The following is a 57671-nucleotide window of genomic DNA, read 5'->3' as shown; positions in this document are numbered from 1 at the left end:
CAGTGTTGAATGTTTTGCACTTATCTATTGAGCCTAGCATCCAGAAAAAAGATCAATTCCTCTCAAAGCTATCCCTAGAGCTCACTAATTTTGCTCACTTCAATGGGTGCAAAGCGTTCAAATTCCATCGAACTACTTCATGATCGTAGAAAAGAGAGCGGAGAACTCTTCAATCTTCTTGCGGTTAATGCGATAGCACATTCTAGGTGGGAAAGGTTTTGCAGATATAAACTCGGCCTGCTTCAGAATGCGTAGATGTTCCGAAACTGTAGATTGTGCCAACCCTAATTCAGAAACGAGATCACTGTTTAAACAGCCCCCTAAGTTATCTAAATTTAAGAGAATTTTTAGGATCCTTACGCGAGCAGGATGAGAAAGTGCTTTCGATAACACAGCAAAATGTTTTTCTTGTTCAAGATCTTGCTCTGTAACAGAGAAAGCTTGAGCGGTTGCTTCTATGCAGCTCATACCCATTATTGTGACTCAAAGTTTATCGTCGAATTGCGATTGAATATACCTATCAAGCGCTGAACGATCAAGTATTGGTTAGATTGATTAGGCGATGTCGTGTTTAAGATTAATTTGATATTGAGGTTTGTATCAGCCGAAGAAATGCGAAGTAAGGCATTGTTGTTATAAATAGAGTCGCTATCAAAAATAATGAAATACGGCACTTTTTTCTTGAATATTATATTCACTACGTTTTTATTTTATTTATTAAAATGAAAATATACAGATATTAAGATCCCATTAACATTTAAATATAATTCTAGTCATTTTTGTCTTGTTTGATGTAAGAATTCATTCTCATTCGTGTTTATCTGGTTGCCTATTGGATACTATTGGGCTTTAAAGTGACTTTCTTTGTTTCCAAAATAAGCTTAATTATCTTTTCGATAAAGTTATAAAAATCACTAACTAACTGTTTTTATTTACATTGTTGTATTTCCCGTATGTTTTGAGTGGTTTAATGTCACAAATGATACTGCTTTGTTAATTGTTATGAGTATTTAGAGGTGGTCAGACGGTTTTAAATGTCTAGAATATATTTCACAAGAGTGATTATTGAAATGAATTCTTGGTAATAAAAATATTACTAACAGCAAAAAAACAATAACTATTAGTGAACAATATCATGTTAAATTTGATTATCTCTACAATACCGATTGTCCTTTTAATTTGGATGATGACCAAGAAAAATGCATTACCATCCCATTTTGCACTGCCTATCACTGCATTACTGGTCGGAATATTTCAACTGTTTTACTTTGGCGCAAACCTGACGGACCTTAGCGCGAACATCATTGCTGGTAGCCTTTCGGCTATCACTCCAATCTCAATTATCGCAGGGGCTATTTTACTAAACAGAACGATTGCACTGTCAGGGGCGGAGACCGTTATTCGCCACTGGCTAGAGAGCATCAGCCGTAACCAAATCGCGCAACTGATGATTATTGGCTGGGCATTTGCCTTCATGATCGAAGGGGCATCCGGTTTTGGAACACCTGCGGCCATTGCGGCGCCTATCCTTGTCGGTTTAGGTTTTCCTCCACTAAGAGTGGCAATGCTAGCACTTATCATGAACTCGGTTCCGGTTTCGTTTGGTGCGGTAGGAACTCCGACATGGTTTGGTTTCGGTGGCCTGAATTTAGATGAAGCATCACTGCTGACTATTGGTCAATATTCTGCGTTTCTACATACCGTGGCTGCGACCGTTATTCCTGTGATAGCTCTGAGCTTTGTCGTCGATTGGCGTGCGATTGCTAGGAACTTTATCTTTGTCCAATTGAGTATTTTTTCATGCACAGTGCCATATTTGCTGTTCGCTCAGTGGAACTATGAATTCCCAGCATTAGTCGGTGGAGCCATTGGTCTATCTATCTCAATTTTGCTTGCTCGATTCAATATAGGGATGGAAAAGCAGGACGCGAGTGATGAAGCGCCTGCCAAAAAGATTCCATTTGCTCAAGTTATTAAAGCCATGAGCCCGACATTATTGCTGATTGCTATCTTGATTGTGACTCGAATTCAGCAGCTAGGAATCAAAGCCTTGCTGGTGGATGCCACACCAATGCTGCATTTCAACCTAGGTTGGTTTGGCGAGTTCAGTGTAAGCCATGCGTTGATCATTAAGTTTGCCCATATTCTCGGAACCGACACCAGTTGGGCATATAAAACGCTGTATGTTCCTGCTCTAATCCCATTCTTTCTTGTGGTGATGATTTCAGCTGTCATCTTTGGCATGTCGAAATCACAGATGAAACAAGTTTTTTCAGAAACAGGTAGTCGCATCAAAGTGCCGTTCATTGCGCTTATCGGGGCATTAATTATGGTTAAGTTCATGATGATGGGGGGCGAAAACTCTCCGATTATGACAACAGGTCGTGCGTTCTCTGATCTTATGGGCACAAACTGGCAATTCTTTGCTTCATATCTTGGTGCTTTAGGGGCTTTCTTCTCTGGGTCTGCAACGGTATCTAACCTGACTTTCGGGGGCATTCAACAGAGTATTGCGCAAAACGTGGGCTTATCGGAACACCTGATTTTAGCGCTGCAATCCGTCGGTGGCTCAATGGGTAACATGGTCTGCATTAATAATATTATTGCGGTATCAACCATCTTGGGTATTTCCAATAAAGAAGGTTACATCATCAAGCGTACCGTCGTTCCTATGATTTTATACGGCGTAATCGTGGCCGTGGTGAGCTTAGCAATCTAAACCAATTTGGCTCACCCACCTGTAGTAGGGGCTTTGGAAACAGAGCGCGAGGGTGAGCTTACTTCTATATTTGTTAAAGAAACAATTTGCTAAAGAAACAATTTATTAAAGCAATCACTTATTAAAGCAATAATTTATTAAAGAAAAAATCTATTAAGAAAATGGATCTTTTAACTGGAGCAATACTATGAAGGTTAACTTTTTTGTTACTTGTCTTTGTGACACGGTAAAAGCAGATGTCGCGAAAAAAACAGTCCTTTTACTTGAAGATCTTGGCTGTGAAATCATTTTTCCAAAGCAACAGAGCTGCTGTGGTCAACCTTCTATCAATAGTGGTTACATTGATCAGAGCAAGCCGGGAATGAAAAACCTAATTACGGCATTTGAAAGTAACGACTATCCAATTGTGACTCCAGCGGGCTCTTGCGCGGCATCGATAAAAAAATACCCTGAGTACTTGGCTGATGAGCCTGAGTGGGCAGAAAGAGCGCAAAAAGTAGCGGACCGTTTTTTTGAATTAACGCAATTTATTGTTAACCACCTTGGTGTGACGAACGTTGGTGCTCGCTTGAAAGGGCGTGGTGTCTATCATCCATCATGCAGCCTTATCCGTAAATTAGGGGTAAGGGAGGAGCCACTTAAGCTTTTGGCAAATGTGGAAGGCTTGGAGATGGTCCCAATTAAAAACCAAGAGACATGCTGTGGATTTGGCGGAACATTTTCGGTCAAGATGTCTGAAATTTCAGGTGAAATGGTAAAAGAGAAAGTCCAGCATATTAGTGCCGTAGAGCCTGAATATCTTATCGGGGCGGACATTAGTTGCTTGATCAATATTGGTGGCCGTATGACTCGTGAAGGGCAGCCAATTAAAGTAATGCACATTGTCGATGTTCTGTTAAGCCGATAGGAGTTAAGAACCATGTCTATGAAAACCAGTGACGTTAAGTTCAAGCAACGAATTGACGTACAGATGAAAGATGACTTCATGCGTAAGTCGGTCGCGAATGCGCAAGAACGTATGTTTACTAATCGCCAAATTGCCGCAGATAAACTTGGTAATTGGGATCAATGGCGTGAGATGGGGATGGACGTCCGTAATCATGTGCTCGAAAATTTAGATTACTATTTGCATCAACTCAGCGAGAAAGTGCTCGATAATGGTGGGCATGTTCATTTTGCGAAGACAGCGCAAGAAGCGACGGATTACATTGAACAGATCATCAAAGATAAAAACGCTCAAAAAGTCGTGAAATCAAAATCGATGGTGACTGAAGAGATCGGCTTGAATCAGATGATCGAACGTAATAACTGCGAAGTGATCGAGACGGATTTAGGCGAATATATTTTGCAAGTGGATGATTGCGATCCACCCTCGCACATCGTGGTGCCAGCGCTGCATAAAAACAGAACTCAAATTAAAGATATTTTCAAAGATAAATTGAATTATCAAGGCAGTAATGATCCTGAAGAGATGACGCGCTTTGTTCGCGACCATATTCGTCACGATTTCTTAGAAGCGGATATTGGCATTACGGGTTGTAACTTTGCGGTCGCAGAGTCAGGCACTGTCGCCTTGGTGACCAATGAAGGTAATGCACGTTTAGCCACAAGTTTGCCGAAAACCCATATTGCCGTGATGGGCATGGAGCGAATTGTTCCAACATTTGAAGAGTTAGATATAGTCATTAGCTTACTGTGTCGCAGTGCCGTTGGTATCCCTTTGACGGGGTATGTGACTGCACTTACAGGGCCAAGAGAAGATGAGCAGTGCGATGGGCCAGAAGAGTTTCATCTGGTGATTGTTGATAACGGTCGCTCGGATATTTTAGGTTCTGAGTTTAAAGATATTCTACGCTGCGTTCGATGTGCGGCGTGTGTGAATACGTGCCCTGCCTATCGCCATATTGGTGGTCAATCTTATGGTTCGATCTATTCAGGCCCAATTGGAGCGGTGTTGTCTCCTCTGCTGGGTGGATACGATGATTTCAAAGATCTTCCTTACGCATGTAGCTTGTGTAAAGCCTGTCATGACGTGTGTCCGGTAAAAATTCCGCTTTCCGATCTGCTGATGAAGCACCGTGAAAAAATGGCGGAGCAGGGCATCACACCATTAAGTGAACGAGCGGTAGTTCGTGGATTCAACATACTAAATGCTACCCCGATGTTGTGGAATACCGGGGTGAAAATTGGAGCCTCGGTGGCCGGTAAAATTATCAAAAACGGGAAAATGCCGCTGAACGTTGGTGCTATTGGTAAGTGGGCACAAACCCGTGATCTACCAGAGCCGGATGGACAATCATTCCGAAGCTGGTTTGAAACAAGAAATAAGAAGTAGGAGCGGTGGTTATGTCATGTGATAAAACAGTAGATAGAGAACAACGCCTCCATAATCGAGAGTCGTTTTTAAGCAATATTGCGAGCAAACTTGGTCGGGATAAGCCATTAGAGCAGGTCGAACGTCCAGAGTTAAAACATACTTGTCACAAAGAAGTGATGGCAACGTTAAGTCAAGATGAGCTGAAAACAGAATTACTGCATTACACTCAAACGGCTCTTGGTGCAAAAGCCATCGTAACAACGGCATCGCAACTAGAAGCGACTCTAAAAGAGGTCTGTTTGTCGTACTGCGAAGATGATCAAGGTGAACCAGTCGAAGGCGACACACTTTTTTCTGCATCTGAGCGTTTATTAGCGTTGATTTCACCTCAAGCGCTGGCGACCGATCGGCACCATGTTCATGTTTGGGACCAAAGCGCAGGCTATGATGCCAACATTTTGATTGCTGAACGCGCGAAAGTGGGGGTGGTATTTGCTGAACAAGCGCTTGCTGAGTCTGGAACGATGGTGTTGTACAGCCATCCAGCGCAAGGCCGTGCGATAAGCTTGTTACCTGAAGCCTCGGTTTTTGTTGTACCGAAAAGTACGCTGGTGGCGCGGCTAACTCAAGCGACCGATGTGTTGCACGAAAAAGCCAAGCGTGGCGAACGCTTACCGTCATGCGTTAATTTTATCTCTGGACCAAGCTCAACGGCAGATATTGAACTGATTAAAGTGGTTGGGGTGCATGGGCCAATTTACGCCACTTATATCGTAATTGATGACATGTAATCGAATGGTCTGGCTCATGATTGCTTATTTGTAAGATGATCGATCCATTCGATGAGTAAGAATTTACCTTTCGGGAGCAGGGTAAGTGGGCACATTCACTAGAAAGAGAGAAGTGAATGTGCCCTTTTTATTTGCTGAGACAAACATTTCGTAACTTTTCGTGAAGTCAGAGTAAATCTTATGAGGGTCATGCGTCGTTTAAAATGAGAGAAATGTATATACTCAATTTATCATTACAAAAGCTAGAGATACGTAAATGCCACAGATAGATGACCTTGTTTTGTTTACTCAAGTTGTTGAATTTGGTTCATTTAGCAAGGTTGCTGAAGCGAACAACATTACAAAATCAATGGTAAGTAAGCGGGTGAGTAAATTAGAGGCAGATTTAGGTACTCAACTTTTGTATCGCACTACAAGAAAACTTACATTAACAGAGGCGGGAGAGGTTCTCTATTATCGAGCGAAAGACATTAACTCAGCAGCGAAAGCGGCTTTTGATGCGATAACTGGGTATAACGAAAACTTATCTGGTCACATTCGGATGTCTGTTCCTACGATATCGGGTGAGTTACTGCTGGCGAAAGCAATTTCAGACTTTTGTCAGGAGCATCCTGGGCTAACTGTTGATATGTCGATGGACAATAATTTTGTCGATTTGGTGGCGGATAATTATGATCTCGTCATTCGAACGGGGTACTTGGAAGATTCCAGCTTGATTGCCCGCTACATTTTTAATTCACATTGGATAATCTGTGCGTCTCCTGAATATTTACAAGAGCATGGCATCCCTGAAACACCCAAAGATTTACGCCATCATAACTGTATTGGTTACACTCATGAAAGCAGCGGAACATTTGATTGGCAGTTCAAAAACAATAGCGATGTATACACATTAAAAGTGACGGGAAATTTCTCGTCTGATAACTCTGCGGCATTAAGGCAGTGCGCCCTTGCCAATAATGGGGTGGCGTACCTTCCAACCTGTTTGGTGTATGACGATATTCAGCAAGGAAAGTTGGTTGAAATATTAAAACCATACAGCAATAAAGTGGTCGGTATTTATGCGGTATACCCTTATACAAAAAAACCAGCTAAACGTATTCAGGCGCTCATTGAACACATTCGTCAGCGCTATATCGATATACAAGAGTGCTTTTAATCGATAAGTAATGACAAATACAGTGAATCATCAATCATCAATCATCAACTATAGCCAAGTGATTAAACCCTAAAAGCCACACTATCGATTAACGCTTTAAATAAAGATTGAGCCGCAGGACCTGTCTTTGCACCTTTAGGGAGGGTGAGGTGTAAAGGGACTTGGTAGCGTTGTGCATTTTCTACATTGAGAATGACAACACTGTCATCGTTTTTGGATTTAATCACATGCTCAGGCAGGCGACAAAACCCTACGCCTTGTTGTACGGCTTGCCAAGCGTGATCGAAATTGTCTACGGTAATTCTCTGGCGTGCTTTTAACCATCCAACATCTTGCGCAGTATCTTCCCCTAAATCCCTTACAACAATTTGGCACGTGGTTGTGAAATCATTTAAGTTAAGCAGCTCCTTTTGGGCTAACGGGTGATGTTTTTCTATTACCGGCAGCATGGTCGCGATTCCAAAAGCTTCAGATGAATAGTTGGTGATAGGCAGAGTAATGATCGCAATATCGGCTTGTTGAGTCACCACCATCTCTGTTGTTTTGGATAGCGATGTTTCGACGACTTGAATAGAAGTACTGCTATTTTGTTCAAGGTAGCGCGAGAGCGGTTCATAAAGCCATTGCCGATCGCATAGGTGATCAATCGCAATGGTGATCTCCGATTCAATGCCCTGAGCCAATTGAGTGCTGATCTCTTCTAGCTCTCGTGCTTGCTCAAGCATTGAACCAGCCCGACGTAATAAAGACTTTCCACTATCCGTGAGCACGGCTTTTCGTCCTACGATTTGAACGAGGGATACCCCAAGCTGATCCTCAAGTTTACGTAATGCATAAATCAGGGTGGTGTGGCTTTTGCTGAGTTGTGCCGCCGCAGCTTGAATACTTCCAGCACGGTCAATCTCATATAAGGTTAGCCACTGATCTAAGGTCGTTTTTAATCTCATTGGTCTAATTTTTCCACAGTAACGTACGGTTTTATGAACTTTAATGTTTAATTTATACAGGTATTATTATTGCACACCGAGTCAATCAACGGATGAAAAATATTCTGATTGGGCGGTTTTGTTCAGTATTGATATTAAATTTGGAGACACATGATGAATAAATTACTACAAGTTGATTTTGATTACTCAGGCCCATTTGGTGAAGAGATGGCGACAATGCTAGTAGGGCTTGCTGAATCCATCAACCATGAACCAGGAATGATTTGGAAAATCTGGACTGAAAGTGAAGTGCTACAATTAGGCGGCGGTATCTACCTGTTTGAAGATGAAGCAAGCGCAAAAAATTATTTGGAAATGCACAGTGCTCGTTTAGGCGAAATGGGTATCACCAATATCGTTGGTAAAATTTTCGACGTAAACGAAACGCTTTCCTTGATCAATAAAGGCCCAATTAGCGCGCGTTCATAAATGTGCTGGTTGAGATAAAAAGGTTGATGTGAGGAAGAGGAGTAACAGATGAATAATAAAATGTTTTTAACAGTGCACGGTGCTATCTATACTGTATTTGCAATCGCACTGTTCGTGGTCCCTAGCGTAATGTGGCCAATGTATGGCTTGGAAATTAATGATCAATACGCCTATTTTCTTTCCCAACATACGTCGATATTTCTGGGTGGGATTGGTGCAATCAGTCTCTTGCTGCGAGATATTGAAGTCGGAAAATTGGCGAGGAATCTGTTTCTTGCTCTGACTATTCTCAACCTGTTAGGCGTTGCGATTACTTTGTACGCTGGCATTATCGGCATTTTCACCGGTTTTGGTTGGAGTGATCCAGCATTTTTTAGTCTGTTATCGCTATTTAGCTATCTCCAATTTAAAAAGCAGTAATGAAGAGTAGGCACCTAGAATGCAAAAGAGGGTGAGAGTAGATGATACTCTCACCCTCTTTTTGTATGTGTCATATACAAAGAGAACTGTTTTTGCTTTTAAATATGACAGATACAAAAAAGTTAAATATGACAGATACAAAAAAGGCCGCTCAATGAGCGACCTTTTGAAATTCTTTACTTAAAGTAAGAATTACTCAGCAACAACGTTTGCTGCTTGAAGACCTTTAGGGCCTTGCTCTACTTCAAAAGACACTTTTTGGCCTTCAGCAAGAGTTTTGAAACCTTCAGAAGCGATTGCACGGAAGTGTACGAATACGTCAGCGCCGCCGTTGTCTTGAGTTAGGAAACCGAAACCTTTAGTTTCGTTGAACCATTTTACGCTACCAGTTGTTTTAGACATATTATGTCCCTTATATAAATTCGTTGAGGAAAAAAATCGCCAATGCGATTTGCTGAGATTCGAATTATCGATGTTACGATGAAGCCAAGGGAAACTCTTAAAACACAAACGGTTACGCAAATGAATCTAGGTCTTTCTTTACTTACTTGTTTCATTAATAACTCTGAACTACAGAGTGAGCGCTATCATATAGAGTTTTCGAACCGTGTAAAGCTTTTTGGTAAGTTTTTTCAAAAGATACGCAGTAAAAAAAGCGAATAAATCAGTGACTCTTTGTATTTGCTCAGTTTATAAAATTAAGGGTTGAACAAATTCGTCTAAAAATATTCAACCCATTTCAATCGACTAGCGGACTTGTGCTGCAATCACTGAAATTTCGACCAGCAGTTCTTCTCTTGCCATACTCGCTTCTACACAAGCACGAGCAGGAGCATGACCTTCTGGTACCCAAGCATCCCATACTGCGTTCATCTCAGCAAAGTCAGCCATTGTTTTCACATAGATAGTGGCAGAAAGCATACTTTCACGGTTTGAACCGTAGTTCGTTAGCAATTCATCCACTTTGTCCAACATGGTTTGAGTTTGCTCTGTAATGTCTTTTGTTGAGTCTTTCGCTACTTGCCCACAAAGGTAGATCACTCCGTTATGCACAACGGCACGGCTCATACGCTGTTTGGTTTCGTTTCTTTCAATTTTTGTATTTAGTTCTGACATCATTTATTCCTATGCATAGCGTTTGAATTGAACGTAGATGAATGGCACAAACTTTCAATTCCACTTAATCGGCGCAATCATCCCTGTTTACTATGGGAGATTCAAGTGGCTTAAAATCAAATTGATTCCTTTGTGATAATAAGTTGTTTGAGTGAGCTTTTCGCCATAGCATGTTGTGATAACTGGGTACTTAGATCGTAGAGGAAAGGATGAGCATAATTTTAGAGTGCATACGAGCGGTTGGTCGAGGTGAGCGAGGGAGAAAACCTCTCTCATTTGAGCAAGCGTATCAAGTCATGGATGAATACCTTGATGGCCAAGTGGGCGATGACCAAATGGCGATGCTCCTTATGCTGATTAGAGTGCAGAATGAGACCAATGCTGAAATTGCTGGTTTTGTTAAAGCGTTTCAATCAAGAGTGCCAAACATGGGTGTCGATATTGATTGGCCATGCTATGCCGGTAAGCGTAATGATAAAAGCAGTGCGAAACCTTGGCATCTGTTGGCTGCTAATATCCTTGCTCATAATGGCTTCAGGGTCTTAATGCATGGTTATATGGATAAACCGAGTGGGCGTGAACACGCTGAGAGCTATCTACATTTGTTTGATATTGTCCCTGCTGAATCGGTAGAACAAGCACAAGATCATCTGAGCCAATCCAATATTGCTTACTTACCTTTAGACAGTTTTGCTCCACAAGCGAAAACAATGTTAGGTTGGAAAAACCGCTATGGCCTACGTACGCCAATTAACACAGTCGTAAGAGCTCTGAACCCAGGCGGGGGGCGTTTGGGGCTTCGTGGTAGCTTTCATCCCGGTTTTCAACAGCTTCATGCAGAAGTTGAGCATGTGATTGGGATTAAGTCACACTCAGTTATCTCTTTTAAAGGCCAGTCCGGTGAATCTGAATATAACCCTAAAGTGAGTCAAACGGTGTGGATGAGCACACCTGAAGGTGTTGAATCGTACTACTGGCCAGAAATGATGTCAGAGGATATCCCACTGCCGTCTTCATGCATTTTAGGGACGCCTGACAGCGAGTTGGTATTAATGGCGAATGCCGTGGTTGATACGATGAGTGCGGTTTTGTTTGCAGATCTGCACGATAGAGAATTGGCCTATAAACAGGCTCTTGAATATTGGCAGTCATATTGCCAATCAAACGGATAAGACTTTGAGCTGATCATCCACATTGCACTTATTTTTAAGTTAATAAGTAAGTGCAATATGCCTACCTACTTTACTCGCATCAGTTGGTGGTGTTGATCGCCAAATTGGAAGGAATTCACCTGCGATATTGCCATTTTTTCTACTTGTTCTAACATTTCGACAGAATAATTACGCTGTTTCATCCACTGTAGAGATTCACTAAAACTATCTTCATTAATAATGAATGACTGATCTTTAAATGTACTTTCAGTAATACGGATAACCCAGATCCTAGATTGAAAGTCTAAAGCGTCCATAATGTGGTGAGATATCCCTTGGTAGAGCTTAGTGAAATAGTGTTTCATGGTATTAGTCAACTTTCTTAGTTTCGTCGTGGAAGGCGTCACATTGTTCATTCAAACGTTTGTCACCATACTTACTCTTACTGGCAAATACAATTAATGCACCAATGCCATTGAGCATGAGTGGTACCCGTTAGCCGTTTACAAACAAATGGAGAAGACTATGCCGAAAGTGCTATATAAGCGGGCGTTTATCATTGCTTTGGTGGTAGGCAGCATTTTGAATGTAATCAATCAGTATGATGCGATTTGGGGACTAGGGGTTTTTAGTTGGACCAAAGCGCTGTTAACTTACTGTGTGCTCTTTATTGTTTCACTCGTGAGCGCAGTGTTCACCATGCAAGATGTAGAAAAAACACGATGAGAAAAAAATAAATTTCTCTATTAACCCTCCCCAAGCCCTTTTATTTCAACGTTCTTGCTAGTGATAGGTTTTGCCTATTAATAAAATTGTTGTAATCCATTTAGTAAAATCAAGAAATTAGACAACAATTACTCTATAGGCAGCATAATGTGGCTGTATAAGGAGATAGATATGGAATCATTGAGAGTTCGAGATTATATGACTCAGCGCGCGGTAACATTCACCGTTGATATGCCTTTAAGTGCCGCTTTAGACAAAGTCATGAAAACGGACCATTTAGGCGGCCCTGTTATTAATGATGCCGAAGAGGTCATCGGTTTCTTATCCGAGCAAGATTTACTCGATAAATTGGTGAAGGTGAGCTATTTCTGTCAAGACACGCATATTGTTGGTGACTGTATGCATGCAGAGGTTTTGTCTGTGAGCCCTGATATGACTATTATCGATTTAGCGGGGATGATGAAAGTAGGAAAGCCGAAAGTGTACCCAGTGATTGATAATAAAAAACTGGTTGGCATTATTACTCGTCGTGATGTTCTAAGAGCGATAGGTAAAAATCTCGAAGAGTGTTTCAAGCACCCAGTGTGATGGATTTATTCTGTAGAGAAATAGAGAAATAGAGAAATAAGCAAGGGGCGCCAAGAGCGCCTTTTGTTGTTCAAGCGATATAATGATAGTCATAAAAACGATGATGACGGAGAGTCAATGACCACACAGAACGCTAAGTTTGTTGAAGGCTCAACAATGAAACACATTCTAGTAATGACAGGGTCAGGCTCTATCGGCTTGATGGCGCTGTTCGTGGTTGATCTATTAGATATGCTGTTCATTAGTATGTTGGGACAAGTGGAGTTAGCGGCTGCGGTTGGTTTTGCTGGAACATTGACCTTTTTTACCACCTCCGTTTCAATCGGGACTTCAATTGCGATGGGGGCGTTGGTTTCAAAGTCCATCGGAGCAAAACAGGCACAGACAGCTAGGCAATTAAGCGTCAGCATATTGATTACTGCATTTTTTATTAGTGTCTTAGTGACAAGTGTGATGTTCACTTATATACCTGAGCTGTTGTCTGCAATAGGCGCAAAAGGTCTTGCGGCTGAAAGAGCAGAAGCGTATTTGCGTATTTTATTACCAAGCAGTCCTTTTATTGCATTAGCGATGGCGGCAGGAGCAGGGCTAAGAGCGGCAGGCGATGCCAAGCGGTCAATGTGGGCGACGCTGTCTGGCGGTATTGTTAATGCGATCCTTGACCCCATTTTTATTTTTGGTTTTGGTTGGAACGTTGAAGGTGCAGCATTGGCATCTGTATTTGCAAGAGCAACGGTTCTCTTCTTTTCCCTATACCCTCTTATTCGTGTTCATAACTTAGTCGCGGTCCCCAATTTCTCAGCATGGCAACTGCATATCAGGAATATTCTGGCCATCGCATTGCCCGCCATTCTGACTAATACCGCGACACCTATTGGTAATGCCATAGTGACCTCAGCCATCGCGCAATTTGGAGAAGACTTTGTGGCTGGCTACGCGGTTGTCGGGCGTCTGACTCCTGTCTGCTTTGCGGTGATATTTGCACTGTCTGGTGCTGTTGGACCGATCATTGGTCAAAACTTTGGTGCCGATAAAATCACGCGAGTGAAGGAAACATTGAGTAACTCTTTGGTGGTGACCACTGTTTATACGATGGTGGTTTGTAGCGTTCTTTATTTGGTGCAAGATTTCATTGTGGCAGCGTTTAGTTTGCAAGGGGATGCCGCTGTCATGTTAAGGGCCTTTTGCACATACGTTGCGATCACTTTTGTGTTTAATGGGGCACTGTTTGTTGCGAATACGTCATTTAATAACTTGGGCAAACCCATCTATTCAACGGTTTTAAATTTGGGGAAAGCGACGTTAGGCACGCTACCATTCGTTACTCTTGGAGCGTATTGGCACGGAGCCCTTGGTGTACTATATGGTCAAGCGATAGGGAATGTTCTATTTGGTTTAATTGCGATATGGGCCTTGCGTCATCACATTGCTGAAATAATGAAAAACAGTGACGTTCCTGATGAAGACGATGATGATCCAGCCATCATTTGTATCAATACACAGCCATTTTGTTCACATGATGCCATTTTGATTGATGAAGTTGCGATTGATGAAGATGAAATCGAAAAAACGAATGTAGCACGATAGTTTTTCTTGACCTTGGAGCTAACTCCAAGGTGTATGATTTATTCATACTTTAATAAGGATAACTATATGTGTACTAAACATGATGCGTGCTGTTCAAGCAAAACAGGTGTTAATCCCTCTAGCAAGGGAAGTTGTTCAAGCCCAACCATTACGACGATTTCTACTGAAGGCACGGCACAAACGGCAGGTTGCTGTGAAACAGAAAGTGGTGGTTCAAGTTGCTGTGGTACAGACCCCGCGGAAGAGGACAGTCAGCCCTTAACATCAAATAGTCACTACTCTCAAAGCTGGAAAGTTTCAGGGATGGATTGCCCATCTTGTGCTCGAAAGATTGAAACGGCGATTCAGAACGTTGAAGGTGTCGTTAACGCTAAAGTCTTATTTGCTACAGAAAAACTGGTCGTCAACTTTGATGATCCATCGCTTGCCGAACATATCGAAAAAGTGGCGAAAAAAACGGGCTTTCCTCTGCGGTCAACAACCGCTCCCAGTTCCGAACCTCAAACTTCTGGTTGGCAGTCTGTATTAAAGGCCAATGCTCAAATTATTGCGATAGCCTCAGCGATGGCAATAGGTGCTTTGATCAAACCTATTGCTCCAGAATTTAGCCAGTGGGTCTTTATCCTTACCTGCTTACTCGGCTTGTTCCCCGTAACAAAGAAAGCGATCACTTTAGCCAAGTCAGGCACGCCATTTGCGATTGAAACCTTAATGAGTGTTGCAGCGCTTGGGGCACTCTACCTTGGTGAAACCGTTGAAGCGGCAATGGTACTGCTACTATTCCTTATCGGAGAACGACTTGAAGCCTTTGCCGCTTCGAGGGCGCGTAGTGGTGTACAAGCATTAATGGCATTAGTGCCAGAGTCGGCAGTGAAAATTGTTAACGGTGAGCGAGTTGAAGTCTCAGCTAGTGAACTAACACCAGGTGATGTCATCGAAGTCTCTCCAGGTTCGCGTTTACCCGCAGATGGTCAGTTACAAGACAGTAACGCCAGCTTTGATGAGAGTGCATTAACAGGTGAGTCGATCCCTGTTGAGCGTTTTAAAGGCGAAGGTGTGATGGCAGGTGCCGTAGTAGTCGATAAAGTGGTGCGCTTTTCTATCACTTCCAAGCAGGGCGAAAACGCGATAGATCGAATTCTGCACCTAATAGAAGAGGCGGAATCTCGTAAAGCACCTCTTGAGCGATTTTTAGATAAGTTCAGTCGTTGGTATACGCCACTCATGATGTTGGTCTCACTGCTGGTTATCATTACGCCGCCACTATTGTTTGCTCAACCTTGGGAAACTTGGGTTTATCGCGGTTTAGCATTGTTATTGATTGCATGTCCTTGTGCACTAGTGATTTCAACACCGGCGGCGATTACTTCAGGGCTAGCGGCAGGGGCGAGACGAGGTGCTTTAATTAAAGGTGGCGCGGCGCTGGAACAGCTAGGAAAAATTGAAACGATTGCTTTCGATAAAACTGGTACTTTAACGAAAGGCAAACCAGAAGTAACCGATGTGATCACTCTGAATGGGTGGCAAGAGGAGGCTTTTTTACGGGTGGTTTCGGCAATTGAAGTCGGTTCAAGTCACCCGCTTGCAATCTCTCTAGTTAGAAAAGCGGAGAGCTTGGGGATTGATATGCCTGAAGCCATCAATAAGCAGGCTTTAGTTGGAAGTGGCGTTCGAGGAGAACTCGATGGGGCGGAATATTATATTTTAGCGCCAACGAAAGTGAACGTTGAGCTAGAGAGCGATGTTCTAGATAGGATCCATCAGCTTGAAGAGCAGGGTAAAACCGTTGTTGTCGCCAGTTCAGATACCGCGGCGATTGGTATTATTGCGTGGCAAGATACTCTTCGTGAAGATGCTCATCAAGCTATTGAAGCACTGAAAAAATTGGGTATTAACTCCGTTATGTTGACAGGAGATAATCCGCGTAGTGCTGCAGCCATTAGTCAGAAGATCGGGATTGATTTTAAAGCAAGCCTACTGCCTAAAGATAAAGTGACCTATGTGGATAAGCTATCGGCAGACTCTGTCGTTGGTATGGTCGGTGATGGGATTAATGATGCTCCAGCAATGAAAGCCGCGAGCGTCGGTATTGCGATGGGCGGGGGGACTGATGTCGCGCTGGAAACGGCAGACTCAGCCTTGACTCATAATCGACTGATTGAGCTTGCAGGTATGATTGAGTTATCACGTGCGACACTCAATAATATTCGTCAAAATGTCATTTTGGCGCTGGGCTTAAAGAGCGTATTTCTGGTCACAAGCCTGTTAGGTATAACAGGGTTATGGGTTGCAGTATTGGCAGACAGTGGCGCAACGGCTTTGGTGACACTTAATGCTTTACGTCTTCTTAAATTTAAATCGAAAATAGATGAATAAAATAAAACTACGGTTTTGAACTTACTGAAAGTATAACTCAATCATAGTTATTCAAAGGTGTTGAACTTCTTGGGTTCAACACCTTTTTTATGTTCGACGATAAATGCCTAGGAAAATAAATAGATAAGCAGATAAAAGAGGCTTTTTGTCATATTCAGTGCCTATACTTTGTTCGGTTTAATGTTTTTCTATCTCAAATTTATGCAACCTAGTTTTCTTTGTATGATAAAAGTGTGATGCCAACCGATTTTATGTGAAAGCGCATGTTACATCTTGCTGTTGGTTGTGATGTATATCACTCTTTATTCTTCTAAGGTTGGTTAGAGTTGTTGTGTACCCCAACCAATTTAATACGTGCTTAGCCAGCGAAGCGAAGAACTCGTTAACTAAGCCATAAAGGAGTGACTTATGTCTCAAGCTGTTTTCCACCTAGGTATTACTGAAGCTGATCTAAATGGCGCTACTCTTGCTATCATCCCTGGCGATCCGGCTCGTGTACAAAAGATTGCTGAAGAAATGGAGAACCCAGTTTTCCTAGCTAGCCACCGTGAATATACTCTTTACCGTGCAGAGCTTGATGGCAAGTCTGTTGTTGTATGTTCAACTGGTATCGGTGGTCCTTCAACTTCTATTGCTGTAGAAGAACTAGCACAGCTTGGTGTTCGTACTTTCTTACGTGTTGGTACTACTGGTGCGATTCAATCTCACGTAAACGTAGGTGACATGATCGTTACTACTGGTTCTGTTCGTTTAGACGGTGCAAGCTTGCATTTCGCTCCTATGGAATTCCCAGCTGTGGCTGATTTCGAAATCGCAACTGCAATGAAAGCTGCCGTTGAAGAGTCTGGCGCAGCCGTTCACATGGGTGTAACTGCTTCAAGTGATACGTTCTACCCAGGTCAAGAGCGTTACGATACGTTCTCTGGTCGTGTAGTTAAGCGTTTCCAAGGTTCAATGCAAGAATGGCAAGATATGGGCGTTCTTAACTTTGAAATGGAATCAGCAACATTACTTACAATGTGTGCAAGCTCAGGTCTTAAAGCGGGTTGTGTAGCGGGTGTTATCATTAACCGTACACAAAAAGAAATCCCAGATCACGCAACGTTGAAAGAGACAGAAGCGCGCTCTATTAAAGTCGTTGTAGCAGCGGCTCGTAAAATGCTTTAATTTTCTGTCCTCCGATAGATAAATAAACACGAAAAGAGCAAAGGGAAACCTTTGCTCTTTTTGTATTTTTGGACCAAATGTAAATAACTTTTAAAACAATAACTTACATTGATTATTTTATAAATTTGAACTGCCTCGAAAGTTTATTATAACTACAGATTATAAGTTAATAGCAATTTGAATATGAATCGCTTGAAGTGATGTGAGTAATTATGCTGATAAGGTGGGTTTATTTTTCTTGTGAGGTTTTCTGATTACTTGTTATTACTGGATTGGTTAATGTTATGGGTTCTTTTTTCTGACTAAAATGTGAGTAGTAATGTGTTTTTTATGTGCTGCTAGAAAATTAAAGGTATGCGAGTCATTTAACTGTTTTTATTGAGTTTTCTGATTAATCATTCTGAAAGAGTCATTTGTGACTGAAATTAATTCCTGTTAGCTTTTCCCGGCGCAGCTAGGACGGCGTGCGCTATTAAGGATAATAAAGTCACAGGACAGTAAAATGAAAAAAACACTTCTAGCAGTAATCATCCCTTCTCTTTTCGTCGCTGGTGCCGTATCAGCCGCAGAAATCTATAAATCAGATGAGGGCAAAGCTGAATTTTATGGTCAGCTTCGTACAGAATTAAAGAAAAACCCAGATAAAGACATCACTCTTGGTGCCGGTTCATCAAGAGCGGGTGTAAAAGCAGAGTACCAGTTGGTTGAGGGGATTAATGTTTTTGGTAAAGTTGAATTTGGTCTGCAAGGTAAAGGCGACTATACAATGAAAAACCGCCTGCATTATGCGGGTGTGAGTGGCGATTTCGGTAAAATTACCGTAGGTCGTCAGTGGGTTGTATCGGATGACACTTGGGGCGCGGATTACTCGTACTTCTTTGGTGGCACTGGTTTACGCCATGCGACACTTTCAGGTGCCCGTCATGACTCGTTGATTAAGTATAACTATGAAAGCGATAGCTTCTGGGTAGCGGCGAACCACGGTTTAGATCAAGACGATACCAACCAAGAGCTGACAGAACTTTATGCTGGAACATCAGCGGGTGATCTATCTCTACACTTTGGTGGTGGTACCAATACATCAAAAGGTCATGTAGTCGGAGATAACTCAGGTACAGATATCGTTGCTGATTTAAAAAATACTTTCTTCGAAGGTACGGTCGAATACACAATGGGTGATGCGCTTGTCGGTTTCACTTATTACAACGCACAGCTTGAGGATCTTAACTCATCTGGGAAAATTAAGGAGAATGCATTCAGCTTAGGTGGTACATATGCCTTTACAAAGAAAACGAGTGCTTATTCTGGTGTTGAGTATGTAGAGCAAAAAGCTGGCAGCTTAGAAGGCGACGGCAAAAATGCTTACTTAGGCGCGGTACACAAGTTTAATAGCTGGTCACGCATTTATGCAGAAATGGGTTATAGCAAAGGTACAACCACAGGTTACACCAATCAAGGATCTGACGTTTTCGTTGGTCCAACGAAGAATGATGGCGAAAGTCGCTTTGCTATTGGTGCCCGTGTTTACTGGTAAAAACGTTTAAAAGATTATGCCTTTTCTTTTGCCCAACCATGATTGATGGTTGGGCTTTTTTCTGTGACTTGCTTTTGTGACCAGGCTTTGTGATTAGCTATTGTGACGCGTTACTGCAAATCATCGTATCCGCCAGCTTCTTTAAACCAAGCGGTCAGATAATGTTTTAAGTTTTTAAGTTCATCAGGGCCGATCAGCGCAAGTCCTAAATCTTCTGCACGAGTGATATCGTTATGGCGTAAAGGGCGGAAACTGACAAGCATTGCACGAGCTTGCAGGCCGCCGAGGAGATCGCGTAATGATTCAAGTTTGTAGAGGGTGTCATCCCCATCATCTCGCATGCCCTTGGTTTTACACTCGATAATATGCAGTTTGTTATTGACCACTGAGGCAACGTCTAATTCATTGCGAACTTCGCGCTCACCAAGGTTGCGATAAACTTGAACATTTAACGAACGGTCTTGGATTGTAGGCATTTCATCTTGGATCTGTTTCACCGTGCTATGAACTAGAGTTTCTAGCCATTCACCATTTGAGAAACGACGCGCATCCTCATTGGCAAAGGTAAGAATACCATTTTCATAGGTCGCGATATTGGCATCCACTAAGTCAGTCAGAAGCATGTTGAGCTCACGATAGCCTTGTTGCTTTTCCGATAGTGGCACATCAAGCTTCTGTTCTTTACGACAGGTTGTCGCTAAATAATTAAGCGTCGCTAATCCTGGGCCTAGCTCTAACGCATTTCCCGCCCAACGTTCACCAAGTTCGTAAAGTTTTTGATCAAGCTGCGGAGGCAGTTCGTGAGAGTTAAATTCACCACGAGCACCGAAAACAGTCAGGTAGTCATCAATGGTGATTCTATCTTGAACTTGTGCTTCTTCTTTTCCATCAGGGTAGAGCCAGCATAGCTTGTCGCTGTTTGGTTCAACAACAAAAATCGGCCAGTGATAAGAACGGAAAACTTCATAGACAGAAAGCAGGCGATGGCGTAGGCCACAACTCGCGTTGAGTTTCACTTCTCCGCCACGGGCTTTTAGATTTTGAGCCAGTGTTTGAATTGAGGCTTTAATGGCAGATGTATCGACTGCGGTCGGTATCTCAAAAAATTCAGAAGTGATCGAACGTTTCTCTAGAACGGCGTTTAGTCGATCATAGATATGTCTTTGATCATCATCTCCAATGAACACAATGTGAGTACTGATCGTTCGGTTATCAAGAAGCGGAGTGAGCAAGCGAATAGGGTCTTGATCGATGATGCCAACATGGACAGCCATAGGTATTCCTTAATGTCATATGGCCTGCCTAGAGTGAGGTATCAAAAGAAATTCGCAAGCCTTAGTAGACATATAATGCCGCAGCGTAAAAAAAACAAGGGCGACTTCATAGAAAAGTCGCCCTTAGTCAATAATTTACAGAACCTTTACAGACTTTATGTTTTTAATCGAACAATTGGCTCATACCAGTTACATTGAGCCCATTGTCGATTGATTCTCTATTACAACTTAAAGCGGTGTACTAATTCACCTTGCTGGTGGGCAAGTCCTGCTAAATTTTCACTGGCTTGTGCGATAGATGACATCGCTTGGTAGCTGGCATCGGCGATGTGATTAATATCTTCAATGTTTCTTGCAATGTCAGATGTCGTCTCATTTTGCTCTACCGCCGCTTGTGAGATATGAGTACTCATTTGGCTAATTTCCATAATCAGAGCTTGGATCTCTTCCATCGCACTATTAGCATTTGAAGCTTGCTCGACAGACATATCCATATCGTTCATACAGCCTTCAATCACCTTACCAGCAGATTTTGACGATGACTGAAGATTGCTGATCATCGTTTCAATCTCAGACGTAGATTCCGTTGTACGTTGCGCAAGTACCCGAACCTCATCCGCAACAACTGCAAAACCGCGTCCTTGTTCGCCCGCTCGAGCGGCTTCAATCGCGGCATTTAGAGCCAGAAGGTTGGTCTGTTCTGCAATGTTACGGATCACATCCAAAATAGAGCCAATTTGACTGCTCATTTTTTGCAATTCGCCAACAGCTTCTACAGACTCATTAAGGCGAGATTCTAATTGGTTAATAGTGGTGATGTTGTCGTTCATGATTTGACGGCCAGATTCAGATGCCGTTTCAACTTGTTGAACCATCTGTAAAGAGCTTTGCGCACTGCTCGCCACTTCTTGTACCGAGTGCGCCATTTCTGTCATCGCAGTGGCAACATTCGCTGTCTGTTCTCGCTGGTTGTTGAGCTGTTGCTGGGCATTCGTCGATGTTGTTTGGTTGGTTCCTGCCGTGTCGGTGAGGTTATCAGAGGCATCATTAAGCTTAACCAGAATATCGTGCAGGCTATCAGCAAGAGTATTAATGTGGCCGCTGACACGACTAAACTCTAGGCTGAATTTACCATCAATACGTTTGGTCATGTCACCTTCAGTGAGGCATTCCAGTACACTTAAAATGCTATTCAATGGAGTGCGAACGCTATGTGAAATATGGTAGCCAATTGCCGCAGCAAAGATGGTAACTAGAACTCCAATACTGATGGCCTTTATTACACCTTGGTCATAAACGTCGCCTGCTTCAGCTAATGATGAATTCAGTTTTTCTGAAGCCGTGACATTGAATGAATCTAAAATCAGCATGGCATTATCAATTTCAGCCGCGAGATTAGCGATATTTTCATAAAGAGCCTGCTTTGCAAGAAGGTAGTTATTGTGCTGATCAAGCACCCCACCTTTTTGGCCGACATCGCGTGTGAACTGCTTTACCGATTCATCAAAGGCATCTTTAAGTGATGGAAGCTGCGCGGTTAAACCACGGTATGCGTAATTAAGGTGAGTCACTGCTTTTTTGTTTTTCGTTACCGCCTTTTGAACAAATGCAGTATCTGAACTTGCTAAAGCATCTGAGGTGATCACTTCTGCATCTTTCAATTTAATGAAATAGCTCTTCGCCATCACTTTCACTGAGATGCTGGTTTGGTCGCTCACATACTCTTTCATACCGACACTCAGTTCTGAATGTAGACGCTGGAAGTTGCGCGAAGATTTTTGCACTTTTTCTTGAGCAGAGAACATCGATTCATAATTGTTCATAGCATCAGCGGCTTCAGCGAAGTAGCGCAATTCCATTTCTCGTAATTGCGTGATTCGCTCTGTTAATGAAGGGTCTTTGTTACTTGCGGCCTCTAATTGGGAGAGAACCTGAGAGAATTGATCTTTTGCCGTAGCGAACTCACCGCGAATGACGGTCATACGCTCATCACTTTGAGTCGTTAAGAAATCCTTAAAAGATTTATCTGCAGAAAGTAACTGCACACTGGTTTGATTAGATAACGAAACTAAGGGTAATGCTGTTTTCGATACAGTTTGAAAATTGGAATGAATCTGACTCATGCCATCCATCATTATCGCAATAGTAATGGCTAACATGAGGATTATCAGTGCAAAACCAGCGTACATTCGCTTTATCACTGAGCCTTTCATAAAACTCTCCCTAGAAATACAAAAAATAAAAAAAGACCAACAGTCTTCAAAATAACAAAATTGTTAGCATTGTATTGATAGTGAGACACACGTTCTTTGACGCACACGTCAAAAATATCCTCGCACTATTGATGTGATAGCGATTATTATAAATGAACAGTGTTTTCTATTGAGGTTTATTAATGCTTGGCGCATACTAACTAAGAGCAAATAGCATACTAATTGCGTAATAAACTTAAATATCTTGGAGAGCTTCAATGGCGGAAGAAACCATTTTCAGTAAAATCATTCGTAAAGAAATCCCGACAGATTTGTTGTACCAAGATGATCTCGTTACCGCATTTCGTGATATCAACCCACGTGCGCCAAGTCACATTCTGATCATCCCTAACAAACTCATCCCTACAACTAATGACGTCGAAGTCGAAGATGAAGCGATGATGGGGCGTATGTTTACGGTAGCAAAAAAACTCGCAAAAGAAGAAGGCATTGATGAAAAAGGTTACCGCTTGATCGTCAACTGCAACTCTCATGGTGGACAAGAGGTATACCATATTCACATGCATTTAGTGGGTGGTCGCCCATTGGGTCCGTTGTTGATGAGTTAATTTTTTAATGGTTGCCTAACTTTTTTGTTTTTCGACGGTCTCAACAAATCATCAGTCAACATAAACAATTGGCAACTATTATTCTTTAATGACCATACGAATAGAACTACAAATACAAATAGAGCTACAAATACAAACAGAACAATGGCGTGATAAGCCGGTAATTTGGAGAAATAAGTGAGACGACAGATTCGACTATTAGCAGTTTCGACAATGTCGATCATGATTTCAGCTTGTTCGACCTTGTCGGCTGGTAATCTTTTTAGTCATTACAGCGCTCAAAATAATGCGGTTCATCAAGCTGTTGCGACCGGACAGTATCAAAAAGCTGAAGATGCATTACCTGATTATGCCGCAGGTGACATTTTGGATAATTTTGAGAGAGGGCGAGTGCTCTTTCTTAATGAACAATTTCCAGAAAGTAAATCGAGTTTAGAGCTAAGTGATCGAGCGGTCAGAATTCAGCAAGATAAAGCAGTGATATCGGTGACCGATTCGGTCACGAGTGTCGGTGCATTAGCGGTTAATGATAATTTGACGGAGTACACCCCAGCAGATTATGAGTTGGGCTTTCTACATCTCTATCTTGGTTTGAACTATTTGAAAGAGAATAGTTTAGAAGGTGCATTGGTTGAAATGCGTCGCGCAAACCAAGTGCAAGAGCAAGCAAAAAAAATACGAGAAAAAGAGCTACAGTCGGCACAAAGTGATATTAGATCTAAAGGCTTGTCACCAAATTTAGGCAGTGTGCTGTCTAATTACCCAGACGCAGGGAAAAAGTTGCAAGCGGTGCAAAACGGTTATTTGCTGTTTTTGTCAGGCCTTCTTTACGAAGCGTCAAATGACCCCAATGCCGCCTATGTCGATTATCGACGAGCATTGGCCGTTATGCCTGAGAACACCGAAATTATTAATAATACGATTCGTTTAGCAAAGAGCCTAGGTATGAATCAAGACCTGGCTAAATTAACGAAGCGTTACGGCTCAGTTACGAAGTTAACCAGTAATCAAGGGCGAGTTATTGTCATTGAAGAGCAAGGCGTTGTTGATGCGATGCAAAGTTGGCGTTTAGATTTACCCATTTATGACAGTCGAAGTAATGGGGCGATCTACTCTTTAGCCTTGCCTTATTATCCTAAGCAAGCGTCAGAGCGATTTTCTGCCATGCATTTGGATAACAATCGCGTAAATACTAGCCAATTAGCTAATATTAACTTAATGGCGCAAAACGATCTTTCTGAAAGGTTGCCGAGCATCGTGATTCGCCAAGCACTCCGAGTAGTAGCTAAAGATAGGATCCGCAAAGAAGCTGCAAAAGGTGATGATGTTGGGAATTTATTGTTCAATGTTTGGAATGCGTTAACAGAGCAGCCAGATACGCGAAGCTGGCAAACTCTGCCAGCCGAAGTGAATAGTGCAAGCCAAATTGTTGCGGCAGGTGAGCACTCACTACAGGTTGATGGGCAGAGCTATCAGTTTAATGTACCTAAAGGTCAAACGACTTTGGTATGGGTATCTCGCCAAGGTGGAAATGCCATTATGTGGCATAAACAACTAGGGAGATTAAAATGAAGAGATGGTTATTGGGCATGCTAACAGCACTCATGTTAGTGGGCTGTGCGGATAATACTGCTGGGTTGCGAGTGGATGGCTTAACGCAGAAAGTGCTGTTTAGCGATCATGTACTGGGTGGTCGTTTGATTATCGATGATATTGCAACGACACAAGTTGATGGGCACACGCGAGGTGTCGTAAAACTCAGCAGTCAGTATAAAGGCGATCAGCATATTTTGTACCGCTTCTATTGGTATGACGATTCAGGGCTTGAAGTCAATTTGAAACAAGGTCCTTGGCGTCAGGCTGTTGTTCGAGGCTATGAAAGCTTTTCGATTTCAGAGGTTTCTGTCAACCCAAATGGCACCCAATATCGAGTTCAAATTCGAGCTTCAAACGACTAAATGTTTAAGGCGTTACCTTTAAATGTAACGCTTTAAACCGTAATTATTTAGATAAATGAGTACCCTTGGTGGATAAAGGAACCAATATGAAAAAAAGTGTGATTGCATTACTAGGTTTGGCCGTAATTCTTGGTGGCTGTTCAAATAAAGTTAGCTACGGTGATGCGCAGGCTACTGAAACAACAACCATTGATTTTGGTTCTACTGATTTACAAAAAATTGCTGGAGAAATGGTTGATAGCATGATGACGGCTGGTTCTGTCGCGGTTATTACACGTGACCAACGTCCAATCGTTTTTGTTGAGCGTATTAAGAACAAGACTAGTGAACATATTGATACTGAATCGATTACCGATACCATCAGCACCAAAATGCTAAATTCAGGTAAATTCCGTTTTGTTGATATGGACCGTGTTGAGTCGGTACGCGAACAGTTGAATTTCCAAAACAACGATGAACTTGTGAATCAAAGCAATGCGATTCAGTTTGGTAAAATGGTTGGTGCGCAGTACATGATGTACGGAAACCTATCGAGCATTGTTAAAAATGCAGGTAGCGATAAAGATGTTTACTACAAGATGACCATGCGTCTGATGGATCTAGAAACCGGTCTTATCGAATGGGCAGATGAAACTGAAATCCGTAAGCAAGAATCAAAAAGCTTACTGGGATTATAGTTAGAGATAATTCAAGTTAGATCCTACCTAAAGGAAGACATCTAGTGGCTAGATTTGCGTGGATTGAAGCTAAACAGCTCGATAATACCTTACAGTCACTTGATGACTTCTTTGTTACTCCGCCAGTGACGGTTCATACCTTAACTGGCGGATTGACGAATCGCTGCTGGAAGCTGATTACAGAGTCTGATCAGTCTTACGTGTGGCGTCCTCATACCTCCATTTCTCAAGCATTCTCTATTTCTCGTCATCAAGAGTTCCAAGTTCTTAGTGCTATTGAATCGACGCATTTAGGTCCAAAGCCTGTTCTAGTGAATGAGCAAGGGTTATTGGTCTCATTTGTTGAAGGCGAATGCATGTCTGCAGGCGCTTCGTTTGATTCCATTTTAAAAACGGCGGCAAGTATTCATCGATTTGATACTTCGGTACTGCCTCTGATCCCATTTAGTTTTACCGCAAGAGTGGATCACTACTGGATGCAACTTAGCCAAAATTTCAGAACGCCAGAGTTTGAGTCCGTCTATCAGCAGTGGCGCGGTGCACCGAATATTCCTGCTATCGAGCTTTCACTTTGCCATTTTGATTTAGGCTGCTACAACCTAGTTAAAACAGTAGAGGGAATAAAGGTTATTGACTGGGAGTATGCGACGATCTCAGATCCGAGGTTAGATTTAATGCTGACGATTGAAGCGGCGGAAGAGCCTGTGCTTGAGAGCGTTTATCGCTATTGTTTATTTAGACAGATTGCGGATGTAGATGGCTGGGTAGAAGGAGTACAAGCTTGGCAACCCCGAGTAAAAATGATGGGAATGCTATGGTACTTGCTTGCTCATCAGTTATGGGGAGATGAGCATTATTTGCACCAAGCTAATAAGTTAAGGCAAACATTCTGTAGTTAGGATCACTTTTCGAGATACTTATAGAGTAATTATTTAAGCTATCCCTTTAAAACCCTAGCTTTCATGGTAGATTGATATGAAGTGTACCAATATGGAACGGGAGAGGTACTATGATTATTTACCTACATGGCTTTGACTCAACAAGCCCAGGTAACCACGAGAAAGTGTTGCAGCTACAATTCATTGATGAAGATGTTCGTTTTATTAATTACAGCACGCAACATCCAAAACATGACATGCAACATCTGTTGAAAGAAGTGCATAAAGTCATTGAACAGTCAGACGATCCACATCCTATTATTTGTGGAGTAGGGCTTGGTGGCTTTTGGTCTGAACGCATCGGTTTTCTCTGCGGGATCAAACAGGTTATTTTTAACCCTAATCTGCACCCTGAGAGAAATATGGTTGGTCGCATTGACCGCCCAGAAGAGTATGAAGATATTGCGACAAAATGCGTTGAGCAATATCGGATGAAAAACAAAGATCGTTGCTTAGTTATTTTGACCAGTGAAGATGACGTACACGATAACAAGCAGACTGAAGCTGAGCTTAAAGATTACTACTCAATCATTTGGGACGAAACTCAAACGCATAAGTTTAAGAAAATCTCTCAACATCTACAAGCGATGAAAGCGTTCAAAGAAGCTTAGTTTAAGTTCTTAGGCTTGAAGCTTGGATTGTCCGTTTAGCTTTTAGCAAACAGAGAAGCCAGCGATATACAAATAGAACCTTCAGATAAAGCGGTGCTTAACGGGCATCGCTTTTTTATTAGCCAAAACCATGCAAATAATAATGAAATACAGTTAATCACTGGTTGCGATGAAAATTTGGCTCTATATAATGTCTAAACTATAAATATTTTGATAAATATCAAAAAAAGTTGAGAGTAAGTAAAAAACTTACCCATTTATTGTTCTTACCCCTTATTTTGGGCGTGAGAACCTTTGAAACCCAAACGTGAACAGTTTAAGAACAACCTCTAAACCCATTTCTGTGTGACAGAAAGACAAATAAAGAATTTATCGGTTGGAGTAATCGAGCCGAACACCATTTATTCATTTTTGTAGAGGATTATATCGTGACTCGAATTATCGTTGTTGGCGGTGGCGCTGGTGGTCTTGAATTGGCGACCAAATTGGGCCGAACTTTAGGCCGTAAAAATCGTGCTCAAATCACCCTTGTTGATCGCAAAGCAAGCCATTTGTGGAAACCGTTATTGCATGAAGTTGCAACAGGTTCACTGGATGCGGGTGTCGATGCTTTAAGCTATCGCGCACATGCAAAGAATCACCATTTCGACTTCCAAATGGGTAGCCTCGCGGATATTGATCGTGAGCGTAAAGTGGTTGTATTAAGCGAACTCACCGACGAACATGGCGAGCTATTAATGCCAAGCCGTGAAATTGAATATGACATTTTGGTGATGGCGATTGGCTCAACATCAAATGATTTCAATACACCAGGTGTTCGTGATAACTGTATTTTTCTTGATAGCCCAGAACAAGCACACCGTTTCCGTACCGAAATGAACAATCAGTTCCTAAAATTGCATGCTAAAAACGGTCAAGGCACGGTAGATATTGCTATTGTCGGTGCTGGTGCTACTGGGGTTGAACTAAGTGCTGAGCTTCATAACGCAGTCAAAGAGCTAAGAACATATGGTTTTGGCGATCTTGATTCAAGTAAACTAAACGTCAATTTAGTGGAAGCGGGTGAGCGCATTCTGCCAGCATTACCGCCACGAATCTCATCGGCAGCACACCAAGAGCTTGTTAATCTCGGCGTGACAGTTCGTACTGCTACTATGGTGACTGAAGCTGATGCAACAGGCTTAACAACCAAAGATGGCGATAAAATCTCGGCACAGATAATGGTTTGGGCTGCTGGTATCAAAGCGCCTGATTTCATTAAAGATATTGGCGGGCTTGAAACCAACCGCATTAATCAGCTAGTAGTAAAAAATACCCTACAAACGACTCGTGATGACAACATTTTTGTTATTGGCGACTTGGCTCAGTGTACCCAGCAAGATGGTAAGTTTGTGCCACCTAGAGCACAAGCGGCTCACCAAATGGCAAGTATGGCATTTACGAATATCGTTGCTAAGTTAAATGGAAAAGATCTTAAAGACTACGTTTATAACGATCATGGTTCGCTTGTATCGTTAAGTCGATTCTCAACGGTTGGCAGCTTAATGGGAAATTTAACCAAAGGTTCTATGATGGTTGAAGGACGCATTGCGCGAGTGGTTTATATCTCACTGTATCGGATGCACCAAGTGGCATTGCACGGATTTGTGAAAACTGGATTAATGATGCTAGTAGGTCGAATTAATCGAGTGTTACGTCCTAACTTAAAGCTGCATTAAGCGGTTGATCAAACCGGATCTTAATTGAATGAAGAGCTCTCTTGTGAGCTCTTTTTTTATTTTTATATTTTCAGCTGAAGTGACCTTAAATATGTAACGAACTTACCTATCTCTCGGGTATGAGTGAGTATACAACGCCAGCTTTAGGTTTGCCGTTAAAGAGGAAGCGGTTTCTAGCGACTCCTTCTTTTATTCCACCACATTGCTCAATTAATGCTTGGCTAGGCATATTATCTGGGTCACACACTATCTCTAGGCGGGTAAGCATTAATTTTGCAAAGCAGAACTCTGTTAGTGCGTTTAATGCTTCTTTCGCGTAGCCATGGCGCTGGTGTTTATCGAGAACCCAATAACCCATACTCGCCATATTAAAGGTGTGGTAGAACTCATTAATGGCAACCATACCGATAAGCGCTTGATCGGACTTTCGAAAGATACCAAACCCAAAAGAGGTCGCTTTCGCCCAGTTTAATCGTGTTGCCAGTAAAAATTGTCGGCTATCTTCGACTGAAAAGTGAGGAGTACACCAATCAATCCATTGATGCAGGGAGGGGGAGTGGGCAACCTCGGTAGCAAAAATTTCTTCTTCCGAGTGATCGATTAACCTTAAACATAACCTTTGGGTAATGATCTGAAAGTCAGGGCTCATACCTCTCCTTTTAAAAACAAATGGTCAAAAGGTATCGCCCTCAAAGTGTGAGGGCGATAGCGGAATACTTAAGTTTGGCTTGAGTCGAAATGTGGTGCCTATCTACGCTAACGTGTACTCGTTTGTTTTCAGCTTTTAGCTCTTTTAGCCTTTAGCTTAGATCCTAATAAATAGCCTCTCTACGAGTCTGTTTGCGCCACTTTTCTTACTTGAATAATCACGCCTAATAATGGGTTGTCTAAATAGTGAGTTTCACTGCTGCGCATGCGACGTTTTTGCTTCATACGGTAGCTTTTCAAGAACTCCTCAACTTCAATCGTAGGTGAGATATTCTCTAAATTGCCAATTTGAACATTTGACTCTACTTCTAATGGGTCATCCGAAGTGAGATCAACTTGTTTAGCTTCAATCGTAACCTCTCTGACACTCGGTGCTTTTAGATCTAAGGTTGTATCGGCATACAAGTAATGCTGCACATAAACTTGCAGCTTTCCATCAAGCTCATAGAGTGGTTGGTCAATGGTCTCTTCAGTTATGCTGTCAGAAGACAAGCTTTGATCAACAAAAGCGATTTTTTCAGACCCATCGGTATTAAATTTAGCAGAGTAATCTTTGCCACCTTGAATATGGAAAACAGGGGCTGCAGATTTGCCTTCATCACCTTGTCGCCAAGCGGTATGCAGCAATACTTTAAAGCCCGCATGTTTTTTCAGTGCGTTACGTTGGTCGGTGAGTTGATATTCACTCGCTGGCAGCATGGTTACGCCTTTTTTGCTGCGGTACTCCGAATTTTGGAAATCGCCAACGTTATCCATTTTGATTGAGGGTAGTTGATTTGGCCAAGATTCATTGACCTGTTCAGCATCTACCGCACGTTTAAAAATGATCACTTCTATGTCAAATTGTCTCTGAGCCAAACTTGGCAAAGAGACAAAAAGAAGCAGTAGTGGGATCAGTATTCTCATTTTGACTCCAGTCATAGATACATACTCTCTACGTATCTCGTTTCAATAGTTTAATTACCGTGAGGCTTGCCGCTCTCGAATCACGATAAGCGCAAGCCTCTGGATTGCAAGCCATTAACTTAAGCTGGTATTAACTTAAGCTGGCATTAAATTTTGCCGAAATTCATTTAACAGATCTGCGATGAACTGAATTCGTTTACGTCTATCAACCAATGGTATCGTAAACTTCAGTTTAGTGGGTCCTTCCATTGCAAATTTTTGTGGTTGAGATTGCAATAGTTTAACCAAATACATTGGATTTATGTCAGCATCTGGATAGAACTCAATGTATCCACCTTTATCGTGGGCTTCAATTTTCTTCACTTTAATTGGGGCCGCTGCGACTTTCAGTTCAGAAACAGAAAGCAGGTTCTTCGTGGCATCAGGAAGAAGCCCGAATCGGTCAATCAGTTCGACTTTAAGCTCTGAAAGATCGGAGGCAGACGACACACTTGCGATACGTTTATACATCGAAAGACGAGTATTCACATCGGGAATATACTCATCAGGTAATAAGGCCGGAATCCGCATTTCCACTTCTGTTTGTTCACGAAGCAGATCATCGAGTGATGGCTCTTTCCCCTCTTTTAATGCTTCAACCGCTTGTTCAAGCATCTCCATATATAAACTAAACCCAATGGATTGAATTTGACCACTTTGCTCATCACCGAGGAGTTCACCTGCGCCACGTATCTCTAAATCGTGAGTTGCCAGAGTAAAACCAGCCCCGAGATCTTCAAGAGAGGCGATGGCATCTAAACGCTTAATGGCATCTTTTGTCATCGCTTTAGGGTGAGGAGTGAGCATATAAGCATAAGCTTGGTGATGTGAACGCCCAACACGACCACGAAGTTGGTGCAATTGAGCTAAACCTAAGCTATCAGCACGATCCATGATGATGGTGTTCGCGGTGGGAACGTCGATTCCAGTTTCAATGATCGTTGTACAGACCAATAAGTTGAATCGTTGGTGGTAAAAATCATTCATGATCTTTTCCAATTCACGTTCACGCATCTGCCCATGAGCCACGGTTACGCGTGCTTCAGGGATTAACTTCTCTAAATCGGCCGCCACTTTCTCAATGGTGTCGACTTGGTTGTGCAGGAAGTAAACTTGACCACCGCGCATTATTTCACGCAAAACTGCTTCACGAATCACGGTGTCGTCGCTTTCACGAACAAAGGTCTTAATGGCGAGACGCCTTGCGGGTGGTGTCGCGATAATTGATAGGTCACGCATCCCACTCATTGCCATATTCAGCGTTCTAGGGATTGGCGTTGCGGTGAGTGTTAAAATATCCACATCAGCACGCATCGCTTTGACTTTTTCTTTTTGTCTTACACCAAACCTGTGCTCTTCATCGACGACCAACAAGCCTAAATCTTGGAATGAAATACTGCTTGAAAGTAACTTATGAGTGCCGATCAGAATGTCGACTTTACCTTCTGCGGTATCCGCGAGAATTTGTTTCTGTTCTTTAGCACTTTTGAATCGAGATAATACTTCAACTCGAATCGGTTGGTTAGCAAAACGGTCTCGGAAATTTTCGAAATGTTGCTGAGCAAGCAGGGTTGTAGGAACTAATACTGCGACTTGCTTATTGTTGTCTGTGCATACAAAAGCTGCACGCATGGCGACTTCTGTTTTACCAAAACCTACATCACCACAGACTAGACGATCCATTGCTTTGGCTTGGCACATATCCGACATCACAGCGTTAATCGCCATCGCTTGATCTTCGGTTTCATCAAATGGGAAACCAGCTTTGAATGTGGCGTACTGGCCTCGATCTAATGCAAATTTGTGACCGGGTTTAAGTTCTCTTTTTGCGTATACATCAAGAAGCTCAGCGGCAACATCTCGCACTTTTTCGGCGGCACGTTTTCGAGCCTTAACCCAAGCATCGCCACCTAACTTATGCAGTGGCGCGGTCTCTTCTGCACCACCTGAGTATCGCCCAATCAGATTAAGTGAGGCGACAGGCACATAAAGCTTGGCATCATTTTGATACTCCAGCGTTACGTACTCGGTGAGCATTCCGCCCGCTTCAAGAGTTTGGAGGCCAATAAAGCGGCCGATACCGTGATCAATATGAACGACGGGCTGGCCTGCTTTTAGCTCGGCTAAATGGCGAATGACCGTATCGCTATTGACCGCTTTTTTATCTTTTTTGCGTCGTTGAATAACGCGATCGCCTAATAAATCACTTTCGCAAATAAAGGCAATGTTCTTTTCTGGTTGAGTGTCGTCACGGTAGGAGAAACCATGTTCAGCCGAGCCTAATACTAAATTGAACTTATCTTTTGAGGCCAGCGCGTGAGCAAAGCTCTCTGTTTCAATCGGGCGTAACTTTATCTGCTGCAATAACTCGGTAAGTGCTTCTCGTCGACCTTCCGATTCAACGGAAAAAATAATCTTACCTTGATAGGTCTCACTGAATTTACGTAAAGCCGCTAGAGGTTCTTTGTTGTTGTGCTGCACGGCTAAATCGGGAAGTGATTCAATTGGCAGGTTAATACGACCCTGTTTAGCGGTGATTTCATCAATGTGAAGCTGAACTTGAGGGTGAAGTTTAAAGCGGCTGAAAAGCTCATCTTTCTTCATCCACAGCTGCGAAGGTTCAAGCAACGGTCTTAGCGGATCTATTTTCCGTTGGTCATAACGGTGATCAACATCCGCTAAGAAAGTATCAATGGACGTTTCAAGATCGCCGATAGTGATGAGTTGACTGCCTTCGGCAATGTAATCAAATAAGGTTTCTGTCTCATCGAAGAAGAGTGGTTGCCAATACTCGATGCCCGCTGGCCATGTTCCTTTTGATACTTGCATATAAATGGATTCAGGTTCACGACGGGTTTCAAACTGTTGACGCCAGCGAATACGAAAATCTTCGATGGCAGTTTCAGTGGTCGGAAACTCGTGCGCTGGCAKCAGTCTTATTTCGCTGATGTCCTCTTTTGAACGCTGGTTTTCTGGGTCAAACGTTCTAATCGTGTCTATTTCATCATCGAAGAAATCGATTCTGTAAGGGTCGTGACTGCCCATAGGAAACAGATCGATGATCGAACCTCTGTTTGCGTACTCACCAGGACCGAAAACTTGATCAACGTGGCGATAACCAGATTTCTCAAGCTGCAAACGTAATTTTTCAAGAGAAAACAGATCGCCTGCTTTCACCATCAAGGTGTGCTGCATTAAGAAATCACGCGGAGATTGTCGCTGAAGTAATGTGCTGATTGGCACTATGGTGATACCAGACGTTTGGGTCGGTAACTGATACAGGTGCGCAATGCGGTCTGAAATTATCTCTTGATGCGGTGAAAAATTGTCGTAAGGAAGCGTTTCCCAATCAGGAAAAAGAGATACTTGCGCAGAGGTGAACTGCTCAATTTCAGCGAGTAATTTAAGTGCGATTTGGGGATCGGGGACCGCAAGCAAAGTATGGCTATCGTGTTGCTCTGCAAGCTCCGCAATGGCAAGGGCGAGTGCGGAACCTTGTAGGTTGCCTATGTGTTTTTTATCGCCCATCCCTTTCGGGTTAATGAGAGAAAGAAGTGCTGATTTTGTCATGATGCTGGATACTTATTTGTTTTCTCGATCTAAAGAACGTTGGCGCAGCAATTTTTGCTGTTGATATAGTGCAGCTTTGATGAGTAAGTCCTGATCTGAATCTCTAAGTAGATCATATTTCATCTGAATTTCATGGGTACCATTGTCTGCCTCTTTTACGCTGGTGACACTAGCATAACAGTAGATTGCAGCAGGAGGGTGTTCAAGAAAGAGTTTTGCTCGGACCACTTGACCAACCGCAAGAGGCTGCTGTGCTAAATAGGTGAACTGACTGGCTCCAAAGCTTAATGTTTGACCACGAAATTCTGCTTGGTCTTGCTGAGACAACATAAATGTCAGGAGTAAGTTGAGTTTGGTATTTTGTGTATCAAGCAAATTGATTACATGCTTAAAATCGTTATTTTTTAGTTCAGAACGTGCATTCTCAGTTAGCTGATCAAGCTGGCTAAATTCACTCGCAACAATAAATGGTGCGGGAATTTCTGCAACAAACTGCGTCATTGATGGCAGAGTATAATCCGCAGCCAGTGGCTCTATATTGACCGTCAAGCTGTGATGAACAGTAAAAAAATCGTTTTGTGTCATACTCTACTTCCTTCTAGTTAACCTATTGATTATCGTCATGTAGGCTAACTAATCAAGATAAGTTACATTTATCAGCGCGATATGAGTCGTTTTGATAAGAAGTTAACAAATTAGAGCTACACTCATCGAGCGTTTACCGTTACATTATCTCGCATAACTTATTGTTGGTTTTGACTATGTTTCACCCCATTTCCCTATTTATCGGCTTGCGTTATTTAAGAGGTCGATCTGGAGACAGATTTAGCCGTTTTGTCTCTTATATGTCTACTGCGGGTATCACCATTGGTGTGATGTCTTTAGTGACGGTACTTTCCGTTATGAATGGCTTCGAAGCTCAGCTCAAAGAACGAATTTTAGGGGTTCTGCCACAGGCTGTGATTTCTCAAACAGATGGAAAAACGCCGCGCTTGGATGAGTCTCCTGAGTTTATTCGCCAGTTATCTAAGGATAAGCATGTTGAGCCGATTGTTCGCAGTGAAGCGGTTATTCAGAGTTCATCTCAGCTTTCTGCGGGTATGTTGATTGGTATTGAGCCGACGGATAATGATCCGATTCAAGACTATTTGATTGCAGGCCGGTTAAGTAACCTGAAAGCGGGCGAGTATCGAGTCTTCGTTGGTCATACTTTGGCGCGTTCGCTCAATGTGTCGGTAGGAGACAGAGTTCGTTTGATGGTGACAAGCGCAAGTCAGTTTACGCCTTTAGGTCGGATGCCGAGTCAACGTAACTTTACGGTTGCGGGTATATTCAATACTGGCTCTGATGTTGATGCTCAACTAATGGTTTCGCATATACAAGATGCGGGTCGATTGATGAAGTTTAAGCGTGACACGATCTCAGGCTGGCGTCTGTTTTTTGATGACCCATTCTCAGTTTCAGCGCTTTCCAATACGCCATTGCCTGACGGTTGGGTGTGGAGTGATTGGCGTGAACAACGTGGTGAGCTATTTCAAGCGGTTCGGATGGAAAAAAACATGATGGGCTTAATGCTCGGGCTGATCATCGGTGTCGCAGCGTTTAATATTATTTCTGCGTTAATTATGGTCGTTATGGAAAAACAAGCCGAGGTCGCGATTTTAAAAACCCAGGGTATGACCAATGGCCAGATTCTGTCGATATTTATGGTGCAAGGTGCGAGTAGTGGTGTCATCGGTGCATTAACCGGGGGGGCCTTAGGTGTCTTGCTTGCTGATAACTTGAACCCACTGCTGGAAGGTATGGGGGTGGCTCTATTTACATTTGGCGGGCAGTTACCCGTTCTTATTAATCCTGTTCAAATTATGATTGTAGTGGTGCTTGCGATTGTACTTAGTCTGCTTGCGACGCTTTTTCCATCTTATCGTGCATCTTCTGTTAAACCTGCTGAGGCCCTCAGATATGAATAATCTTTTACAATGTCGTGCTGTCCGTAAAACCTATCGTGAGGGTTCGTTAGATACAGAGGTACTTAAAGGCGTCAGTTTTGATATCGATAAAGGGGAGTTAGTCTCTATTATTGGTACATCCGGCTCTGGAAAAAGTACGTTGTTGCATGTCTTAGGGGCTCTAGATGATGCGACTGAAGGCAAGGTGACTTTTCTGGATCATGACCTCGCGACGTTAAGCTCGAATAAGCAAGCGAAAGTGCGAAATCGTCATTTGGGGTTTGTTTATCAATTTCATCACCTTCTTTCTGATTTTTCTGCGTTAGAAAATGTGGCGATGCCGTTATTAATTGGTGGCATGAAGTCGTCAGAAGCTAAAGCGGCGGCGCAACAACTGCTGGAGAAAGTAGGATTAAGCCATCGTGTTGATCACCGTCCATCAGAGCTCTCTGGCGGTGAACGTCAGCGTGTTGCGATTGCCAGAGCATTAGTGAATAAACCTGATTTAGTCTTGGCAGACGAACCTACGGGTAATTTGGATCACAACACGGCGTTGGCGATTTATGATTTGATGCGAGAGTTGAATAAAGAGTCGGGGACGGCTTTTCTTGTCGTGACTCATGATGGCGAATTAGCCGGAAAAATGAATCGCCAACTTCATATGCGTGACGGCCTTTTGGTTGACGTAAATCAGGAGGCGCAATAGGTGTTTCCTTCTTTATCGTTACTGATTGGCGGTCGATTTAGCCGCGCCAAACAACGTAATAAACTTGTGTCATTTATTTCTCTCTCTTCAACCATTGGAATTGCGGTGGGTGTCGCGGTGATCATTATTGGTTTATCGGCGATGAATGGTTTTGAAAGAGAGTTGCAATCTCGCGTGCTGTCAGTGATCGCCCATGGTGAGCTGGAAGGTGTAAATAAGCCCATTGGTGAGTGGCAAAATGTCATTAAACAGGCGACGAGCCACGACAAAGTGCAAGCGGCAGCACCATACATTCGTTTAACGGCTCTGGCTGAAAAAGGGCAACAGTTAAAAGCGATTGAAGTGCGGGGTATTGACCCTCAAATGGAACAAGCCGTTTCAAGTTTACCGCAATTTATCGAACCACAAGCATGGGCTCATTTCGTTCCGGGAGAGCAGCAAACTATTTTAGGTAAAGGAGTGGCTGATAAGCTGGGTGTTAAGGTTGGAGATTACCTGACTTTGATGATCCCTACGGCTAACGGTTCGATAAAGGTGCAAGCGCCAAAACGTGTGCGAGTAAAAGTGACAGGATTACTTTCACTTAATGGTCAAATTGATCATAACTTAGCCTTAGTGCCACTTTCCGACGCACAGCAATATGCAAACCTTGGGAAGGGCGTAACGGGTGTGTCTTTAAAAGTCAGTGATGTACTTAATGCGGCTTCGATTGTGCGTCAAGTCGGCGGGTCTCTTGATGTCTACGTTTATCTACGCAGTTGGCAGCAGAAATATGGATTTCTTTATCGTGATATCCAGTTAGTGCGAACCATTATGTATTTAGTGATGGTATTAGTGATTGGTGTTGCCTGCTTTAATATTGTGTCTACATTGATGATGGCAGTTAAAGATCGAGCAGCAGAGATTGCCATTTTAAGGACAATGGGGGCAACAGATGGCTTGGTTAAACGAATTTTTGTTTGGCAGGGCGTCTTTTCCGGCGTTTTCGGTAGTCTGATAGGAAGCGTGGTTGGTGTGATTGTCGCGTTGAATTTAACGCCACTGATCAAAGGGCTAGAGTCACTTGTGGGGCATCAATTTTTGTCTGGTGATATCTACTTTGTGGATTTTTTGCCATCCCAGTTAGTTTTCCAAGACGTACTATTAGTGTCAGGTACTGCGATTGTGCTTAGTTTACTGGCAACTTGGTATCCGGCATCGCGAGCGAACAAATTGAATCCTGCGTCTGTATTAAGCGCGAAGTAAGCCTTGTATACCGAGCTCAATTATAATGTTCTTAATTGTTATGCCTTTACTTTTTATGAACAAAGGCATTAGAAGCGAAAAGCAATCGATCAAAAAAGGACCTAAATAGGTCCTTTTTCATTTCGGTTAGACAGTGACTTTCATGTCTATAAATAGATGTCTCGCATTTCTAACACTTCATTGGTTTTAAATACGATGTCAGCCTGAGCTGATACATGAATAGCTTTATAGTTGGCTTATCTTGCTTGGCGTTTGCGCCAACTTCTGACAACAGAATAGCGCCATAAACCGCGAATACCAAAGTAACCAGCCATAGCAGATAAGACACCACATACCATGCAGCCAAGTAAGAATGGAGGACCGATAGTATGCATCTGCGCAATGATGAAGTCCCACGATAGCTCAAAATGAAACGCTTGTGGCGGTACGTGCATTAAAAATGCTCCGAGCTTGTAAGCGAAATAGAATAGAACTGGCATCGTTATTGGGTTACTGATCCAAACGAGAGCAACAGCGAGTGGAAGATTCACTCCACACAAAATCGCGAGCCCAGCCGACATGATCATTTGGCTTGGTAATGGTACAAACGCCATGAAAAGTCCTACAGCAAATGCACCAGCAGCAGAGCGTCGGTTCAGACACCACAGATTAGGGTTATACAGAACGTTACCAAAAATTTTTAGCGCTTTCTGGCGTTTAATCACCTCATGATTTGGCATAAAACGCTTAATGAATTTTCTTGGCATAAGGGAAAATGACTCTCTTTCAATATAGTTGGATTCTATTTTCATTTTCGGCAACGGCAGTTTCAGCGGTTCTTTGGCTTGAGATACCCGCTTGGATCTGGCTTGTTCCGAGCATCATTGCCATCTTAAGCATACGCTTTAAGTATAGGCAGTGGTGGTTCGTTATCGGCATCTTATTAGGGGTAATATTAATCATACTCCATGGAAATGCCCTAAAGTTGCAGACAAATGTGCTTTTCCAAAGCAGCGAGAATATTACCATAAAAGGGCAAGTTGACAGCTCTTTTAAGCAAATAAGTTATGGTTATGAAGGTTCCTTTGTAGTCAGATCAATTAATGGTCAAACTTTAAACTATTTGCAGCGGCCTACTATCCGTATTCTGACGCCCATTAAGCTTCAACTTGATGATGTCGCTAAGTTTCAGGTCACGATAAAGCCTATTTACGGCCAGTTGAATGAGGCTGGGTTTGATCAAGAGTCGTACTACGTGAGTCAGCGTTTAGTTGCAAAAGCCGTAGTTAAAGCAAACAGCGTTTATATGGTTCATTCACAGACATCGATGAGAAGTTGGCTGCTTCAACGGGTTGAAAGTCAAATCGAGCGTTTGCCTAACTTTTCTCTAATCATGGCTTTAGCATTTGGCGAACGAGACAACATCTCCAATGATTTATGGGAAAAATTAAAAAATAGCGGCTTAATTCATTTGGTGGCGATTTCAGGGCTTCATATCGGCATTGCTTATTCAATAGGGTACTTTGTCGGCAAAGTGTGCCGACTGTTTCATTCTCGGTGGTTGTGGCTCCCAGTATTTATGGCTATCAACTTTGCATATTGTTATGCGTGGCTCGCGGGTTTTACACTCCCGACTCAAAGAGCTTTTCTGATGTGCCTTATCCTGAGCTTATGTTTGTTGAGCCGAGTGCAGCTTTCCTCATGGCTGTTGTTACTCACAACTTTAGCGATTGTGCTTACAGTGAATCCATTTGCGGCATTGTCCAATAGTTTTTGGATGTCTTTTGGGGCAGTCATTGCTATCTATTTGGCGTTATCTAAGCGCCCTACCCAGAGCAATGTCATTATCACTCTTATCTTTGCTCAGCTGTATTTATTGATATTTATGACACCCATAACCATTTTCTTCTTTGGCGGTATGAGTGTGAGCAGTGCGTTATATAACCTCTTTTTTGTACCTTGGTTTAGCTTGGTCGTTGTTCCGCTGTTGTTCGCGTGCTTGATGCTAACGGTTGTCGCCCCATCTTTCAGTGATGAAGCATGGTGGGCTGTTGATAAAGCATTAGAATTGATGATTTGGGCCATTCAATACGCAGATCTTACTTGGTTATCTGTTTCGCGAGAAGTGGCTCAATTGATACTGTATTTAACGCTAATGTTTACGTGTTCAACGCTATTTTCGGGTCGGGTTAACGTTCTATTATTGGCAGTATATCTATCATGGGTTAGCTTCAATGATGATGATTTACGCTGGCGGATGGACATTTTAGATGTGGGCCATGGGTTAGCCATTGTTATTGAAAAAGAGGGCAAAGTTATTCTTTACGATACTGGAAAGGCGTGGATAGGTGGCAGTATTGTTGAGTCTGTTGTTCACCCCGTTCTGACGTCTCGGGGCATTTCAGGTATTGATGGGTTAATACTCAGTCATTTAGATTCTGATCATGCTGGTGGCCGATATCAGGTTGACTCAAAGCTGTCTCCGCTCTGGCGTCGAGCAAGCCAAAATATAGAGGGTTATCAGAGTTGTAAGAAGGGGGATCATTGGCAATGGCAGGGTTTGATGTTTGACGTTGTCTGGCCTCCGAAACAAGTGAGCCGATCATTCAATCCTCACTCTTGTGTGATTAGAATCTCAGATGAAAGAAGTGGCGTTAAAGTGTTACTCACTGGCGATGTGGATGCTGTGAGCGAATGGATATTGCGGCGTAAACCCGATCTACTTGCCAGTGATATTATGATTGTCCCACATCATGGCAGTATCACATCATCGACAATGGGCTTTTTGAATGCAATTAAACCTCAATTAGCGGTGGCATCCCTAGATAAAGGAAGTCGATGGAAAATGCCAGCCGATCAAGTACTAGCCAACTACCAAAAAATAGGGAGCGACTGGCTCGATACTGGACATTCAGGGCAAGTATCGCTGTTTTTTTATTCAAACGGATGGAAAGTCAGGAGTTTAAGAGGGGAAGGTAACCAAGCATGGTATAGGCAGATGCTGCGTAAGGGAGTAGAATAGAAGGAATATTCTCAGTAAATAAAGTATATCCATGTCTGAACTACAAGATGAAAACACTTGGCACACCTTTAAACGACTTTGGGCTTATATTCGTCAATATAAGACAGGGCTTGCTGCGGCCGTAGTCGCGCTTGTTATAAGTGCCGTTGCGGATACCTACATGATTTCACTGCTCAAACCTTTACTTGATGAAGGGTTTGGTAACGCTGAATCTGATTTCTTGAAAATATTACCTTTTATTATTTTCGCGATGATGTTTATTCGTGGTTTAAGTGGGTTTGTCTCAACATACTGTTTGAGTTGGGTTTCGGGCAATGTGGTCATGCTTATTCGCCGTAAGGTTTTTAATCATTTCATGCATATGCCAGTGAGCTTTTTTGATAAAGAATCAACAGGCGGTTTGCTTTCCAGAATTACTTACGATACTGAGCAAGTCGCTGGAGCCACGAGTCGTGCATTGGTGAGTATTGTTCGCGAAGGCGCGAGTATTATTGGTTTATTGGTTTTGATGTTTTGGAATAGCTGGCAGCTATCTTTAGTTCTGTTAGTCGTTGCACCTATTGTTGCTTGGGGAATTGGATATGTCTCAAAACGTTTCCGTAGGATCTCAAAAAATATGCAAACAGCGATGGGTGAAGTGACATCTTCAGCAGAACAGATGCTAAAAGGCCATAAAGTTGTTTTGAGCTATGGTGGCCAAAATATAGAGAAAGAGCGTTTCGATGCGGTGAGTAATCAGATGCGGCAACAATCGATGAAGCTTGTTGCCGCCCAAGCCGTTGCAAACCCAGTTATTCAGATGATTGCTTCTATTGCTTTAGTGAGCGTACTGTTTCTTGCCAGCGTCGACTCGATTAAAGACGAACTCACGGCGGGTACCTTTACCGTTATCTTCTCGGCAATGTTTGGTTTAATGCGTCCGTTAAAAGCGTTGACCAACGTAACGTCAATGTTCCAACGCGGTATGGCTGCGTGCCAAACACTGTTTTCTTTGATGGATTTAGAAACTGAAAAAGATGACGGGAAATTGGTTGTCGATAAGCCTAAAGGGATTGTTGAAGTTAAGAATATTGACTTTACATACCAAGGAAACGAAAAACCGGCGTTATCAAATGTAAGCTTTGTTATCCCACAAGGGAAAACCGTAGCATTAGTCGGACGTTCTGGTTCAGGTAAAAGTACAATTGCGAATTTGTTTACCCGTTTTTATGATGTCGACTCTGGTTCAATCTGTTTGGACGATCACGATATTCGAGATTATAGCTTGAAGAATTTACGTGAGCACTTTGCTTTGGTATCACAAAACGTACACCTGTTTAACGACACGATAGCTAATAATATTACTTATGCCGCTGATGTAGAGTATTCACGTGAGCAGATAGAACATGCCGCTAAGCAAGCTCATGCAATGGAGTTTATTGATGGTATGGAACTCGGACTAGATACCATTATTGGTGAAAATGGTGCAAGTTTGTCTGGTGGGCAGCGACAACGTATTGCCATCGCCCGTGCATTACTGCGTGATGCTCCGGTTCTTATTCTTGATGAAGCAACGTCGGCATTGGATACGGAATCTGAACGTGCGATTCAAGCGGCGCTAGAAGAGTTACAGAAAAACAAAACCGTGTTGGTGATTGCTCACCGATTGTCGACGATTGAAAGCGCGGATGAAATTCTTGTCGTGGATGAGGGTGAAGTTATCGAACGTGGTTCGCACTATGATCTGATTAGCAAAGATGGTGCTTATGCACAATTACACCGCATTCAGTTTGGTGATTAACAGCAATGGCGCAAAATGTGATTGAAAAGGTATGGTTTGAAAATCATCCACTCAAATATCTGTTATGGCCTTTGCTATGGCCTCTGAGTCTTGTATTCAAAAGGATTAGCTCAGCACGTCGGAAAGAATTTTCAGACGGTAAAAAGCAATCCTATAAAGCGCCTATCCCTGTTATTGTGGTTGGAAATATCACGGCTGGTGGGAATGGAAAAACACCAGTTGTCATTTGGTTGGTTGAGCAACTTCAACAGCTAGGTTATAAGCCAGGCGTCGTTTCTAGAGGTTATGGGGGTAAGGCTCCAAGCTACCCTTTAACTGTTGAAGGTTCAACCCCGGCAGAGCATAGTGGCGATGAGCCTCGATTGATCTACCGACGCACAGGCGCTCCTGTTGCCGTTGCGCCAATTCGGTCTGATGCTGTGAAAGCATTGTTACCGCTCGATGTGAATGTCATTGTCACCGATGATGGACTACAACACTATGCGTTGGAGCGAGATGTCGAGTTTGTGATTGTCGACGGTATGCGACGATTTGGTAATCAGCAGTTAATCCCATTAGGTCCGTTGCGTGAAGGTATTGAGCGGTTAGATGAGGTTGATTTTGTCGTTACGAATGGTGGCTCAGCTCAAGAAAGTGAAATGGCAATGACCTTAACACCTAGCTTGGCTGTTAATTTAGTTACTGGGCAAAAAATGCCAGTCAGTCAACTGAAGAAGTTAGTGGCGTTTGCCGGAATTGGTCATCCCCCTCGTTTTTTCGCCACTCTTAAAACTTTGGGTGCAGATCTATGTCACACCCAAGGTTTTGCTGATCACCAAGATTTTAAAATTTCAGAATTAGAAACCCTAGATAGAATGGGTTTGAACGTTATAATGACAGAAAAAGATGCTGTGAAATGTGATACTTTTGCGAAAGAAAACTGGTGGTACTTACCGGTTTCTGCGCAATTTAAAACTCATGATGAACAGCGTATTTTGAACAAAATAGAAGAGGTAATGGAACACTATGGATCATCGTCTGCTTGAGATTGTGGCTTGCCCTGTTTGTAAAGGTAAACTCACTTTTGATAAAGAAAACCAAGAATTGGTCTGTAAAGTTGACCGTTTGGCTTATCCGATTAAAGAAGGGATTCCGGTTCTATTAGAGCCTGAAGCTCGTACCATGTCTATGGATGAGGGGCGTTAATGTCGTTTACCGTTGTAATACCAGCTCGTTACCAATCATCTCGCTTACCGGGAAAACCGTTGGCTGATATTGGTGGGAAGCCGATGATTCAGTGGGTGTATGAGCAGTCAATCCAAGCTGGTGCAGAGCGCGTGATTATCGCGACGGATGATGCGCGAGTGGAAGCCGCAGTCAACCAGTTTGGTGGCGTGGTGTGCATGACCTCACCAGATCATGAGTCGGGCACTGAGCGCTTAGCGGAAGTTGTTCAACGAATGGATATCCCTGATGATCACATTATTGTGAATGTGCAAGGTGATGAACCTCTGATCCCACCAAGTATTATTACTCAAGTTGCGAATAATCTGGCAAACAGCACGGCACCAATGGCAACCTTAGGTGTTGAAATCACTGAGGAAGCGGAAGTTTTTAATCCAAACGCAGTGAAAGTGGTAACGGATAAAGATGGCTACGCGCTATATTTTAGCCGAGCAACGATCCCATGGGATCGTGATAACTTTGCTGACAGCGAAAACAAGACGATCGCACAACCATTATTACGACATATTGGTATTTATGCGTACCGTGCAGGGTTTATTAACACTTACATTAACTGGCAGCCAAGTGCACTAGAGAAAATTGAGTGTTTAGAGCAATTACGTGTGCTTTGGTATGGAGAGAAAATCCATGTTGAAGTCGCAAAAGAAGCACCAGCAGCGGGCGTTGATACGCCTGAAGATTTGGATGCAGTAAGAGCTATTATCGCAAACCGATAATTTTCGCTTCGTTCTTTTTGATTGAAAGATTTGAATAGCGAAAAAACCTCGGCAGTTATGATCAACTGTCGAGGTTTTTTGTTTCATTGCTTTAATAAGTTAATGGGGAAAATCCTTTACATTAAATTGCAACGAGCAGGCAAAAAAAAGAGCACAAACAGTGCTCGAAAATTGTAAGGAGAGGGTGGTTTTAGTTATTGTTATTATTGAACTCCGAACGAGGAGGGCAGGTCGCTAATATCTCTCGTCTACCCGTATCTTTCACTTCTTCTAGAATGACATCAAACCCCCATAATCGGTGAAGGTGCTTCAATACCTCTTCATACCCTTTATCAAGAGGAATACGTTGGTGAGGAACATGTTGAATCGTCATCGACCGATTACCGCGGACATCAACATTAAATACTTGCAGGTTAGGCTCTAAGTTGCTCAGGTTATATTGAGAAGCTAAGCGCTCCCTGATGGTTTTATAGCCGGACTCATCATGAATGGCGCTCACTTCAATGAAGTTTTTTCTATCGTCATCAAGTACTGCAAATAATTTAAAATCACGCATCAACTTGGGCGATAAGTACTGACTAATAAAGCTTTCATCTTTAAAGTTATGCATCGCAAAATGAACGGCATCGAGCCAATCACTTCCCGCCAAATCAGGGAACCATTCGCGATCTTCATCGGTTGGCTCTTCACATATACGGCGAATATCTCTGAACATTGCAAAACCAAGCGCATAAGGATTGATCCCACTGAAGTAGGGACTGTTGTAGGCCGGTTGTGCAACCACACTGGTGTGACTATGTAAGAATTCTAGAATGAATTTATCCGAGACTAACCCTTCATCATAGAGATGATTCAAAATGGTGTAATGCCAGAAAGTTGCCCACCCTTCGTTCATCACTTGAGTCTGTTTTTGTGGATAAAAGTATTGACTGATTTTACGAACAATTCGCACACATTCTCGCTGCCAAGGCTCTAAAAGCGGGGCATGCTTTTCGATGAAATAGAGAATGTTTTCTTGAGGCTCCGTTGGAAAGCGTATTTTATTGATCTCCTCTTTTTCCTCTGTTTTCGGAACCGTTTTCCATAGCTCATTAACTTGGGATTGCAGGTACGCCTCACGCTCTTCTTGCCTTGCGGTTTCTTCCGCGATGGAGATTTTTTCAGGGCGTTTGTATCGATCAACGCCGTAGTTCATTAGAGCATGACAAGAGTCGAGTAGCGTTTCTACTTCAGATACCCCATATTTTTGCTCACAATCCATGATGTAGTTTTTGGCAAAAAGGAGGTAATCGATGATAGAGCTTGCATCGGTCCATGTCTGAAATAAGTAGTTTCCTTTGAAAAAAGAGTTATGCCCATAGCAAGCATGAGCCATAACGAGAGCTTGCATTGTGACGGTATTCTCTTCCATCAAGTAAGCAATACATGGATCAGAGTTAATGACTATTTCATAAGCCAGGCCCATCTGCCCGTGCTTATAATTCTGTTCGGTTTGGATGAACTTTTTACCAAATGACCAGTGATTGTAATTAATCGGCATCCCGATACTAGAATACGCATCCATCATCTGTTCCGAAGTGATGACTTCGATCTGATTTGGGTAGGTGTCAAGTCGGTAATGCTGAGCGACACGCTTAATCTCAACATGGTATTTTTCTAATAAATCGAAAGTCCAATCAGGGCCGTCAGGCAGTTGTTTGGTCTTTGTCGATGCTTGATTATCAGTTTTAGTCGTCATGGCTTACCTCCCTAAGCTGTCTCTTTGTGAAACAATTCCCTAAATACGGGGAAGATGTCATCGACGGTACGAATATTTTTCATCGCAAAGTTATCAAAACTCTGTTCCAATTTTTCATATTCATGCCATAACGTTTGATGTGAACGACGAGTGATTTCGATGTAAGAGTAATACTGACAAGTTGGAAGCAGTTTATTGACCAGTAACTCTTTACATCTAGGTGAATCATCAGCCCAGTTGTCCCCATCAGAAGCTTGAGCGGCATAAATGTTCCACTCCGCTGCAGGGTAGCGTTTTTCTACGATTTCATTCATCAGTTTTAGAGCACTAGACACAATGGTGCCGCCCGTTTCCTGAGAGTAGAAAAACTCATGCTCGTCTACCTCTTTGGCTTGAGTATGATGTCGGATAAAGACGACCTCGACATTCTCATAGGTACGAGTTAAGAAGAGATAAAGCAGTACATAGAAGCGTTTTGCAATGTCTTTCGTTGCCTGATCCATTGAACCCGATACATCCATTAAGCAAAACATAACCGCTTGGCTGGAGGGGATAGGACGGCGTTCATAGTTTTTAAAACGCAGATCGAAGGTGTCGATATAAGGAACACTTTCAATCCTTTTACGTAAATCGGCAATCTCCTGTTTTACGCGCAGTTCTTCAAATGGTTGAGCGGGTTCTTGGTTATGAATGCGCTCCAACTCTTCTTCTAACTCATTGAGCATGCGACGTTTACCCGCAGTCATTGCGGTTCTACGAGCAAGGGACTGTTGTAGTGAGCGAACAATCGCAATGTTGGAAGGCACTCCGGCTGTTTTGAAACCTGAACGGTGCGTTTTCCATTCAGTGATTTTATTTACTTGGTTTTTTTCTAAATTCGGCAGTTCAAGATCTTCGAAAAGAATATCCAAGTATTCATCTTTGGATATTTGAAATACGAATTCATCTTGTCCTTCACCATCAGGGCTTGCGTCACCTTCGCCAGAGCCACCACCTTGACCGCCACCTTTAGGGCGCTCAATTTTGTCTCCCGTAATGAATTGATCATTACCAGGATGAACTCGTTCTCGGCTACCACCTTGCCCCTGATGAAAACTTGGCTCTTTAATATCTTTATGTGGAATAGAGATATCTTCACCAGTTTCAGTATTGGTAATAGAACGACGGTTAACCGCGTCAGCAACCGACTCTTTTATCTGCTCCTTATGGCGTTTTAAAAAGCGCTGTCTATTCACTGCGCTCTTGTTTTTGCCATTGAGCCTCCTATCAATAAATTGTGCCATGAGTTACCTCCTATAAACTTCACGTCACCTGACACGTTGCTACAGCTACAGTATTGCTTAACTGTAACAACGTGTGGCTTATCACTGCTATATCGTTGGTCTCTGAATAGACAGCTAATCAGGCTTGATTGGTTTCTTTTATATTAAGAGGACTTACGCACTCGTAAATACCACTCAGACAGCAATCGTACTTGTTTTTCTGTGTAGCCTTTCTCCATCATACGGGCCACAAAGTCGTCATGTTTCTTCTGATCATCAGATGAAGTTTTCGCATTAAATGAGATGACAGGTAGTAGTTCTTCTGTGTTAGAGAACATTTTCTTCTCAATGACGGTGCGGAGTTTTTCGTAACTCGTCCACACTGGATTCTTGCCGTTATTATTTGCCTTAGCACGTAAGACGAAATTAACGATTTCATTACGGAAATCTTTAGGGTTGCTGATACCCGCAGTTTTCTCGATTTTTTCGAGTTCACCATTGAGCGATGAACGATCAAATAGTTGTCCAGTTTCTGGATCTCGGTACTCTTGATCTTGGATCCAGAAATCAGCGTAGGTAACGTAACGGTCAAAAATATTCTGACCGTATTCAGAGTAAGACTCCAAATATGCAGTTTGAATTTCTTTACCAATGAACTCTACATAACGAGGTACTAGATACCCTTTTAAAAATTCAAGATAACGTTCTGCTTGCTCTTGAGGGAATTGCTCTCGCTCGATCTGTTGCTCAATGACATAGAACAAGTGCACGGGGTTAGCAGCCACTTCGGCTTGGTCAAAGTTAAATACACGAGATAGAATTTTGAATGCAAAACGAGTAGATAATCCAGACATGCCTTCGTCTACACCTGCATAGTCACGATATTCTTGATAACTTTTTGCTTTTGGATCGGTATCTTTAAGTGTCTCACCATCATAGACTCGCATTTTAGAGAATAGAGATGAGTTTTCTGGCACTTTTAAACGTGACAAAATACTGAACTGTGAAAGTAAATCTAAGGTACTTGGGGAACATGGTGCTTTGGATAGTTCACTGTGATCAAGCAGCTTTTGGTAAATCTTAACCTCTTCGGATACTCGTAAGCAGTATGGTACTTTTACGATATAAACCCGATCGAGGAAAGCTTCATTGTTTTTGTTGTTACGGAAAGTTTGCCACTCTGACTCATTGGAGTGCGCGAGGATCATGCCGTCAAATGGCAATGCTGATAATCCTTCAGTACCGTTGAAGTTACCTTCTTGAGTCGCCGTTAGAAGAGGGTGAAGCACTTTAATTGGAGCTTTGAACATCTCCACAAATTCCATCAAGCCTTGGTTGGCTTTACATAATGCGCCCGAGTAGCTATAAGCATCGGGGTCATCTTGAGAGAAGTGCTCAAGTTGACGAATATCAACCTTACCGACCAGTGAGGAAATGTCTTGGTTGTTTTCATCACCTGGCTCAGTTTTAGCGATGGCAACTTGATCTAGTATTGAAGGACGAACTTTCACAACGCTGAATTTAGTAATATCGCCACCAAATTCATGCAATCGTTTTGCGGCCCAAGGGGACATAACAGAACGAACATAGCGTTTCTCAATACCATATTCTTTTTTCAGTAAGTCACCATCTTCAGTGACGTCAAAAAGGCAGAAAGGGTGATCGTTTACAGGGCTGCGTTCACCATTTGCTGACAGCACATAAATAGGCATCTGTTGCATTAGCGCTTTAAGCTTTTCAGCTAGAGAGGATTTACCACCCCCAACAGGCCCTAAAAGGTACAGTATCTGTTTGCGTTCTTCTAAGCCTTGAGCAGCATGTTTAAGGTATGAAACGATCTGTTCAATGGCTTCCTCCATACCATAGAAGTCTTCAAAAGTTTTGTATCGTGAAATCACTCGGTTTGAAAAAATTCGGCTTAGTCTTGGATCTTGTGCGGTGTCAATGATCTCTGGTTCACCAATCGCGAGTAAAAGTCGCTCTGCCGCATTTGCGTAGGCGCTCTTATTGTCTTTACATAGACCGAGAAAATCTTGGATGGATAACTCTTCATCTTTCGCGGCTTCGTAGCGCGCCTGATAATGATCAAAAATACTCATAGTAAATTCCCCTCTCAATCTGTCACCCATGAATGACAGCAAAATGTACAGCTTCCTTACAACATAAAGCCTAGACCTAAACTTGGTATTTTGCTTAACAATTATGTATTTATTTGTAAAAAATGAGCAAAATACGCTTTGAATTCGTGGATCAAATAGGTTTAGATTTAGCTATATCTAATATGAATCATAATTTATATAATTAACGAGCTTTGCCAATCAACGAAAGCCGTGGTGGAGGGGGGCTATGAAAAAAGCAATGCTAGGGTATTGGTGAAATTAATAAAATGACCACCAAAATAACAGGAGATTATAGATTTAACATAAAGCAGCTTGAATGATGGTACGCCGTGCTATATCATGGCGGCAAATATTAAATAGATAATGAACTAGTAAGGTTTTAACGTGAAAAAGTTGTCTACATTGATGCTAGCTAGTGCGCTTATTGCTGCGCCATCGTTAGCGTTTGCAAAAGCTGGATCGTGGTCACTTGGCGCGGCCGTCTCTTATTCTCCTGCGGTATATAAAGATACACCTTCGAATGTAGTGGCGATTCCGATGGTTGGCTATGAAGGTGAGCATCTTTTCCTACGTGGTTTTACGGGTGGTTACCGTCTGTTTCCTGCTGGCTCAACACAGAATGTTATTTTCCGTTTTGCATACGATGCTCGTTCATTAGATCCTTCAGATTCTGATGATGAAAATATTAAAAAATACATTGATGAACGTAAAGCCGCAGTGTTAGGTGGCGTGAGTTACCAACTAGTGACTTTAGCCGGCGTTTTTGAAGCGACTGCGGGTAGCGATATTGGCTCTACGCATAATGGTTTGTACGCTGAAGCGGCTTGGCGTTTACCGATTAACCGTGGCGTGTGGGGTATTACACCTTCAATTGGTTACGCTTATAACAGCGATAAGTTGAATAACCACTTATACGGTGTATCGTCTAGCGAAGTCGCGAAAGCAACGGCTGGTGGTGGTACGTTGACTGAATTTGATGCCGATTGGGATGGACAATACTTCGTGGGTCTTTCTGGTTACATGCACCTAACTCGAAGCATTCGTGTAACTGGTGGTATTCGTTACACTAACTTGGAAGGTGATATTGAAGGTAGCCCAATACTTGAAAGTGGGGTGAATACAACAGCTAATGTGGGCATAGCATACGTGTTCTAACTATCTGAACTGATTCAGAAAAGGGGTTGATGCATTACATCAACCCCTTTTTTATTTTAGCTGAGATAGCATGGGGTTAGGCATTAAAAATTTGGGTGAACTCAGCGGCAGATAAATGGTATTGACGTGGACATTTACCCCAAGTTACTAGCATTCTGCGGTACTTCTCTAACATTGGCATTTGGCTGTTAAAGTGATGGTCGTTCTTTTCGAATTGAGGATAAAGTCCTTCAGATTCAGTAAGGAAGCGAACATAATGTACAACTTGCGCTTCGGTCGCAATATCAAAGCCTAAGAACTGTAGGCGGCGTTGATCGACATCTTTACGCTCAGCTTCAGAAAGCATTTTGTTTGACTCTTGCATCGCATGATACATTTCCATAATGGCAATCACTTCACGGCACTCTTCTTCCGTTAAGCAGCCAAACTCTTTATTCAGTTCGTTCATTTGCAAAGCGTATCCGCGCTCTACAATGGTCTGCAAACGCTGGTACTTTGCAGCGTTGTCTGGGTTCATTTGCGACATTAGGTAGTATTGATTTGAAAGGATCAAACGTTGAGCGTTTGTCATATCCATTGGAGCCTCACTAGATTTAATTTGATTTTATTGTTGAAACTAGATTAACAGTGTTTATTCATATTGAAACATGATCTCAACACCGATTTAATATCATTCGCCGATTTTTTCATCATAGTCGTTCTCTCTATTTTTAAGAATAAACGAACGGGAAAAGGATGAAAAAAATACCAGCGTTTAAGCTGGTATTATCGTCAAATGTACAAGAGATACTATTGAGTTTAGTATTTTACATTATCATTATACTGGCTAAGGATGCTGACCATTTTATCCATCGTCTCTTTCGATGGTGGATTTGTCCCTTCCAGCGGATAATCGTAACCCAGCGCTTCCCATTTATGAGCGCCTAGCTTGTGATAAGGCAGTAACTCAACCTTTTCGATATTGTCCATATCTTTGATAAATTCGCCAAGCATGTGAGCTGACTCTTCATCATCCGTATACCCTGGAACAATCACATAACGGATCCACGTTTTTTGACCAAGTTTGTGTAAGTAACGAGCAAAGTCGAGCGTTCGCTTATTTGATACACCAATAAAATCATGATGGATTTCATCTTTCATGTGTTTTAGATCTAGCATTACCAGATCGGTAGCGTCTAAAACTTCATCAACGACATCAGTGTGCTTACGAATATAGCCATTGGTATCAAGGCAGGTGTGGATACCTTCAGCTTGTGCCGCTCGGAAGAAATCACGAACGAATTCTGGCTGCAACATGGCTTCACCACCAGAACAAGTAATACCTCCACCAGAAGCTTTCATAAAGTGGCGGTAAGATTTCGCTTCTTTGATAATTTCTTCAACAGTGACTTCTCGGCCATCATTAACATCCCAAGTATCACGGTTATGACAATACATACAACGCATTAAACAGCCTTGTAAGAACACAATAAAACGGATTCCAGGGCCATCGACGGTGCCACATGACTCGAATGAGTGAATACGACCAGATGTTGACATAAGCTCATCTCAAATAGGTAATTTAATGACTATTTTATTACAAATAGTAAGGGATATATAGCCCTACTTCAGTGCTAGAGCTGTGTATTTGTAAGGAAATAGGTAAGAAATCATAGATACGAATTTGAGGTAAAATTTTGTTTGAGTGATAAGGAAAAAGAGTATAAAAAATCCACTGTGGAATACCATCAGTGGATTTTTAAAATAAGGCATATTAACTCTCTAGAGTACATTGCATAAGTTTAGAAGAAGCCAAAGAGCGTCAGTGCGCCTACCCCATAGGCTGACGTCTCATCTTCCTTGAAATCAGACGTTTTAGCTGAGAATGTGAAAGATGCGCCCAGCGTTTGATTATACCAAACAGCGCCTAAGCTTGCGGTGGCTTGAGTATTTTGTAAAGTCACTGGATAAACTTCATCAGGAACTGGCCCATCGATAGTGATGTCATTAAAACGGTAGCGGCCTTCTATGCCAGCGAACAGGTAAGCACTACTTGAACCTTGCATGATCATACCGGGCAGAAATGAGTTTTCCATTGAAACCCTTGCGGCACCAATACTGCTATCTAAACCTGAGCCCCAACGCCACATCATTCCAGTTGCGATTTCACTACGGTAATTACCCGCCATCACTCTAGAGATGTTTTTTATCTCGTGTTGAGTACCGCCACTTGATCGGCTACGAAATAGGGCATTATGAGTTTCAAACTCAAAGTTGCCTAGCATTTGATCTTCGACTTGATAATCCCAGCCTTCAGGTTGAGTTGATCCTGTAATGCTGTGAATGAAATCTTGAGCGACATCGGCTAAAGAGTTTGGACCTGTGGAGCCAACCAAGAAGCCGTACCGATCAGCTCTATAGGCTGAAATATTAGCAATATCCGTTTGGAAAAAAAGTACACCAGCATAAGGGCGCTGATCGACTTGAGGTGTGGACTCTTCAATTTTCTTTGGAGTATAAATGGTTTGCCCAAGCGTAAAACCTACTTTATGGGCCGCACCACCAAAGGTTCCAAATGAGCTAGTGATAGGAGTCAGAACAGGTGAAAGGCTAACCTCATCGGAAAAATAAGAAAGGAATAGACCATTGGTGTAGTCTTTATCAACACCAAAAATACCATCATTATCTAAGCTAAATGTAAACGTACCAGCATGAGAAAGTGTTGATGATAGTGAGAGCAGGGCGAGTAATAGAGGCTTCTTCAAGTTCATGTTAATTACGACTTAATATTAGTTGCTTGTATCGTACCTGAGAATAAAAAAAAACCCACTCCTAAGAGTGGGTTTTGATACCAAATCTATAATAAATTATAGAGATTCAGTGAAAGTACGTGCGATTACGTCTTGTTGTTGCTCAGTAGTCAGAGAGTTGAAACGTACAGCGTAACCCGATACACGGATAGTAAGCTGAGGGTAGTTCTCTGGGTGCTTAACTGCGTCTTCTAGAGTTTCGCGGTTAAGAACGTTCACGTTAAGGTGTTGACCACCTTCAATACCAGTTTCGTGGTGGAAGTAACCATCCATAAGACCAGCAAGGTTAGAACGTTGGCTATCTTCTTCTTTACCTAGTGCATTTGGCACGATAGAGAAAGTGTAAGAGATACCATCTTGAGCATCAGCAAACGGTAGTTTACCTACAGAAGTAAGTGAAGCTACAGCGCCTTTTTCGTCACGACCGTGCATTGGGTTTGCACCAGGAGCGAAAGGAGCACCAGCTCGACGACCATCTGGAGTGTTACCCGTTTTCTTACCGTACACAACGTTAGAAGTGATAGTAAGGATAGACTGAGTAGGGATCGCATTGCGGTACATAGTCAGTTTACGGATTTTGCCCATGAATGTAGAAACAAGTTCACATGCGATGTCATCTACGCGTGAATCGTTGTTACCAAATTTAGGGTAGTCACCTTCGATAGCGAAGTCAGTAGCAATACCATCTTCATCACGGATAGGAGAAACTTTAGCGTATTTGATTGCAGATAGTGAGTCAGCAGCAACTGACAGACCAGCAATACCACAAGCCATAGTACGACGAACGTCACGGTCATGAAGAGCCATTAGAGACGCTTCGTAGCTGTATTTGTCGTGCATGTAGTGAATGCTGTTTAGCGCAGTCACGTATTGCTTAGCTAGCCAATCCATGAAGTGATCTAGACGATCCATTACTTTATCGTAATCAAGAACTGCATCAGTCATTGGCGCTTCTTTAGGGCCGACTTGCATTTTCAGCTTCTCGTCCATGCCGCCATTGATTGAGTAAAGCATTGTCTTAGCAAGGTTTGCACGAGCACCGAAGAACTGCATTTGTTTACCAACAATCATTGGAGAAACACAACATGCAATTGCGTAGTCGTCAGAACCAAGGTCAGGACGCATTAGATCATCGTTTTCGTACTGGATAGAAGAAGTATCGATAGATACTTTTGCACAGAAACGTTTGAAGCCGTCAGGTAGTTGCTCAGACCAAAGAACAGTGATGTTTGGCTCTGGAGAAGGACCCATAGTGTATAGGCTGTTTAGGAAACGGAAGTTTGAACGCGTAACTAGAGTACGACCATCAACACCCATACCACCCATAGATTCTGTAGCCCAGATAGGGTCGCCAGAGAACAGCTCATCGTATTCAGGAGTACGTAGGAAACGAACCATACGTAGCTTCATTACGAAGTGGTCAATCATTTCTTGAGCTTGAACTTCAGTGATGATGCCAGCAGCGATATCACGTTCGATGTAGATGTCTAGGAAAGTCGAAGTACGACCTAGAGACATTGCAGCACCGTTTTGAGATTTAACTGCAGCTAGGTAGCCGAAGTAAGTCCATTGGATAGCTTCTTGAGCAGTTTGAGCTGGCTCAGAAATATCACAGCCGTATTTCGCAGCCATAACTTTAATTTGGCCTAGAGCGCGGTGTTGCTCAGCAATTTCTTCACGAAGTTGCATTGTAGCTGCTAGGTCTTCGCCATTTTCAAAACGCTCTTGTAGAGAAGCGAATTGAGCTAGCTTGTCTTTCATTAGGTAATCAATACCGTAAAGTGCAACACGACGGTAGTCACCGATGATACGACCACGGCCGTAAGCATCAGGAAGACCAGTCAAAACACCAGACTTACGACATTTTAGGATATCAGGAGTGTAAATATCGAAAACGCCAGCGTTGTGTGTTTTGCGGTATTCTGAGTAGATTTTTGAAACCATAGGGTCAAGAGTTTCGCCGTATGCTTTACAAGAACCTTCAACCATACGCACACCACCGTTAGGGATGATTGCACGTTTTAGCGGTTTTTCAGTTTGAAGACCAACAATAGTTTCTAGGTCTTTTTCAATGTAGCCTGCATCGTGAGCAGTGATGGTAGAGATAACAGAAGTATCAAAATCAACAGGAGCTTTTGTTGCGTTTTCCTGTTTGATACCTTCCATTACCGAAGCCCAAAGCTTGTTAGTTGCTTCAGTACCTTCAGAAACTAGGAAAGATTCGTCACCTTCATACGGTGCGTAGTTCTTCTGGATAAAATCGCGAACGTTAACTTCGTTTTGCCATTCACCTTCAACAAAACTTTCCCAAGCTTTAGCAAATTGCTCTGCCATGACATACCTACCTTTTTAGTAGTAAAAACACGTACCGATTCACTGTAGAGACAGTTATCCCAGAAACGGGAAAGGTACACTCTTATTAAATAACAATATCTATATTCACGTGAACTAGTCACATAACGATATATATTGTCACTATTCAACATATGGTGACTTACTAAGTTGAAATCAATAGTACACTAAAATTTTTTTGCAAACCTTAAACTAAATCAATAAATGCTAAAAAAATTTGAAACAGTTAAATAAAATTTGAGTGACGGGTTGCGTCACTCAAACTTACTTTACTGGTTCTTACTCAATTATAAGAAACCAGGGATGCCGTATTGACCTTCAAGCATACCAACTGCAAGCATTGCAATTAGACAGATAACAAGAACGCCACCAGGGATAACGATACGGTCAACAAAAGAAAGTTTTGCTGCACGAGTCTTATCACCGATTAGGCCATTGTTATCTAACAGCATTGTTAGAGCCCAAGCTAGAACAGGGTTCACTACTGCAGAAGCAAAGATACAAATACCAGCAGATTGTGAATCCTTAGTGTCCTTAACCATTTGCATGCCCGCTTCAAGTAGAGGTAAGAAAACACCTACTAGAAGAGCGATACGCATTACAGGTGGCCATACTGCTACATCCATTGGGAAACCAAGAATAGCAATAGTCATAACTAATAGACCAAGAATGATGGCACCGCCAGGAATTGGACGTTTTGCAATCGCAGCTGGGATCATGTAAGTACCCCAAGATGAAGTGATGTTACCACCACCAACCGCTGTACCAACGATTTGACGGATAGAACACATAGTCATCGTGTCATCAACGTCCATTAGAACTTTTTCAGTTTTACGTGGGTAGTTTAGCTCTTGGAAGATACGGTGACCTAGGAAGTCAGGAGACCACATCGCAACCGCTAGAATAGCAAACGGTAGAGAAGCAATGAAGTGCTCAAGGTTAGGAAGACCTAGCATCCAACCTTCACTTGTAGAGCCCCACCAGTAAACAGGGTTTAGATTTGGAAGACCCATTTGAGTTTCAAATTGAAGATCGAAACCAGTACCGAAAATTAGTGCAACAATAAGACCTGTTACCGCACAAGCTGGAATCGCTAACCAACGTTTGTTGATACGAGCAAGGAAAGCATAAAGAACAATGTTAACCGCTAAAACAACAAGACCGACGTAGCCCATGCTGCCTTTTACGACTTCAGCTGACTCTAGGCCAGTTGCCCAATTTTGGATTTGTCCAATTTGGCTCATTGCACCGGTAAAACCGAGGAAAACTAAGAGACCACCAGCCACCCCTTCACCAGTCAAATTAACCAGTTTGGAGCCACCTTTAAAGTAACTAAGCAGAAGACCAA

52 protein-coding genes (2 of these 52 running past the window's edge) are annotated in these 57671 nt (G+C 42.5%); 31 read left to right on the top strand and 21 right to left on the bottom strand.

Annotation, left to right across the window (positions count from 1 at the left end):
• Nucleotides 1-143, top strand: partial view of a winged helix-turn-helix domain-containing protein gene (locus L4C39_RS05020; RefSeq protein WP_429744838.1) — the end only. The gene continues 1006 nt to the left of window position 1, outside the view; only the last 143 of its 1149 coding nucleotides appear in the window; its start codon lies beyond the left edge, outside the window; the stop codon is at nucleotides 141-143.
• Here the strand turns inward: L4C39_RS05020 and L4C39_RS05015 are convergent.
• Nucleotides 133-474: an ArsR/SmtB family transcription factor gene (locus tag L4C39_RS05015; protein WP_017052690.1), complete on the bottom strand. Its 342-nt coding sequence runs from the start codon at nucleotides 472-474 to the stop codon at nucleotides 133-135. The two genes, L4C39_RS05020 and L4C39_RS05015, sit on opposite strands and share 11 nt — an antisense overlap.
• A gap of 661 nt (nucleotides 475-1135) precedes the next feature.
• Between L4C39_RS05015 and L4C39_RS05010 the strand changes: the two genes are divergently transcribed.
• From L4C39_RS05010 to L4C39_RS04990, 5 genes are all read left to right on the top strand, one after another.
• Nucleotides 1136-2719 carry an L-lactate permease gene (locus tag L4C39_RS05010; protein WP_429744799.1) on the top strand — a complete coding sequence of 528 codons (1584 nt, stop codon included), beginning with the start codon at nucleotides 1136-1138 and terminating at the stop codon, nucleotides 2717-2719.
• A gap of 187 nt (nucleotides 2720-2906) precedes the next feature.
• Complete coding sequence (locus L4C39_RS05005) at nucleotides 2907-3626, top strand: (Fe-S)-binding protein (RefSeq protein WP_017052688.1); 720 nt, start codon at nucleotides 2907-2909, stop codon at nucleotides 3624-3626.
• Between the two features lie 12 nt (nucleotides 3627-3638).
• On the top strand, nucleotides 3639-5054 hold the full coding sequence (locus L4C39_RS05000; RefSeq protein ID WP_113797573.1) for a LutB/LldF family L-lactate oxidation iron-sulfur protein: 1416 nt from the start codon (nucleotides 3639-3641) through the stop codon (nucleotides 5052-5054).
• An 11-nt stretch (nucleotides 5055-5065) separates the two neighbouring features.
• Nucleotides 5066-5827, top strand: a complete 762-nt coding sequence (locus L4C39_RS04995) for a LutC/YkgG family protein (protein ID WP_017052686.1) — start codon at nucleotides 5066-5068, stop codon at nucleotides 5825-5827.
• A 256-nt stretch (nucleotides 5828-6083) separates the two neighbouring features.
• Nucleotides 6084-6986, top strand: a complete 903-nt coding sequence (locus tag L4C39_RS04990; protein WP_017052685.1) for a LysR family transcriptional regulator — start codon at nucleotides 6084-6086, stop codon at nucleotides 6984-6986.
• Between the two features lie 62 nt (nucleotides 6987-7048).
• Here the strand turns inward: L4C39_RS04990 and L4C39_RS04985 are convergent, their stop codons facing one another.
• Complete coding sequence (locus L4C39_RS04985; protein ID WP_429744796.1) at nucleotides 7049-7933, bottom strand: LysR family transcriptional regulator; 885 nt, start codon at nucleotides 7931-7933, stop codon at nucleotides 7049-7051.
• Nucleotides 7934-8086: 153 nt separating this feature from the next.
• On the opposite strand from L4C39_RS04985, the gene L4C39_RS04980 reads away from it, so the two are divergent.
• Both L4C39_RS04980 and L4C39_RS04975 read left to right on the top strand, forming a co-directional pair.
• On the top strand, nucleotides 8087-8401 hold the full coding sequence (locus L4C39_RS04980; RefSeq protein ID WP_113797569.1) for a monooxygenase: 315 nt from the start codon (nucleotides 8087-8089) through the stop codon (nucleotides 8399-8401).
• 48 nt (nucleotides 8402-8449) lie between these two features.
• On the top strand, nucleotides 8450-8821 hold the full coding sequence (locus L4C39_RS04975; RefSeq protein WP_429744794.1) for a hypothetical protein: 372 nt from the start codon (nucleotides 8450-8452) through the stop codon (nucleotides 8819-8821).
• Nucleotides 8822-9013: 192 nt separating this feature from the next.
• Here L4C39_RS04975 and cspE read toward each other — a convergent pair whose 3' ends face one another.
• Together cspE and L4C39_RS04965 are read right to left on the bottom strand one after the other, a co-directional pair.
• Nucleotides 9014-9223, bottom strand: coding sequence for a transcription antiterminator/RNA stability regulator CspE (gene cspE / locus L4C39_RS04970; RefSeq protein ID WP_017052680.1), 210 nt, complete (start codon nucleotides 9221-9223; stop codon nucleotides 9014-9016).
• Between the two features lie 345 nt (nucleotides 9224-9568).
• Nucleotides 9569-9937: a RidA family protein gene (locus L4C39_RS04965; protein WP_017052678.1), complete on the bottom strand. Its 369-nt coding sequence runs from the start codon at nucleotides 9935-9937 to the stop codon at nucleotides 9569-9571.
• 209 nt (nucleotides 9938-10146) lie between these two features.
• Between L4C39_RS04965 and L4C39_RS04960 the strand changes: the two genes are divergently transcribed.
• On the top strand, nucleotides 10147-11109 hold the full coding sequence (locus L4C39_RS04960) for a glycosyl transferase family protein (protein WP_429744792.1): 963 nt from the start codon (nucleotides 10147-10149) through the stop codon (nucleotides 11107-11109).
• A gap of 65 nt (nucleotides 11110-11174) precedes the next feature.
• On the opposite strand, the gene L4C39_RS04955 is transcribed toward L4C39_RS04960, so the two are convergent.
• Complete coding sequence (locus tag L4C39_RS04955; RefSeq protein WP_050988736.1) at nucleotides 11175-11453, bottom strand: hypothetical protein; 279 nt, start codon at nucleotides 11451-11453, stop codon at nucleotides 11175-11177.
• A 160-nt stretch (nucleotides 11454-11613) separates the two neighbouring features.
• Between L4C39_RS04955 and nrtS the strand changes: the two genes are divergently transcribed.
• The 6 genes from nrtS (at nucleotide 11614) to L4C39_RS04925 (ending at nucleotide 19066) form a co-directional block, all read left to right on the top strand.
• Nucleotides 11614-11814: a nitrate/nitrite transporter NrtS gene (gene nrtS / locus L4C39_RS04950; protein ID WP_429744790.1), complete on the top strand. Its 201-nt coding sequence runs from the start codon at nucleotides 11614-11616 to the stop codon at nucleotides 11812-11814.
• 171 nt (nucleotides 11815-11985) lie between these two features.
• On the top strand, nucleotides 11986-12402 hold the full coding sequence (locus L4C39_RS04945; RefSeq protein ID WP_017052674.1) for a CBS domain-containing protein: 417 nt from the start codon (nucleotides 11986-11988) through the stop codon (nucleotides 12400-12402).
• Between the two features lie 117 nt (nucleotides 12403-12519).
• Nucleotides 12520-13989, top strand: coding sequence for an MATE family efflux transporter (locus L4C39_RS04940; RefSeq protein ID WP_429744787.1), 1470 nt, complete (start codon nucleotides 12520-12522; stop codon nucleotides 13987-13989).
• 66 nt (nucleotides 13990-14055) lie between these two features.
• A complete protein-coding gene (locus tag L4C39_RS04935; protein ID WP_429744785.1) occupies nucleotides 14056-16365 on the top strand; it encodes a zinc/cadmium/mercury/lead-transporting ATPase in 2310 nt (769 codons plus the stop codon).
• Nucleotides 16366-16773: 408 nt separating this feature from the next.
• Nucleotides 16774-17532, top strand: coding sequence for a uridine phosphorylase (gene udp / locus L4C39_RS04930; RefSeq protein WP_017052671.1), 759 nt, complete (start codon nucleotides 16774-16776; stop codon nucleotides 17530-17532).
• A gap of 502 nt (nucleotides 17533-18034) precedes the next feature.
• Nucleotides 18035-19066 (top strand): porin, encoded by a 1032-nt coding sequence (locus L4C39_RS04925; RefSeq protein WP_171756602.1) that lies wholly within the window; start codon nucleotides 18035-18037, stop codon nucleotides 19064-19066.
• Nucleotides 19067-19176: 110 nt separating this feature from the next.
• Here the strand turns inward: L4C39_RS04925 and L4C39_RS04920 are convergent, their stop codons facing one another.
• Together L4C39_RS04920 and L4C39_RS04915 are read right to left on the bottom strand one after the other, a co-directional pair.
• A complete protein-coding gene (locus L4C39_RS04920; RefSeq protein WP_171756601.1) occupies nucleotides 19177-20340 on the bottom strand; it encodes a DUF1887 family protein in 1164 nt (387 codons plus the stop codon).
• A 221-nt stretch (nucleotides 20341-20561) separates the two neighbouring features.
• On the bottom strand, nucleotides 20562-22553 hold the full coding sequence (locus L4C39_RS04915; protein ID WP_429744782.1) for a methyl-accepting chemotaxis protein: 1992 nt from the start codon (nucleotides 22551-22553) through the stop codon (nucleotides 20562-20564).
• A gap of 257 nt (nucleotides 22554-22810) precedes the next feature.
• Here L4C39_RS04915 and hinT point away from each other — a divergent pair, with 257 nt between their 5' ends.
• The 7 genes from hinT to L4C39_RS04880 all read left to right on the top strand — a co-directional run bounded on the left by hinT (nucleotide 22811) and on the right by L4C39_RS04880 (nucleotide 29063).
• Nucleotides 22811-23161 carry a purine nucleoside phosphoramidase gene (gene hinT, locus L4C39_RS04910; protein WP_017054478.1) on the top strand — a complete coding sequence of 117 codons (351 nt, stop codon included), beginning with the start codon at nucleotides 22811-22813 and terminating at the stop codon, nucleotides 23159-23161.
• Between the two features lie 243 nt (nucleotides 23162-23404).
• Nucleotides 23405-24733, top strand: a complete 1329-nt coding sequence (locus L4C39_RS04905; RefSeq protein ID WP_429744835.1) for a COG3014 family protein — start codon at nucleotides 23405-23407, stop codon at nucleotides 24731-24733.
• A complete protein-coding gene (locus L4C39_RS04900) occupies nucleotides 24730-25119 on the top strand; it encodes a YcfL family putative periplasmic lipoprotein (RefSeq protein ID WP_171756599.1) in 390 nt (129 codons plus the stop codon). Before L4C39_RS04905 ends, L4C39_RS04900 begins: the two co-directional genes overlap by 4 nt.
• A gap of 86 nt (nucleotides 25120-25205) precedes the next feature.
• A complete protein-coding gene (lpoB, locus tag L4C39_RS04895; RefSeq protein WP_017054475.1) occupies nucleotides 25206-25796 on the top strand; it encodes a penicillin-binding protein activator LpoB in 591 nt (196 codons plus the stop codon).
• A gap of 44 nt (nucleotides 25797-25840) precedes the next feature.
• Nucleotides 25841-26695, top strand: coding sequence for a phosphotransferase (locus L4C39_RS04890; protein ID WP_429744779.1), 855 nt, complete (start codon nucleotides 25841-25843; stop codon nucleotides 26693-26695).
• A gap of 110 nt (nucleotides 26696-26805) precedes the next feature.
• On the top strand, nucleotides 26806-27345 hold the full coding sequence (ycfP, locus tag L4C39_RS04885; RefSeq protein WP_113797547.1) for an alpha/beta hydrolase YcfP: 540 nt from the start codon (nucleotides 26806-26808) through the stop codon (nucleotides 27343-27345).
• 428 nt (nucleotides 27346-27773) lie between these two features.
• A complete protein-coding gene (locus L4C39_RS04880; protein WP_171756598.1) occupies nucleotides 27774-29063 on the top strand; it encodes an NAD(P)/FAD-dependent oxidoreductase in 1290 nt (429 codons plus the stop codon).
• A gap of 106 nt (nucleotides 29064-29169) precedes the next feature.
• Here L4C39_RS04880 and L4C39_RS04875 read toward each other — a convergent pair whose 3' ends face one another.
• The 4 genes from L4C39_RS04875 to L4C39_RS04860 all read right to left on the bottom strand — a co-directional run bounded on the left by L4C39_RS04875 (nucleotide 29170) and on the right by L4C39_RS04860 (nucleotide 34871).
• Nucleotides 29170-29712, bottom strand: a complete 543-nt coding sequence (locus tag L4C39_RS04875; protein WP_429744777.1) for a GNAT family N-acetyltransferase — start codon at nucleotides 29710-29712, stop codon at nucleotides 29170-29172.
• Between the two features lie 179 nt (nucleotides 29713-29891).
• A complete protein-coding gene (locus L4C39_RS04870) occupies nucleotides 29892-30677 on the bottom strand; it encodes a peptidoglycan binding protein CsiV (RefSeq protein WP_017054272.1) in 786 nt (261 codons plus the stop codon).
• Nucleotides 30678-30812: 135 nt separating this feature from the next.
• Nucleotides 30813-34286, bottom strand: a complete 3474-nt coding sequence (gene mfd, locus L4C39_RS04865; protein ID WP_429744775.1) for a transcription-repair coupling factor — start codon at nucleotides 34284-34286, stop codon at nucleotides 30813-30815.
• Nucleotides 34287-34298: 12 nt separating this feature from the next.
• Nucleotides 34299-34871, bottom strand: coding sequence for a hypothetical protein (locus tag L4C39_RS04860; RefSeq protein WP_017054274.1), 573 nt, complete (start codon nucleotides 34869-34871; stop codon nucleotides 34299-34301).
• Between the two features lie 176 nt (nucleotides 34872-35047).
• Between L4C39_RS04860 and lolC the strand changes: the two genes are divergently transcribed.
• Genes lolC through lolE form a run of 3 tightly spaced genes read left to right on the top strand, consistent with a single transcriptional unit; the run spans nucleotide 35048 to nucleotide 38186 of the window.
• On the top strand, nucleotides 35048-36256 hold the full coding sequence (lolC, locus tag L4C39_RS04855) for a lipoprotein-releasing ABC transporter permease subunit LolC (protein WP_113797540.1): 1209 nt from the start codon (nucleotides 35048-35050) through the stop codon (nucleotides 36254-36256).
• Entirely contained in the window at nucleotides 36249-36941 is a 693-nt protein-coding gene (gene lolD / locus L4C39_RS04850) for a lipoprotein-releasing ABC transporter ATP-binding protein LolD (protein WP_429744772.1), read from the top strand. Before lolC ends, lolD begins: the two co-directional genes overlap by 8 nt.
• Nucleotides 36942-38186, top strand: a complete 1245-nt coding sequence (gene lolE / locus L4C39_RS04845; protein WP_136993727.1) for a lipoprotein-releasing ABC transporter permease subunit LolE — start codon at nucleotides 36942-36944, stop codon at nucleotides 38184-38186. It begins immediately after the preceding gene.
• Between the two features lie 236 nt (nucleotides 38187-38422).
• Here lolE and L4C39_RS04840 read toward each other — a convergent pair whose 3' ends face one another.
• Both L4C39_RS04840 and L4C39_RS04835 read right to left on the bottom strand, forming a co-directional pair.
• Nucleotides 38423-38932 carry a DUF2062 domain-containing protein gene (locus L4C39_RS04840; protein ID WP_017054278.1) on the bottom strand — a complete coding sequence of 170 codons (510 nt, stop codon included), beginning with the start codon at nucleotides 38930-38932 and terminating at the stop codon, nucleotides 38423-38425.
• 19 nt (nucleotides 38933-38951) lie between these two features.
• A complete protein-coding gene (locus tag L4C39_RS04835) occupies nucleotides 38952-39128 on the bottom strand; it encodes a hypothetical protein (protein ID WP_240697112.1) in 177 nt (58 codons plus the stop codon).
• Here L4C39_RS04835 and L4C39_RS04830 point away from each other — a divergent pair.
• From L4C39_RS04830 to kdsB, 5 genes are read left to right on the top strand one after another with little or no spacing between them, the layout of a single operon-like run.
• Nucleotides 39046-41187 carry a DNA internalization-related competence protein ComEC/Rec2 gene (locus L4C39_RS04830; protein WP_429744833.1) on the top strand — a complete coding sequence of 714 codons (2142 nt, stop codon included), beginning with the start codon at nucleotides 39046-39048 and terminating at the stop codon, nucleotides 41185-41187. The two genes, L4C39_RS04835 and L4C39_RS04830, sit on opposite strands and share 83 nt — an antisense overlap.
• A 31-nt stretch (nucleotides 41188-41218) precedes the next feature.
• Complete coding sequence (gene msbA / locus L4C39_RS04825; protein WP_429744770.1) at nucleotides 41219-42967, top strand: lipid A ABC transporter ATP-binding protein/permease MsbA; 1749 nt, start codon at nucleotides 41219-41221, stop codon at nucleotides 42965-42967.
• 17 nt (nucleotides 42968-42984) lie between these two features.
• A complete protein-coding gene (gene lpxK / locus L4C39_RS04820; protein WP_429744831.1) occupies nucleotides 42985-43992 on the top strand; it encodes a tetraacyldisaccharide 4'-kinase in 1008 nt (335 codons plus the stop codon).
• Nucleotides 43973-44152 (top strand): Trm112 family protein, encoded by a 180-nt coding sequence (locus tag L4C39_RS04815; protein WP_017054282.1) that lies wholly within the window; start codon nucleotides 43973-43975, stop codon nucleotides 44150-44152. The genes lpxK and L4C39_RS04815 overlap by 20 nt, the downstream gene beginning before the upstream one ends.
• The gene (gene kdsB, locus L4C39_RS04810; protein WP_429744768.1) at nucleotides 44152-44907 is read left to right on the top strand and encodes a 3-deoxy-manno-octulosonate cytidylyltransferase; all 756 of its coding nucleotides are present in this window, start codon (nucleotides 44152-44154) and stop codon (nucleotides 44905-44907) included. Before L4C39_RS04815 ends, kdsB begins: the two co-directional genes overlap by 1 nt.
• Before the next feature lie 190 nt (nucleotides 44908-45097).
• Here the strand turns inward: kdsB and L4C39_RS04805 are convergent, their stop codons facing one another.
• The 3 genes from L4C39_RS04805 to L4C39_RS04795 form a co-directional block, all read right to left on the bottom strand.
• The gene (locus L4C39_RS04805; RefSeq protein ID WP_017054284.1) at nucleotides 45098-46645 is read right to left on the bottom strand and encodes a SpoVR family protein; all 1548 of its coding nucleotides are present in this window, start codon (nucleotides 46643-46645) and stop codon (nucleotides 45098-45100) included.
• Between the two features lie 11 nt (nucleotides 46646-46656).
• On the bottom strand, nucleotides 46657-47928 hold the full coding sequence (locus L4C39_RS04800; protein WP_017054285.1) for a YeaH/YhbH family protein: 1272 nt from the start codon (nucleotides 47926-47928) through the stop codon (nucleotides 46657-46659).
• A gap of 143 nt (nucleotides 47929-48071) precedes the next feature.
• Nucleotides 48072-50006 (bottom strand): PrkA family serine protein kinase, encoded by a 1935-nt coding sequence (locus L4C39_RS04795; protein WP_017054286.1) that lies wholly within the window; start codon nucleotides 50004-50006, stop codon nucleotides 48072-48074.
• 426 nt (nucleotides 50007-50432) lie between these two features.
• Here L4C39_RS04795 and L4C39_RS04790 point away from each other — a divergent pair, with 426 nt between their 5' ends.
• Nucleotides 50433-51182, top strand: coding sequence for a MipA/OmpV family protein (locus tag L4C39_RS04790; protein ID WP_429744829.1), 750 nt, complete (start codon nucleotides 50433-50435; stop codon nucleotides 51180-51182).
• A 76-nt stretch (nucleotides 51183-51258) separates the two neighbouring features.
• On the opposite strand, the gene L4C39_RS04785 is transcribed toward L4C39_RS04790, so the two are convergent.
• The 5 genes from L4C39_RS04785 to L4C39_RS04765 all read right to left on the bottom strand — a co-directional run.
• On the bottom strand, nucleotides 51259-51759 hold the full coding sequence (locus tag L4C39_RS04785; RefSeq protein WP_136993731.1) for a YfbU family protein: 501 nt from the start codon (nucleotides 51757-51759) through the stop codon (nucleotides 51259-51261).
• Between the two features lie 221 nt (nucleotides 51760-51980).
• Nucleotides 51981-52721 carry a pyruvate formate lyase 1-activating protein gene (pflA, locus tag L4C39_RS04780; protein ID WP_017054289.1) on the bottom strand — a complete coding sequence of 247 codons (741 nt, stop codon included), beginning with the start codon at nucleotides 52719-52721 and terminating at the stop codon, nucleotides 51981-51983.
• A 242-nt stretch (nucleotides 52722-52963) separates the two neighbouring features.
• Nucleotides 52964-53932: a lipid A deacylase LpxR family protein gene (locus L4C39_RS04775; protein WP_371712484.1), complete on the bottom strand. Its 969-nt coding sequence runs from the start codon at nucleotides 53930-53932 to the stop codon at nucleotides 52964-52966.
• 96 nt (nucleotides 53933-54028) lie between these two features.
• Nucleotides 54029-56305: a formate C-acetyltransferase gene (pflB, locus tag L4C39_RS04770; protein ID WP_261888360.1), complete on the bottom strand. Its 2277-nt coding sequence runs from the start codon at nucleotides 56303-56305 to the stop codon at nucleotides 54029-54031.
• 305 nt (nucleotides 56306-56610) lie between these two features.
• Nucleotides 56611-57671 carry the 3' portion of a DUF3360 family protein gene (locus tag L4C39_RS04765; protein WP_113797521.1) on the bottom strand. It continues 478 nt past the right edge of the window, so only the last 1061 of its 1539 coding nucleotides appear in the window; its start codon lies off the right edge, out of view — the gene reads right to left on this strand; it ends in the stop codon at nucleotides 56611-56613.

This window comes from Vibrio clamense (genome assembly GCF_050337905.1).
Lineage (GTDB): Bacteria > Pseudomonadota > Gammaproteobacteria > Enterobacterales > Vibrionaceae > Vibrio > Vibrio cortegadensis.
The sequence above is the reverse complement of the archived record's forward strand: the minus strand, read 5'-3'. Positions and strand labels throughout refer to the sequence as shown.

Coding starts and splice junctions, on each gene's coding strand:
- L4C39_RS04840 (WP_017054278.1), bottom strand. CDS start 38,932: ATGCCAAGAAAATTCATTAAGCGTTTTATGCCAAATCATGAGGTGATT.
- hinT (WP_017054478.1), top strand. CDS start 22,811: ATGGCGGAAGAAACCATTTTCAGTAAAATCATTCGTAAAGAAATCCCG.
- L4C39_RS05010 (WP_429744799.1), top strand. CDS start 1,136: ATGTTAAATTTGATTATCTCTACAATACCGATTGTCCTTTTAATTTGG.
- L4C39_RS04920 (WP_171756601.1), bottom strand. CDS start 20,340: ATGGCTGTCCATGTTGGCATCATCGATCAAGACCCTATTCGCTTGCTC.
- lolD (WP_429744772.1), top strand. CDS start 36,249: ATGAATAATCTTTTACAATGTCGTGCTGTCCGTAAAACCTATCGTGAG.
- cspE (WP_017052680.1), bottom strand. CDS start 9,223: ATGTCTAAAACAACTGGTAGCGTAAAATGGTTCAACGAAACTAAAGGT.
- kdsB (WP_429744768.1), top strand. CDS start 44,152: ATGTCGTTTACCGTTGTAATACCAGCTCGTTACCAATCATCTCGCTTA.
- L4C39_RS04940 (WP_429744787.1), top strand. CDS start 12,520: ATGACCACACAGAACGCTAAGTTTGTTGAAGGCTCAACAATGAAACAC.
- L4C39_RS04870 (WP_017054272.1), bottom strand. CDS start 30,677: ATGAGAATACTGATCCCACTACTGCTTCTTTTTGTCTCTTTGCCAAGT.
- ycfP (WP_113797547.1), top strand. CDS start 26,806: ATGATTATTTACCTACATGGCTTTGACTCAACAAGCCCAGGTAACCAC.
- L4C39_RS04995 (WP_017052686.1), top strand. CDS start 5,066: ATGTCATGTGATAAAACAGTAGATAGAGAACAACGCCTCCATAATCGA.
- L4C39_RS04960 (WP_429744792.1), top strand. CDS start 10,147: ATGAGCATAATTTTAGAGTGCATACGAGCGGTTGGTCGAGGTGAGCGA.
- L4C39_RS04935 (WP_429744785.1), top strand. CDS start 14,056: ATGTGTACTAAACATGATGCGTGCTGTTCAAGCAAAACAGGTGTTAAT.
- L4C39_RS04955 (WP_050988736.1), bottom strand. CDS start 11,453: ATGAAACACTATTTCACTAAGCTCTACCAAGGGATATCTCACCACATT.
- L4C39_RS04915 (WP_429744782.1), bottom strand. CDS start 22,553: ATGAAAGGCTCAGTGATAAAGCGAATGTACGCTGGTTTTGCACTGATA.
- L4C39_RS05000 (WP_113797573.1), top strand. CDS start 3,639: ATGTCTATGAAAACCAGTGACGTTAAGTTCAAGCAACGAATTGACGTA.
- L4C39_RS04945 (WP_017052674.1), top strand. CDS start 11,986: ATGGAATCATTGAGAGTTCGAGATTATATGACTCAGCGCGCGGTAACA.
- lpoB (WP_017054475.1), top strand. CDS start 25,206: ATGAAAAAAAGTGTGATTGCATTACTAGGTTTGGCCGTAATTCTTGGT.
- L4C39_RS04965 (WP_017052678.1), bottom strand. CDS start 9,937: ATGTCAGAACTAAATACAAAAATTGAAAGAAACGAAACCAAACAGCGT.
- msbA (WP_429744770.1), top strand. CDS start 41,219: ATGTCTGAACTACAAGATGAAAACACTTGGCACACCTTTAAACGACTT.
- L4C39_RS04815 (WP_017054282.1), top strand. CDS start 43,973: ATGGATCATCGTCTGCTTGAGATTGTGGCTTGCCCTGTTTGTAAAGGT.
- L4C39_RS04985 (WP_429744796.1), bottom strand. CDS start 7,933: ATGAGATTAAAAACGACCTTAGATCAGTGGCTAACCTTATATGAGATT.
- nrtS (WP_429744790.1), top strand. CDS start 11,614: ATGCCGAAAGTGCTATATAAGCGGGCGTTTATCATTGCTTTGGTGGTA.
- L4C39_RS04805 (WP_017054284.1), bottom strand. CDS start 46,645: ATGACGACTAAAACTGATAATCAAGCATCGACAAAGACCAAACAACTG.
- L4C39_RS04875 (WP_429744777.1), bottom strand. CDS start 29,712: ATGAGCCCTGACTTTCAGATCATTACCCAAAGGTTATGTTTAAGGTTA.
- L4C39_RS05005 (WP_017052688.1), top strand. CDS start 2,907: ATGAAGGTTAACTTTTTTGTTACTTGTCTTTGTGACACGGTAAAAGCA.
- L4C39_RS04775 (WP_371712484.1), bottom strand. CDS start 53,932: ATGAACTTGAAGAAGCCTCTATTACTCGCCCTGCTCTCACTATCATCA.
- L4C39_RS04835 (WP_240697112.1), bottom strand. CDS start 39,128: ATGATTAATATTACCCCTAATAAGATGCCGATAACGAACCACCACTGC.
- L4C39_RS04900 (WP_171756599.1), top strand. CDS start 24,730: ATGAAGAGATGGTTATTGGGCATGCTAACAGCACTCATGTTAGTGGGC.
- L4C39_RS04975 (WP_429744794.1), top strand. CDS start 8,450: ATGAATAATAAAATGTTTTTAACAGTGCACGGTGCTATCTATACTGTA.
- L4C39_RS04790 (WP_429744829.1), top strand. CDS start 50,433: ATGCTAGCTAGTGCGCTTATTGCTGCGCCATCGTTAGCGTTTGCAAAA.
- udp (WP_017052671.1), top strand. CDS start 16,774: ATGTCTCAAGCTGTTTTCCACCTAGGTATTACTGAAGCTGATCTAAAT.
- L4C39_RS04800 (WP_017054285.1), bottom strand. CDS start 47,928: ATGGCACAATTTATTGATAGGAGGCTCAATGGCAAAAACAAGAGCGCA.
- L4C39_RS04990 (WP_017052685.1), top strand. CDS start 6,084: ATGCCACAGATAGATGACCTTGTTTTGTTTACTCAAGTTGTTGAATTT.
- L4C39_RS04785 (WP_136993731.1), bottom strand. CDS start 51,759: ATGGATATGACAAACGCTCAACGTTTGATCCTTTCAAATCAATACTAC.
- L4C39_RS04925 (WP_171756602.1), top strand. CDS start 18,035: ATGAAAAAAACACTTCTAGCAGTAATCATCCCTTCTCTTTTCGTCGCT.
- pflB (WP_261888360.1), bottom strand. CDS start 56,305: ATGGCAGAGCAATTTGCTAAAGCTTGGGAAAGTTTTGTTGAAGGTGAA.
- L4C39_RS04860 (WP_017054274.1), bottom strand. CDS start 34,871: ATGACACAAAACGATTTTTTTACTGTTCATCACAGCTTGACGGTCAAT.
- L4C39_RS04980 (WP_113797569.1), top strand. CDS start 8,087: ATGAATAAATTACTACAAGTTGATTTTGATTACTCAGGCCCATTTGGT.
- pflA (WP_017054289.1), bottom strand. CDS start 52,721: ATGTCAACATCTGGTCGTATTCACTCATTCGAGTCATGTGGCACCGTC.
- lolC (WP_113797540.1), top strand. CDS start 35,048: ATGTTTCACCCCATTTCCCTATTTATCGGCTTGCGTTATTTAAGAGGT.
- L4C39_RS05015 (WP_017052690.1), bottom strand. CDS start 474: ATGGGTATGAGCTGCATAGAAGCAACCGCTCAAGCTTTCTCTGTTACA.
- L4C39_RS04795 (WP_017054286.1), bottom strand. CDS start 50,006: ATGAGTATTTTTGATCATTATCAGGCGCGCTACGAAGCCGCGAAAGAT.